Consider the following 57,671-nt stretch of genomic DNA (forward strand, 5'->3'; position numbering starts at 1 on the left):
TCCTTTTTCAACGCTGGCAGCCTGGTTGCACAGGTCTGGTAAGACAAGCCTCTGCCTGTTTCTTGGAAGGTGTCGTTCCACCTTGCAAGGAAGTGGTTAAAGACAAAGCGAGCGCATCCAAACATCTGATGGATCAGCGTCGTTTGCTCTTCCGTAGGATAGATGCGAAAGCGAAAAGCTTTATGATGCAACATCCGAGCATTTACCTTCCTTGGTGATTTTATGATAATTATAGCACATATGTTCGCATTTATATACAAGATATGCTGATTCATCTCCCCCTTATCGAAGAGGGAGTCTTCTCAGCCTTAACGATAAATTAGTTGTACAACGCCTGAGGAGAATGTTCTGGTATTAACCATTTTTAAATTCAACCTCTGTTTTATATCCACAAACAGCGGTTTCCCTTCCCCCAAAACAACAGGGTGAACAGATAATCTAAATTCATCAACAAGTCCTAAATTGATAAAAGTTGTAATCAGACTTGCTCCACCATATAGCCAGATGTCTTTACCAGGCTTATTCTTTATTTTATTTACTTCTTCGAGAATACGATCATTTATGAATACTGCTTTAGTATCAGTCCCCTTTTGCGTCCTGGAAAACACATATTTCTCTTTACTATGAATCAATTCCCAAAATTCTTTTTCAGAATCCGTAGGTTCGATTTCCGGAGTAAATTGTCCCCATAAATCATAGCTTTTCCTTCCATAGAAAATGGCATCAATTTGATTTAAAAAATTATTAAACCCCAGCTCAGAGTCCATAATGCACCAATCAACTTCACCATTTTTCCCTTCAATAAAACCATCTAAAGTAACCGCTAAATCTAAAATAATTCTTCGTTTCATGATTTATTACTCCTTTCGTTAATCTACTACCCATTATAGACCTCAAATACGTCACCTTATGTCATATTCATAAAAGAGAGGGTATCTTTTTAACTGCCGCCATGCATTGTGGCTTGCCTCAATTTGATCTTTCCTTATACAAAAATGAGAAGTATGTGCTCTATTCTTGTCAATTCCACCCTCCTGCTGCAACCGCTGGACACCGTAGCCCACACTCGGATACTTTGTCAATCAGATGCCGGTGGTGATCCTGCCGCCCGCGGCACGCGGCGGCGACTTCGCCTCGCTGGCCAAGCGCACGGGCGCGGCCATGACCGGCACGACCTACATACTGCGCCCCTTGAAAATGTAACGCAAAGGTTATATAATGAGTATCAAAGGTTACATCATTAAAGGAGGAGACACATTTGAAATCTGAAATAGCTCAATTGGAAATTAAAAGGAGAACAATTATTATTGGTAATCTGGCTGGTTTTGTCGTGTGGCAACTTCCCTATTTATTTCATTATTTCACTTCCGACCCCAGCTCGAATTTATCAGGTTGGAGCTCCGCTGTTTCTATCATTGGTTGTTTCATTTGGGGGTATTTCCTCATTCGAATTGTACAATTTTCACGACTCCTTCGAAAAAAACGCAAGTTGGCAAGTTCCTTAAACGATGAATATATTCAAGTGATTCGACTTAAGAGTTTTGCTATAGGATTTTGGGTGCTCTTAGGGGTGATCGTACTTTTGGTTACGCTAAGCTTAGTTGTTGATCTGAAAGTTCGGTTTGTTTTGTTTACATTAATTTTTGCCGGAGTCATTACTCCCCTTGTGTCTTACCTGATATTTGAAAATGACTAATATCGAAGGTGAATAAAATGAGTGAAGATATCCTAGAAAACACAATAAAAGTACAAAGGGCCAAATTAAATCTTACCCAGGAGCAGTTAGCAGATTTGGTTGGGGTAACCAGAAAAACCATAAACACCATCGAAAATGGTAAGTTTGTACCTAGCACACTGTTAGCGATTAAACTGGCAAGAGTTTTGGGGGTAAAGGTAGAGGAGTTGTTTATCCTCAAGTAACAATAAGTAATAGTAAACGGAGGATTTCCAAACGTAACCGATGTTTTCCTAGCAGGCATTATTGGATTTTCGACGGACATAGAAAAACAGAGCCACCGCTCGGTGGCTCTTCTACTTGGTTCTATAGCTCCGATTAAATAAAACAGATACTGCGAGCAACGATTACGATCAGAATGAAAAGTGCCAGGATTGTTAGATCCAAAGGCTGCGGCTAATAATGACCAACAAAATGAAAAGAACCAGAATAACACCTGTAGTAGTAAAGCCACCGAATCCTCCGATACAACTCATTAGTCAACACTCCTTAATGATAATATTGAGTATCGGCCTTCCCGAGTACCCACGATTTAGTGTATTCGGTAGTAGAAAGATTGTTTGGACAGGTGACAGGCCGCAAATGACACGCAATGATATAATCCCACATTCCCATCTGTACTTGCACGGTCAATTTGTTCTGGACTAGATCGAGCCACAGTTTTAAACTCTAGCGGGAAGTTTACAGTTTTAAGGGGACATATTTCCTAATCCTTATTCTAGGCATAACTTAAATTAGGCATCTGACCAGTGACCAGTACAAAATGTATAGAACGAGGGGGGTAATTATTTTGGAAAACGAAATAAGGAATGGATATATACCGCAACCGATAAGGAATGATGGTGCCGGTTGGTGGGATTTAGGACCACGAGACGTCTTGAGAGACCTTGAGAACCCCGACATGTTAGTTTCGCCCGCCACCGATGCCGGAACGATTCCCAACTTAAAGTTTTCTTTTTCTGACACATATATGCAATTAAATCATGGCGGTTGGTCACGGGAAGTGACAGTTAGACAACTACCGATCGCGACAACTCTTGCAGGGGTGAACATGGCTCTAACTCCGGGCGGTGTACGTGAGTTACATTGGCATCAGCAAGCGGAATGGTCAATCATGCTTGTGGGACGCGCTCGAATTACGGCAGTCGATCAGAACGGGAGAAACTTCATAGCCGATGTTGGCGTAGGCGATCTATGGTACTTCCCTCCCGGAATACCGCATTCTATTCAAGGGTTGGAAGAAGGATGTGAGTTCTTGCTTGTCTTCGACGACGGTAAGTTTTCTGACCTCAATACTTTATCGATCTCTGATTGGTTCGCCCATACGCCTAAAGACGTATTATCGGCGAATTTTGGTGTTCCAACAAGCGCTTTTACACATATCCCACAGCAACAGAGATACATTTTTCAAGGAAACGTCCCTGGTTCGCTTGAAAGTCAACAGGTAGCAGACCCATTCGGTACAGTACCAAAAACCTTTTCACATCGACTGCTCGCACAAGATCCGATTGTAACTCCGGGCGGGACGGTGCGTATCGTCGATTCTACCAACTTTCCTATTTCGACTGCAATTGCCGCAGCTTTGGTAGAAATTAAACCCGGTGCAATAAGAGAAATGCACTGGCATCCCAACAACGATGAATGGCAGTATTATCTCTCGGGCACGGGACGTATGACGGTTTTTGCGGGCAATGGTGCAGCTCGCACTTTCAATTATCGTGCCGGGGATGTAGGATATGTACCGTTTGCATTTGGGCACTATATTCAGAACACGGGTGATCAAAGTTTGTGGTTTTTGGAGATGTTTAAGAGTAATCGCTTTGAAGATGTTTCTCTGAACCAATGGATGGCGCTCACACCTCATCAATTAGTACAGGAGAACTTAAATGTAGGCCCCGAATTAATGAACGCATTGCGTAAGGAAAAGTGGCCAGTAGTCAAATATCCGGGGTTTTCTTACTTTCCAAAAGCGAGTAAATAAAATTGATTATGGAAGTAACGGAGAATCATGGCGATTAAAATGACCGGGATTCTTTTATAAGTAAAGATTACCGGTCGTTTATATTACTTTATTCTAATGACTACCTTTCCTTTGGCACTTCCGCCTTCTAGGTAATGAATCGCTTGCCCGGCATAATTGCACTCCGCTCGAGCAGCGAAAATAAAAAAAACGATGATCCTAAGTAACTAGGAACATCGGTTAACCCGGTTCATTGCCTGTCGCAATTATGATTCGGATCTTTTCGGTCCTTGTAAAAAGTGTTCAAACATATCAAGAATAACAAGAAAATGCTCGGCTTCTCTAAATACATGATCAGCTAACAGCGGATGAATAATACTTTTTATACGACAATCGTTTATTAAATCGCGAGCTGTTTTCTTAAAGTCACGCAAAGATTTGACGGACACTTTATTCTGATCGACAAATTGGCTTAGCAGAGGAACCGTTTGCGATTGGGGACGCATGGAGCTTAAATCTATGGCTTGAAAGACAAGCTGGTCAAAATCATGACTGAAGTTTCGCGCTTGATCCACCAGCTTTCGTTCTGACGGATCAAGTAAATGACCGATAAATTTGGCATGGTCGGCCATGATTTTTAAGAAAAATACGTTTTCGTCGATAATGGCATCGGGCAGCGGTTCCAGCCTGCCGGCATTCAGCTCAGCCAATCGATTTCTAAAATAGTTTGCTTCGCGGCTTACATGATCAACTAATAGCGGGAAGTTATTTGCCCCGGGTAATTGGCAGCTCAATATTAACCCCAATACTTTCCTTTTAAAAGCCCAAATATGGCTGGCCGCCGTGTACACTTCCACGTTAAATTGTTTAATCGTTTGCGGGTCTGCATTCGTTTGAAAAGCGTGCGATTTTCGTTCAATTTCTTCAAAAATAGCGTAAAAGTGATTCGCTTCATGAATCAACTGAGTATCTTCGCATCTAAAGCCTAGTCTGAGAAACAAGGAATGTTCTTTCATAATACGGGACCAAAACCTTATTTCTTCCAGCGAACGAGCAACGAACAGATCCGACATGGGCATTCCTCCCGGCATGTAATTGCTTATATTATGCCTATGCGATCCATTCGTTTTTAAGATCAATCATTTACCGGATTCCGTCTATCCGATCGTACACCTTCCGAATGCCCTGCCTGTTTAATTCCGACCTTCCGTGAAATAGCGTCAGCTCCGGGCGATGCTTGATCCGGCGCATATAATCGTCCGCCTCCTGCCCGCTTCCCTTCAAGCCTACCGTCAAGGAGACGCTATGGGCGGCATTGAAAACATAATAGTGGAGCAAATGAACTCCCGCTTCTCCTAATTGCTTCTTGAGAAGACCGGTGTAGTGCTTGTTGTATAAGGCGTCGACTCCCCCATAATAAGACTGATAGACGAATAATCCCCCCGGCTTTAAATTTCTTCCGGCTAAAGCGGTGACGAAATCAAGATAGGGCTTTTCGTTCGACGGCCATACCGAATGCTTGTCAAGAATGCTCCTTCTTCGGCACTCATCATTGGTTTCCGCTGATATAGAGAGCCTCGTACGTCCGCTCGGCCTTCACCGCAAATTGAGCGGCATCGCTAATGTAATAAGTCAATGTCCGTGACGAGGCGTCCGCCGTATATAGCTTCAGACCGGGTTCGATCGATCCGTATTGATCGATGTCCACAAACGTAAGCTCGCAGCCGTGCTGATGAAACCAGTATTCCTCAATCCCGTTCCCGGGCGCAATGCATAAAACGCTCTTATCGGCCAGTTCATACTTTTCAATCAACTGCTCCATCGCTTCTTGAACGATCCTGAATTCCGGTTCGGCATTCATACTTCTGAAATATTCCTCAGCTTGAATCTCGTATTTATTCAACACAAGGCCCCCTTCATTGCTTATGATTTGCTTTCCAACCATTCTATGAATCAATTTCCAACTCGTGCAAAAGATGAACACATGCCAAGTAGCACCGACTATCGCTTGGACATACATTATATTGTGCGGCCATGATAGAAATGAAAGGAAGGGAAGCTAACCATGTACAGCGAGATTCATATAAACGACCATATGCTGCTGCGGTACGGCTATACGGATGATTTGTTTACCGCCTTTCAATCGCTCGTCTACGAAGGAATCGAACTTCCTTTGCTCATCCTCGACGCTTATTACTACCATATAAGAGAAACGGTCGACGCCCAGCTGCAGCAGCCCGAGTTCTTAGCGCAGCAGCGGACGAACAGACAAGTGCAGTGGATGCATGAATATTACGGCCGGATGCAGCACGTTCCGGAGACGGTTAGCGACTATTCGCTGGATCCGAAGCGCGATGCCATTGCCTTCTGCGGCCAATTTCTGGATACGGCGCTCAAGGCGTTTCCCGATCGAAAAACGCTGATCCTTATCACCAACAGCCACGATCAGACTGCCGTTCAAGGCAAAACGCTTCCCCCCGGCTTTCAAACTTTTTATTTCCAGAAAGCTTATGTCGACGAGATTCTTCAATTTCAATTCTGCGAACCCGTATGGCGTCAGGTTCACGATCTGGTAGCGAAGCATAAGGACCATCCGGTATTCGGAAGGGAACCATTCGGAAACTGGCTTTATGCCCAGGCGAGAGATGCCATATGCTTGATCAACGTCGGCGAACGCATCATACGGGAGCATCCCGTCGGTCTCTTCCTCGATCATACGGAGCTGATTTACCCCGGAAACGTCCTTTCTCTGCTCGCCTTGAAATACAATCTTCCTTTTGTTCAGGTGCAAAACAGGCTCTTGAGCGATATCAATATTATTCCGTCCCGCGCCTCCCATTACGCCGTATACGGTCCCCACACCAGAAACTGGATGGTGGAAAATGGGATCCCCCCCGCTAAAATCACGCCGATCGGCAGCTTGCGGTTCGAAGATATTCAGAGGGGAGATCTGAAAACGAAACAAGACTTGCTGAACGATCTGGGCCTATCGGATGCTCGCTGGGTCGTGGCTTTTACAACCTCGCCTTATGCCGTGGAAATTAACGAGCAGATCATGCGATGGTTTTCTCAAGCCGGACAAGATTTGCCGGTGCTGGTCGTGATTAAGACGCATCCGGATGACCGTTATCCTTATCATGAACATCCGGACTCTCATATCCGGCTGATGCCGGACGGGTACTCGCTGCAGGATTTGCTGTATGCGAGCGATTGTGCGGCTACGATCGTATCGGAAACGGCCTTGGTGGCGGCGATGCTGGAGAAGCCTTTGCTTGTTCTTCAGCCTTCCATGAGCTACCACTATATTCTTAACAACAACAGCTACCCAAAGCATTTGGCCGAAGCCCATGCCGGAGCCGTCGTTCGTTCCGCAGACGATTTGCGGCAATGCTTGACCGGTCTGATGCACGATGACAAGACCCGAAAGCGACTTGCCGTCCAAGCAAAACGCTTCTTGCGGCAATCGTTAACGATCAAGCCGCCGGTCCCTTCGCAGCGCCTTTACCGCCTGGTGCGGAATTGGATGAGAGCGAAGTGGGCCGACGGCGAATAGTTCGCTCAGGCGAAATCTGTTTCCGTTAGAAGCTCATCGCAGCCGATCGTTCTGGATGTCTTTTTCCCTATAATTTGCTTTATTAACGAGGGAGACAGACCCGTCCCGGGCCGCTTCGCATCCAGATCGTCGGCTTCGATCACTTTCCCTGCGGGAATGTCCCTTGCCGCCACGATGCTTCTGCGAAAAATACGCCGGTTATCCTGCTCCTCCGCGCTGAGCTGCCGCTCGTAATTGCCCAATGCCGCTTTAATACGCCGGGCGCCGTCTACAATTTCCTTCATCTGCTCGGGCGTGGCGGACACTTTATGGTCCCAGCCGGGCAAGCTCTGATCCAGCGTAAAATGCTTCTCAATCACGCATGCGCCTTTGGCGACCGCAGCAAGCGGAATAGCGGTCCCCAGCGTATGGTCGGAAAACCCTGTCGGATAGCCGAACCGTTCGCGCAGCGAATCGATATTGTTTAAATTGACGTACTCGTCCTTCGGCGGGTAGACCGATACGCAATGCAGCAGCACAATCCTGGTGTTTCCGGTTTCTTCCACAGCCTGAACGGCTTCCCGAATTTCCTCCTCCGTTCCCATGCCGGTCGACATGATCAGAGGAAGACCTGTACTAGCGGCGTGCTGCAGCAGCGGAAGATTGGTCACTTCCGTGGAGGAAAGCTTGAGGAACGGCACGCCGATCCGCACCAGCAAGTCGATTTCGCTGCGGGAAAAGGGCGTGCAGGCAAAATCAATCCCGATGCGATCGCAAAGGCTCTTCATCGTTCGAAGTTTCTCTTCCGTCATGCTGTATTGATCCAGCGTGCGCTCCAGTTCCGGATCATAGTCCGACTTGACCATCAGGCTCGTTTTCGTCCAGGACTGGAACTTCACGCAATCGCAACCGGCTTCCTTCGCCTTCTCGACCATTCGTTCGGCGAGAGCCATGTCGCCGTTATGATTGGCGGCAATTTCCGCAATCGTATACGGCTGTTCCGCTTGTTGGGACAGACGATTCCATATGTTCATCCTACATAACTCCTGTCGCTTAATTTGATGACCGTTTAATCACCCGCGCGGGTACGCCAACCGCGACGCTATGGTCGGGAATATGGTCGATGACGACGGCGCCTGCGCCGATCACGCAGCGCTTCCCGATCGTCATGCCCGGAATGACAATGACTCCCGCCCCCAGCTCGCTTAACTCGCCGACCTTCACCCCGCCGGCCAATCGGCAGCCCGGGCCGATATTCACATATGGCCCGATCCTGCAATCATGATCCACGCTGGACGACGTATTCACAATGCAGCCTCTCCCGACCGCCGCATACGGGTTAATCACAGCGCCAGCCATGACGCCGGCGCCTTCCCCCAAGACCGACGACTCCGCGCGAACGCTTTGCTCGTGAACGGCCTGAATGACCGGAAACCCGCAGGCGAGCAGCCACTCGAGCTTGCGCTTCCGGACCACAGGATTCCCGATGGCCACATGCCAGCCCTTCACGGATGCCCGGAGGGCCAGCAGCTGCTCCTCGTTGTCGTGGTAATGAGCGGCACGGACCGCCCATGCAGGGGGAAGGCCCGCCGAGAAATAAGCAATCGGTTCTTCACGCTCTCCGCAGCTTACGATGTCCGCAATGACTTTGGCATGTCCCCCGGCGCCAACAATCCCAATCATCGCGTCCGCTCCTTTCCACTCGATTGAAGCAGCCGCCGGACAAGCTCGTAAACGGCCGCCCCGGGCGACATCCCCCCGCTGCTTAGCGTCTTCCGCAGAAACGACCGGCCTTTGTCCAGCAGCACGCTGCGAAACGATTCGTCTTCCAGCCATATCCGCAAGCAGGCGGTCAGCCCGCTTCCGGAATGTACGATTTCCCCCGCTTCCGCATTTGCCAAATGCCGCACATAGCCGTTATAGTTCAAATGATAATCGTACGCCATTTCCGGCTGCAGCACGATCACTCCTTTTGCCGCCATCGCCGCTTCGACCGCCGTCGTTGACGAGATGGTCAGCACTAGGTCGGCCGCATGCAGCATCTCATCCAAATGAAAAAAGGGCGGAGCGACCGCCAGACGCTCCGAAACAAACGCATCGTAGCTCAAGCGATCGTCGGGATGCGGCTTGATCATCGCGTAAACCGGCAGGCTCCGCACGGTCTCCTGCAGCCATGCAGCGACGCTATAGTTGACAGAGGCGTCATACTGCTCCGTCATCCAAACGAGGATCGGCGCGCCCGGTTCCCATCCGCAGTAAGCAAGCAGGTCGTCACGGGTATGGACGACCGGCCTGCGACTCAGCTCCAGTCGGACGCTGCCGGTTTCCGTGATGGCCGCAGGAGGAATCCCTCGGTGGATCAGCCATTCCCTCATATGCCGGCCCCACACGGCATAATGGCTCGCCCGGGTCGGCACCATGGAGGCGTCGCTGGATAAATGATGCTGTACATGAAGAAACGGCAAGCCGTGAATACGGGCAAGCAGCGAAAGAATGCTTTGCCGGGGCGGCAGCTCCGTATGCTCGACGATCAGCTTGATCGGCCGGGTACGAAGCAGCTCGTGCAGCGCATCGATCAATTCCGCGATAAATGGAATTTCCTCATGCATCCAACGGTGAAACGCCCCTCGGGCGAGCACCTCATGCTGCCCCGCGGTCCGGCGGAAGGCGGCGTGCAGCCGATCGAACGACCGCAGGAGCTCTTTGGTCTCTTTTCGCACCCGCTTGGAAGTGGTGCCGAACAACAGCTTATCTGCCAGCGGGTAGACCTCGAACGACTTGGGCATTTTTTTGTTTTTCAGATATCTGCGCTCGTACAAATAATGGGAAAACAAAATGACTTTGTGCGGGGTCAAATGCCGCAGCGCAAAATCGGCGTAATTGCCGCACAGCAATATCGTATCGCGGCCCGGCTCAGCCCCAAAGCTTCCCGCTGGCCCGGGGAGACGCCGCAACCGCGTCTGGACATCGGACATGGAGTGTATGTTCCACGAGCTGCCTCGTTCGCGCACGTAAGCGCCGTCCGTTCTTCGCCGGTCGACTGCGCTGCGGATGAAATGATGATACGGACGAATCAGCGCCAAGGGCAGCTCGATTCCACGCATCCGAAGCGGAGCGAAGGCTTCGAAGAAATCCAGCGTGTAGCCGTAACGCAGAAGCAAATGCGGGTTCCATTCCTCTCCGCCATACACCGGTTCCGCCTCCTGTCTTGATGAGTGCTTTCCTTCCAATTGGGAAAATTAGCAGCTTTCCCCATGCTCCAAATCGTGGATCAAACGAATCAACAGCCTTCTATTTTTTCGAATACTTCTTCTTAATAACTGAAGTTGGCGAAGCAGTCTGCGTTGTCTCCGTTTCATACCGGTCCCCCCCGTTTATTTTTGATTTTCAATCGTATTCGTGTACGAATCGACTAAGATCCGCAAATTTTTAACGAGCTTAATGTCCTGGTTGGTGATAATTTGATCTTCCCTCACCTTGGCGGCAAGCAGGTTGGTCACTTCCTCCGCGACATTCAAAGTGTGAAGCTCCATGATCAAAAAATCTTTTAAGCTAATGCGGATCGTATTCAAGTCAGCCATTCGTTTCCCCTCCACGCCCGGCAACAGGCTTTCATTCGTTGATGCATGATTCGGTTCTTCGGTTCGGATAGATGCCTGACGGCTTTCGTCATCCAAAAGACGCTTCACCAGCTCGCCCATCCTCTGGCTCGGCGTCCGGTCATCCGTGAACAACATCTGCCTCAAAAACTTCTGTCCGGCCTGCACCACCGCCTCCGGCTCCCCTTCCCGGGAAAGAAGAGCGGCGATGCAATCCACCAGCTCCCGGGCCGAATGCACCACAGGCCCCGCCTGCCCCCTGTCCAGAAAATATGGATAGCCATTGTAATTGATATGGTAATCGTACGGGAGCTCGGGCTGGAGCACGATGATGCCTTTCTTCAGCATGGCCCCTTCGATGGCCGTCGTCGAAGATATGGTCGCTACGCAATCCGACGCGTTCAGGATATCCTGCAGATCGTAGCCGGACGGCGCCAGATGAATGCGTTCGGACACGAACGATTCGTAAGACAGCTTGTCGCTCGGATGCGGCCTGACGATCACCTGAACGTCCGGAATCATCCGGACCAGCTTTTTCATCCATTTCATGACGGTAAAATTGATGCTTTCCGGATAGCTTTCCGTCGTGTAGACCAGAACAAAAGGAGCCTGCTTCAGCTTTTGCTTCTGCTTCGTGCAGCATTCGTGAAGCAGCTGCTCGCGCGTTTTTTGGATCCGCCTGTCGTTATGCTCCAGCCGCAGGCTGCCCACCTGCACGATGGAGCTTGCGTCGATTCCGCGCTCGACGAGCCATTGCGCCATGCTCGGCCCCCATACCGCATAATGCGTTGCTCTCGTCGGGATCATCGAGGCGTCGCTGGTCAAATGGTTCTGCACATTGATGAACGACAAGCCGTACGAACGCGCCAGAAGAGACAAAATGCTCCCGGGATAGATCAACTCCGAATGGTCCATGATCGCCCCAACCGGATACTGCTTCAGCACCCCTTCCAGCAAATCAACCAAAACGATGCCTTGCCCGATACAGCTGCGCATCCATTCGGGAAACCGCGGCATCGAGAAGATTTCATGCTCTGCGGCCCCCCCTGGAGCGGCCAGCGCTTCATCGATTAACGCAAACAGCTCGGCTCTAGCCTGCTGGGGCGCGCTGCTGCGCAGAAGCTGCTCGTGTAAGCTGTACACCTCGAACGTCGAAGGAAGCGATTTTCCCTGAAGCGCCCGAAGATCGTACGGATTCGAATGCAGCAGCAGCACTCGGCGGTCGCTTAGTTCGGATAGTGCAAAATCGACGTATTGGCCACACAGCAGGATCATGTCCCGGCTGGCGTCCTTGCCCCAGTCTTCCTGCTGCAGCGGCAACCGCCGCAATTGCCGCTGCACGTCTTTCATCGAACGGAAGCTCCATTGCTCGCGTTTCCGTTCGACGAACGATTCGTCTTCCCGTTTCCGGTCGATGAAATCGCGTATCAAGACATGGTACGGCCGCAATAGCGTTAGCGGGAGCTCGACTCCCTTATAGACAACCTTCGAGAACCGTTCGAACAAATCGTGAGTATAGCCGTATCGAAGCAGCAAATGTGCGTTAAATTCATCCCCACCGAACATGCTTTTCCCTCCCGTGACGATGTTGAGCCGTCCGCGATGCGGAGACCCGCATCACGGACGCCCGTTCTCGCCAAGATGACGCCAACAGAATGCGTCTCCTTTATGGACGGGCTGCTGCAGCGTCTTGCCCAGCAAGTGGACGATATCTCTTTGATCCATATCGCCCTGCGCTTCCGTCCGCTTGTATTTGACATGCTGCTCCGCGAGAAGGGTTCCTTGCGGAAGATCCTGGCCTGCGACGAGGCACTTGCGTACGGCGGAGAAATAAGCCCGCTCCTCCGTGCCGATATTCATGACCGCAGAGCCGGTCATGCGCGAGACGAGCTCCAACTGCCAGCGCAGCTCGGCAAACGCGTCCGGCTCCAAGGCCGCCTCGTCATCCTCCCGCTTGACGGACAGATCGAGCGTCACATGCTGCTCGAACAAGCGCGCGCCGAGACCGTAAGCCGTCGCGAAGGCCAAGTAGCGGCCGAGCTTTTCCCGGCTTGCCGTATGGTCCGCATAGCCGACCGGGCATTGAAACTTTGCTTCATATAAAGGAAGCTTCTGCAAATGCACATGCTCAAGAGGCGTCGGATATTCCTGGATGCCGTACATCATCATGAGATTCCGCTTCTCGCCAAGCAGCTTCAGCATGTACTCGATCTCCGTAAACGAGATGCCGCCGACCCCGACGAAAAGCGGCTGCTTCGCTTGCGCAAGCCCCTTGAGCATATACGTGTCATTGATGCTAGTTGCATGGATGGCGATGGCCTCCGCATTTTCTTCGATGAGAAATTCCAGCGAAGGCAGCTCGTCGGCCAGTCCCACGATTTCCATGCCATGCTTGCGGCAGCGCGCAAACAGCTCCCGCCACTGTTCGCGGGTGAACAGCCACTTCTGCAGTTCCTTATACAGCGGATGCTCCGGAACCATGTATTCGTCCGGGTTCAGCATAATATGGAACTTGACCGCGTCCGCTCCCTTGCCTGCCAGCGCATCGATCAAACGCAGCAAGTACTCGTATTCCCCTTGGTGAACGTAGGCGGGCTCTGCAATCCAATACATCGACGTCTTCGTTCCGTTCCGCAATTGCTCCAATAGATCAAGTAATCGCGCCATCAGCGATTCCTCCGTTGTTTGATATAATTGCCTTCCTTGATCGCGACGAACAGCTCCCTATTCTTCGCATAGTGCTCGTTGATATCCTCAATGACCGCATCGGGCGGCTTGAGCTGCTGCACATGGCGATTGACGAACAGCTCCGCAGGCATCCGGTCGGCCGCAGACAGCAGCGATCGGTAGCTCATCCCGCCATGCGGGCTCAAATGTTCCGCCAAGGACCGTAAAAAAGCGAGATCGTCCGCCGTATCCAAAGTAAGCCGGATGTCCCGGACTTCCCCCGCCTCCGCTTGAAACAAGTGAACGTCAAACAGATCCGGACGGTTCAACCAGTAGCCCCATATTTCGGTGTCGGTGCGATGCTTGAATCCGATCACCGTCTTCAGCGCCTCATAACGAATCCCGTATAAGCCTGCGCCGATCGGAAGCCCTTCGACCGCCATATAGTCGGGAGTCGTCAATTTAGCCTGATTCGCAAGACGGTTGGCGTATTCTACCGAGAAGAACGGATCGTCGGCCGTAATGGACAACACATAATCTAGACTAAAAAATGTCGCAGCATCGTACAGCCGCCGCAGCACGTCCTCCGGATCGCCTGTGAAGTAATAGATGCCATGCTTGAAAGCCGTCTCCGCAAGAAGCGCGTCCTGCGGATGCGGGGAGGTGCACAGGATAACCTGATCGACGAACGAAACGGCCTTGCACCGTTCGATCACCCGATCGATCACCCGCTTCCCCCCGATTTCGTACAAGAGCTTGAGCGGGAGCCGCGTCGATTTATTTCGGGCCGTGATCAGCATGCCGATTTTCATGATTCCACCGCCTTCAGCTTATCTTTCCACGCTCGAATTGCTCCATCATTTCCAGAAGTGCCAAATCTTGCTCATAATTATGAGGGAACGGCTTCCCGCCTTCGATCGCTTCCAAGAAAGCCCGCATTTCACTCACATACATATCCTCATATTGGAACGGCCTGTCGCCGCTCAGGACCGGAATCCGCCTGGTCGTTCGCCGTGTTCCGTCGTATACCTCTACTGCCGAATCAGAGAAATTCCACTGTATCGTCCCCTGCTCCCCCAGCAAGGAGAAGGCTCTCGTCGCTTTGCGCGATACGACATCGACCGTGACTTGCCCCGACGTGCCGTCTGCGAATTCCATGACCATCTGGTACACGTCGTCGATATCGGTCTCCAGCGTGGTCACTTTTCGTTTCAGGGAAAAGCCGCCCCGGATCGGCCCGAACAGCGAAGTGAGCCACACCCATTCGAAAGGCACGATTTCCCGGCAGCCCCCCGTCTCCTTGCGCGAAACATAGAACGTGCGGTAATCTTCGTGGGGATGCCAATCGGGCAAGTATTGCCCGGAATGGTACATAAAGAAGCAGCTCTCGCCTGCCGTCTTGTCGTTTACAAGCTTGGAGAGCACAGCCACAGCGGGATGAAACCGCATCGTGCAGGAGGGGGCGGCGACAAGGCCAGGCTTCTCCTGCAGTTTGGCGATCAGCTCCGGAACGCCGTCCTTCGTCACGCTCGCCTCCGTAAAGAACGGGAGTCCCAAATCCGCAGCCAAATGTGCGTAGGGCATGTGCTGATCGGGAGGTGTGGAAATGATGAGCGCACGCGGTCCAAGCTGCAGCGCCCGTTCGACCGAGTCGAACGTTTCAATGCCGAATTTCGCTTCCGCTTCCGAGCGTCTGTCGGGACGGGGATCGAAGCCAATGACACGTTGTCCTGAGAGAGCAGACAAATCCCGCACTCTTCGTTTCCCCATCGACCCAAGACCAATAACTAAGAACATGCGAATCGCTTCCTTTTAATTAAATTTACGAAAGACCGGTTTCACCGCCGGGCCGACCAATACGGATTGCGCTCCTTGCTCCAGCGCCTTCTTGTATGCCTTGCACGTTTGGTCCAACGCTCCGAGGGTTTTCGCCACTTCGCTTCCGCCATGCGAGTAACTGATCGAGACGTAAGGCATAAGCACGCTCTCCCGAATCATTTCCTGAAGAAAAATGGTGCGGAAAGCGAGAGACGGACTCTCCTGCTCATCCTTGCACACAATGACCGGACTGTTGGGGTAGCCCCCGATTTGCAAGTAACGCCCGATTCCGTGAAGGGCGGTCACTTGCCGCCAACCGTCCATCAGCTTCTTCCCGGTACGTTCGATATGACCGATGATGTCCTTCTCCCGGAATTCAAGCACCGTTTCTTGAACGGCAGCGAGGGAATGCGTCTCCGCCGCGTTGGTAGCCGACAACAGGAACGTGCGGGTGTGCGGATGATCGAGTCCGCCGAGTTCCATGATTTCCCGCTTCCCTGCCAGCACCGCGCAGGAAAATCCGTTGCCGATCGCTTTGCCGAACGTCGACAGGTCCGGTTCGACACCGAACGCCGTTTGCGCCCCGGGCAGTCCGAACCGGAAGCCCGTGATCATTTCGTCAAAGACAAGCACCGCACCGTGCTTTTGCGTAAGCTGGCGGACCCGCTGCAAGAAGTTGGCGGCGGGACGTTCGCCGGTCACAGGCTCCATAATGACGGCCGCGATATCGTCAGGGTACTGCTGGAAAATACGCTCCAAGCTTGCAATATCGTTGTAGTGAAAAGGAACCGACAGCTCCGAGAGTTGATCCGGTATGCCGTTATCGCATGGGGTCGTACCGATAAACCAATCGTCAAAGCTGAAGAAGGGGTGCTCCTTGCAATAAGCGATCCGCTTGCGTCCGGTGTAGGCCCGGCTGAGCCGGATCGCCGCCGTCGTCACGTCCGAGCCGTTTTTGGCAAACTTCACCATATCCGCAGACGGAATGATATCCGTCAGCAGCTCTGCCACCTCGACCTCGATCGGAGACGGTCTGGTGAAATTACTGCCGCGACACACGTGCTCCATCACCTTCCGGGTCACGCGGGAATAATCATAGCCCAGCGAAACGGAACGCAAGCCCATGCCCCAATCGAGAAACGTGTTATGATCGACGTCCTTCACCCAAGCGCCGCTGCCGGATTGAATAAAGCCGGGCGCGAGCTGCGGAAACTGATCCGCTCCTTTGCTGTACGTGTGGCATCCTGCCGGAATGAGGCGGGCGGCCTTCTTGGTCAGGTCTGCCGATCGCAGAAAACGTTCGTCCTTCATTCCGATCCACCGCCATGACGAACCCGATATTTTTGATGCACTTGCGCAACAATGCTTTTCAACTCGTCTTTCGTAACGTGAACGCCTTGATTCGAACGGTAGGTATGAATCGACACCGGTTTGAAATGCAGGTACGTACCGGTTGCATCGGCCTCCGTCGATAAGACGGCATACAATGCGTCATCCTCAAGAACCCGCTCGCGTTCGCAGTCAAAAATCAGCTCTTCGTGGAATTTCTCGCCGGGCCGCAATCCGATGGTCTGAATCCGCGGTCTGACGCCCGACTCGCCGAAATAGTCGCAGACGGCATCCGCCAATTCGCTGATTCGGAACGACTTCATTTTCAGTACGAACGTTTCCCCTCCTTGGCAGTAATAAGCCGCCTTCATCATACGGTCCACCGCTTCGGGAATCGTAATGAAAAAACGGGTCATTTTGCGATTGGTTACCGTGATCGGTTTCCCTCGGCTTACCTGATCGAGAAAAATGGGCAGAACCGAGCCCCGGCTTCCAATCACATTGCCGAACCGGATGGTGCACAGCCGGGTCTGCAGGTTTGTGGGATAGGCGTTCGCGCTGGCGAACAGCTTCTCGGCGATGAGCTTCGAGGCTCCGAGCGCGTTGTACGTGTTCACCACCTTATCCGTGCTGATATTGACTACCTTCTTCACTCCATTGCGGATGGCGGCGCGGATGACGTTTTCGCTTCCAATAATATTGGTCTTTACCGTCTCATACGGAAAGTTCTCGCATACGGAAACTTGCTTTAACGCCGCAGTGTGAAACACCATATCCATGCCCACAGTCGCGTTCTCGACACTCTCGTAGTCCCGGATATCACCCAAGCAAAACGAAACGATAGGATCATTTTCATAGCTGAGCTTCATCATATATTGCTTGCTGTCGTCTTTGCTGAATACGACAACACGCTTAGGCCGGTAAGGAAGAAGCGCTTCGACAATCCCCCGACCGATGGAGCCCGTACCGCCGGTTACCAATATCGATTGGTTGGAAAAAAAAGAGTAGAGCATCTCACTAGTAGCTATCATTGACTCCCCACCTTTCTACAACCATTCATATGTTCCTGACAACCAGAGGGTTATGGACAACGGTTGAACCTTTGAAAATTTGGTAAAAATGTGCATTTTCCAATAACCTTTTTGAGAGATAGACATACACTAACCATATCAATGCCAACTAGGAAGGATTGAAAAGACTATGTTTGTGCCGTTAGCCCGCCCGGATCTGACCGATCTGGAAAAACAATATGTTCTCGAAGTGCTAGACTCGGGCCAGCTTAGTTTCGGAGAAAAGCTTGGTAGATTTGAGGATGCCTTCCGGCAGCAATTGCAGATTCCGCACGCCGTCGCGATGAACAGCGGAACAAGCGCTTTACACGTAGCGGTGAAAGCGCTCGGCCTGAAATCCGGCGATGAGGTCATTACGACGCCTTACAGCTTTATCGCTTCTTCCAATTGTCTGTTGTTCGAGGGGGCCGTCCCCGTATTCGTCGATATTGACCCGCATACGTTAAATATGGATACAAGACAGATCGAAAGCGTCATTACCCCTCGCACGAAAGCCATTTTAGCCGTGCACGTCTTCGGCCAAACCTGCCAGATGGACGAACTGATGCGAATCGCCAGGAAGCACAACCTGCATGTGATCGAGGATGCCTGCGAAGCTTTGGGGGCCGAATGGAAAGGCAAACAGGCCGGAACGTTCGGGGATGCGGGGGTATTCGCCTTCTATGCCAACAAGCAGGTGACGACCGGCGAAGGGGGAATTCTGGTCACGCAGCGGAAGGATGTCGCAAACGCAGCCTACGGCCTGCGCAACCAAGGCAGAGCGCCGGAGGACGGCTGGCTGGAGCATACGCAGGTCGGCTACAATTACCGGATGTCCGATCTTCAAGCTGCCGTCGGCGTCGCCCAGATGGAGCGGCTATCCGAGCTATTGCGCAAGAGGGAGGAAAAGGCGGAGCGGTACAAGGAGCTGCTTCGGGAATACCAGGTTCCCGTTACTCTTCCGCAGGCTCTTGAGGAATGTAAAATCAGTTGGTTCGTCTTTGTCGTCATTTTGCCGGAAAACGCAGATCAGGCCGGGGTCATCCGCTTCCTGCATGACAAGGGCATCCAGTCGAAGCCTTATTTTCCGGCCATTCATTTGCAGCCGTGCTATCGAAAGCAATTTTTCTTTGAAGCCGGCGCGTTTCCCGTGACGGAACGGATGGCTAAGCGCACGATCGCCATTCCGTTCCATACGCAGTTGACCGAGGAAGAACAACGATACGTGATCGGCCAGCTCGCGGTAGCGCTGCAGAAAGGATAGGTGGAAGCTTGCATATTGTTTATGTGACCGGAACCCGCGCCGATTACGGAATTATTCGCCCTGCGCTGCTGGAGCTCCGAGGCGATCCGAGATTTCAATTGGAGCTGATCGCGACGGGGATGCACCTGCATCCCGAATACGGGGAGACGATTGCGGAAATTCATAAGGACGCCTTCCCCGTGATTGCCGCGCCGTCCATTCTGATGAAGGGCGATTCGCGCGAAGCGATGAGCAAATCGCTCGGGCTAGGCTTGCTGCACTTCTCCGACATTTTGCAGCGAAGCAAGCCCGATGCCGTGCTGCTGCTCGGCGACCGAGGCGAAATGCTGGCTGCCGCGATTGCCGCCCATTATCAAAATATCGGCATCGTCCATCTGCATGGCGGAGAGCAGAGCGGGTCCGCAGACGACGCGGTGCGGCACGCCATCAGCAAGCTGGCGCACCTACACTTCGTCGCCTCCCTGAGGGCCAAGCGTTTTTTGCTTCAGATGGGAGAAGCGGACTGGCGCATTATCCCGATCGGCTCGATGCGCAAACGGCAAATCGAGCAAGTCAAGCATTTAAATGAAGCAACGGCACGCCGCTGGACCGAAGCCTACGGGCTGGGCTCGCCGTCGCGCAAGCTGCTGCTGTGCATCCATCCGGATTCCAAGGAGCAGCTTTCCTACGGAGAGCAAATTTCCACCGTATTGAAGGGACTAGGCCCCCATGCCGGCCATGCGATCTATGTGATCGGTCCGAACAGCGACTCGGGCGGCGACTTGTTTCGCGAAAAGCTGCTGGCCTTTGCCGGGGAGCATCCGCATATCCGCTACTTCCCTTCGATTCCGGACGATCAGTTTTTATTTCTGCTGGGACACGTCGACCTGATGATCGGCAACAGCAGCAGCGCGATTATCGAAGCGCCCTTCTTCGGCCTCCCGGCCATCAACATCGGCAACCGCCAGCACGGGCGGGAAGGGGCAGATAACGTGGTCTCCGTCCCTTTCGACGCCGCCCGGATCGAGCAAGCCATCGCCACGCAGCTAAGCCGGGGACGCCTGCCGGGACTCCGCAACCCGTACGACCTTACGGCTCACCCGGAGAAGGAACTGGCCGAGCAGCTCGCCCGTCTCCACACGCTGCCCGGCGTTTGGAATAAGTTGAATTGAAAAAATCGCCCTCTCCTTGGCCAAGAATGGCAAGTTGAGGGCGATTTTTAGTTGGTATGCCTAAGAAGCTAAGAAGACATTTTTGAGATGTTCAAGGTAACATTAATTACCTACTCCGTTATGAGCATTAGTGGATAGGAGACTAGACACAGGCTGCTTCAGTACTGTACCGGACACACCGCTGAATAAAAGTAACCCCATAACTAAGGATAACCATACTTTTTTCATAGATCCGACACTCCCTCCAATAAATTTCGGTAATGACTTTTTTGTTGCTCCGTCGCGTAATCGGCATGCTTCGCAAATAAGGAAACACACCTCTCAAAGCCTGAGTAATGTTTCATCTTTTGAGAAAGGTATAATGCATACAATAATTCATTCAATCCAGTGATGATTTGTTGATTTCTAAAACTGTATACTGCTTTCTCATACCAGAAATGAAATAATTGCGTACCATTTATGTATGTAACGGAAGTGTTGATGGGGGGAAGCTTCACGCAGAATTTTGCTAATAATTCATCGATCTTAAAGTTGTATAGGTTTGCTGATTCAATAACCGTTAATAGACTTGGAAGTAATTCGATGGGATTTTCATCTAAAAATTCGGACAATTCAGCAAGGACTTTGTCATTCCCGCATTTTAATTCGAGATTGTACATATTCGCCTTGCCCCATACTCGAAATTTCTCGACCTCCTTGTGCCCGGTTTCGTCAAGGAATTCGAACCATCCAAGATCGGAATATTCCGAAACGTAGCGTTTCGCTTCTTCACACCGTTCTTGCATGGTTAGGGCGACTCCTTTTAGGAGGAACCCTTGTCCATAATACACTACTAAATGCCGCTCGGATTGTAGATTTTCGGGAAGTTTGTTGCTTTTTTTATTCTCAAGCTGTCTATCGTAGATGGTTCTAGCCAAGGTTCTTAATTCATCTGCATATCTTTCGACTTTTTTCCAGTCCCATAAGGTGTAATAAACGTTTGCCATTTGTAGCAAGGCATCCAGCTTCACATCGTCCGGCAAATATAAATAATGTGACTCAAATCTAGCCAATGCTTCTTTGTTTTCTTCCGATCCAATGCCAATGAGAGACTGAAATAACCGAAATTGGCTCATGATGTATTGCGGATGGTGGGTATCCTTCACGTTATCGATGACATGACGGAACAAGGGAACTGCCTCTTGCTTCCTTCCGGCCTTGTAAAGATGCTCCGCCATAGAAAAATAATGTGAAAGATCGACATCCGATCCTAAACAGCTAACATCAGGCTGTCGCTCCATTTCTTTTACCTCCCTTAATAGTTAAATTTTAACAGACAAGAATGCAAAAAACAATGTTTTTCATCAAGCTTTTGTTAAGAAATCCGTCGAGACGGAGAGCTTAAAAGCGCAAAAAATCGAACTAACGCCAGTTTATGCCGGGGAGGATAGTCAAAGGGGAGGTGTAAAATTCAAGCGAGTGATCAAATGAGTATTCATAATTTCCTCTCAAGCAGGAACAGAGTGAGAAAATGCCATCCACCTTAAAAAGATGACCTAGCGATTATTGGAATTTTGGTTTCAGCTTATTAAGAACTAAATTGAAAAAGGATCGCTCTCTAAATAGAGCGATCCAAGAAGACATCAACCTGAGATTATAGTATTTACCAATTGCAATACTTGACTGTTGCTAAGTTTCATGTATGATGCAATATTACTTACATCGATTTTCTTATCGCCAAGCTTTGATAGTTGATCTTCTGTAATCATTTTCGATTTTAAATGTATAATCGAGTCTTGCTCCTTTTGTTCCCGGGAAATTAACAAAGGATGATAAAGTGCACCCTCAACCTTTCCAAATGTTAAAGTAGCATATTTAAAATTAGTTGCATCGCCTTCTATTGTGTTTTCGTAAGTGGATATTCCTGTATCAAAGGTATGATTTATTGGTAATTGTCCAATAAGATTAGCTTTCTCATCAAATAGTCTTAAAGTGCCTCCAAGATCATTTTGAGGGATATCGTTCTTAATTTGGAAGGATCCTCTCGAATTGATTCCTTCCTTAGTAACTTTAATATTTCCATATGCCATATGGTTGTTTGTTATATACGGGAGTGCCGCTGAAGTTACATCATTAACGAGATATTCAGATGGAATGGGAGCGGGTTCTTGGCCATTCACTCCATAATTGATGATTACTCTTTTCTCTACAGAGTCGTATCCAATATTCATACTGCTATTCTCGGCAATGAACCTAATCGGAACGTAAGCATGGCCGTTATAGTTTAGACTTGTGTATTCTTCGGGAAGTTGCTTTTCTGCACTGTTAAAAATATATTTAACTGTAAAAAAGGACACCTCTAGAGAGTTGGATGCAAGTACTGAAGCCCCAAGGGATAAACTTGCGCCAACTATTGCACCCATAACAAATTTTTTCAAAAGAAATCACCCTTTCATCTGAACCTCAATGAATTAAACGAACTAAGTTAATCGAAAGTTGCGTGATTTTCCAAAAATATGCATCTCCCTCAATTCAAGGAAGATGCATATTTGATAATGAATGTTTAATTAAATCTTATGCTCACTTGGCTTTCGGTATAAGGAGTAATGAAATAAGGTAAAATCTTTGAGCCAGCAAGACTCCCATGTCCTAAACTTTGAACAGTGGGCACATTACTGTCCCAAACGCGATAGTAACCATTATTCCAATATACGGCTACTTTTGAAAAGTGAGCATAATTAAGTTGTGATCCGGAGCTTGTGTTTCCTTTATAATATTGTACAGATCTATCGCCTTCTTTTATAGGAGGACCATCCGGTTCATAAGCAATGGATGCTTGTTGATAGACTTTGACGTCAGAGCCAGCAGTGGAAAAGTTTCTATTAGGTGCCCACATACTAATATAAGATAAGATATACCAATTGCCATAAGAACCATTCCATACCTCTAACTCAACATTCTGTGCCTCCGTATATCTCCAAATTAGGTATAAACGTGGAGAAACGTTCTTATTTATTGCAACTGTGGGAGATTGATACCAACCATCAGCATCTTCGCCAGGCAATCTTCCGCCATCCCACCCAATTTCTCCAAGGTACATGCATGGATACCAGATAGTACCGCTCGGATCTTCGGTGACAAGACCAAGATCCGCACCCGATTGCGAGGTATATAAACCGCCGAAAACATATGCAGCTCTATCGTAAGTCTTATTTAGAGATACGGACGGAAGGTCAACAAAAGCCGTCCCCATTGAATAGCCTGCATTTGTTCGCAGTTCCCAGAGTGCGCCTGTATTAGTTCTATCATTTATTGCTGGATCTTGAGTTAAACTTTCTGGTTTGATCAATTCAGAAAGATTTTTAATGCCCCTTTCTTTTTGTAATCGTTCTAGTTGGATCTCATTGTTTGGTTTACCAAGTAATTCATTACGGGGCTTCAGAGTTTTGTATTCTGGATTTACGGCTATTTTATTTTGCTTCAGTTTCTCGGCATCGGTTTTTCTATCAAGAAATCCTGCAACAAGGCTTTTCACATCGCTGTCACTGACTTCCCCCGCATTGATGAGATTATGTATTATAGTTTTGTGAAAAGGCTCTAGTTTTTGGAGTTCTTCTTGCTTGACTCCTTTATCAGTAAGAAGCTTTTCCTGAGCCACTTGTTGAGTCTGGGACGGCAAAATGTCCTTGGAGTCACTAGCAAAACTTGATGGTGTCATTAGAGTAATTAACAGGAGAGCTGTCATAGGTGCTGCTATGACTTTTTTCTTCTTCATACAAAACCTCCTAAAATCTCTATAGAAATTCGAATTTTCATGAGGGCCTGTGTATGGGCGATATCCTAGTACTTCGAAATTTTCTTGCAAACTGATACCCTTGAGCGACAAAGATGTGCCGATCTAAACGTTGGCTTAAACAAATCACCTCCTCGTTTGAAAACGATCCTTTCTCCTCAACCAGCATTACGAGTTGCCGTCGCAACCTCTCGATCTTTCTTTTTAGTCTATTTTTCATTGTTTCAAATGGCTCACCTCCTTGTTCGGTTGTAGTATAAGACCACTTCACCGGAAATAAGGAAAAGAGATTTTTGGAGAATTTTAGGAAGATACCAAATTTGCATTTTATTCAATAATATGTAATATTTTTGGTAGCCTATATTTTCAATAAGGGTGGTTCTGATGGAACAATCTGCTGCCATTCGTTGTTTGCGTTCCGAAATCGATAAACAAATGAAAAAATGCGGCTTTTCCCTTACTAAATTGAGCAAGCTGACAGGGGGGCATCTCGGATATCTGAGCGAGACTTTAAACCGCAGACCTCCACGCCCCATGACGATAAACCTACTTGATAACCTTGCAAAAGCTTTTCATCAGCCCCCCGGATGGCTCTATGAATTATATCCTGGAGAATGCTTTTCGGATAAGAAGGTATCTCGTCCGCGAATAATTCCCTTCCTTATGCGCTGCGCGGAACTGGGGCGGTTTGATCTCATAGCTTCGACTGCTTCGAAATTACTTGAAAACCTCAAAAATATAGAAATACTCTTTTACGTAGCGGAACGCCTTTTTGAAAAAGGACAACAAAGCGAGTCCGCTCACTTCTACCGCCTTGTAGTCGAGAATGAAAGAGATAGCTTTCATGACCGATTCACTATAAGCCAATATCGTTTGTTCCGCGCTTCACTCGGGACGAATGCAGAGGAAAATAAAGAAGCGGTCGTTCGATTCGAGCTATATTACAATCGCTTAGCTGAAGATTTTCAATTGGATGCTTTGCTGCAGATAACCAATGTTTATTACACGTTGGAAAACTGGAAAAAAGTCGAAAGATATACCGATGAATTAAGAGAATTGGCAGGCAAAGTATATGAGGATCAGCTAAGAAAGCGTGATAATACAAAACCTATCGAGCCTTTAAAATCGGAGCGGCATTTAGTGGTACACTACGGGCAAGGATTTCTTTTAAAGGGGATTGCCCTAACCATGCAAGAGCAGTATGAAGAAGCAAAAAAATATGTTTCGGTATATACCGACCTTGGATGGTTTGAGCTTCTTGATGAGATCGGAAAAAAAGAGGTTGAGAGGTTTCGCGTTTGGGGAAAAGGAAATATGCTGATGTTAAATTTAATGACTGGAAATCAAAACATCCTCCCTGATTTCTCAGATTTTTTGGAAGAGAACCCTACTGATACCCTCCCGTACATGTTGGGCATGATGGAAGCAGCAAATAGAAATAATTTTTCAGTAGACGATGTAGTAAATCGCTTCTGTGAAAGAATCCCCCATCCGGATATCGTGACAACTCATATTAAAAGAAAACAATTATTCCGCTTTTGGTACGAGAAAGCCATTTACAATTTTAAAAATGGAAGAAGAAGTTGCGGCATCAAAGATCTCCTTTCCGCTTTACACTTAGCTGAAAAACTGCAATATTCTTCAGGACTAAGAAAAATGATTCTACTTATGTTGTATGAAGTCGACGGCACGAACGAACAACAAGGAATTCAAAAAATGCTGGAAGAAGTGCGGTGTGAAAATAAATACGGCTTCCCAAATGCACCATCGTGAACTTTCAAGAAATCGATGCAACTTGCTGGAAAGAAACATCCTGTTTCTTTTACGAAACTATAGATTTGATCTGGAAGCTCCTCCTCCCAGTTAAACGCTCTCCGGATCTAAACAACCACAACTATCACCTACCCCAGTACTTGCCTGTAGGGATATTAACTGTTGTAGGATACGTTTCACTTACTCGACCATTTACCGAAGCGTTTAGTGTGGCCCCCCATCCCTGTACAATAGCGCTCTAAATTCATGCAATCAGGATTATTTTCAAGTTATTTACCGACAAGAGGCTCGGTTTATTGAAAGTAAACCATGGGATAAAGTACACTGTAATCATCTACAGGTCAAGGAGGTGATGGGTGCAGTGGCTTTAAACGTTACAAAGATTCATGATTTATTTGATCAATTTACGAGAATGGTAGAGGGACAAGTTCAGCAAAAAGATCGTGAACAACGGCTTGCCATTCCATCGCATATAGGCAAGGGAAGCGTGACAAGAATACAGATTCGTCCGGGTATGGAGATCATGACGACGGATGTTACCTTCGAGCAAGATATGAAACTCCAGATCCAGGAATCCTGCCAGCTATTCGAATTGAGCTATTGCGTAAGCGGCGAAATCCATTGCGAGTGGAACGGTAAAAAAAGCCATACGATTGCGCAAACAGGCAATGTTCTCTTTCTTGAGGATGTTCGAGTCTGTGAAGAAAAAAAGGCGGGCATCCGAAATCAGCTTCTTGAAATAAGGTTTGCACCTGACGAGTTGCTGCGTTACGCCGAGGATTTAACGGAGAAGCGAAAAATGGAAACCTGGCTTAAGCATCACCGTGGAAATATCGATCAATACCCGATCACGCCGGCCATCCAAAGATGCGTCTCCGACATGATCCATTGCACGCATCTCGGAACAATGAAGAGGCTATATATGGAAAGCAAGGCGCTTGAATTTATAGCGCTTTTTGGTGAATCGGACGGATACGGCGCCGTTGGCGGAAGCATGATGCTTCGCCGTGATGATATTTCCAAGCTGCGGCATGCCCATGAGCTAGTGCAACAGTATTTCGAACAACCGTTGTCTATTCGTGAATTGTCCAAACGGGTGGGAATGAATGAATTCAAGCTGAAAAAAGGATTCCGCGAATTGTTTGGCATGACGATCTTCGAACTCGTGCGTCAACAAAGAATGGAAAAAGCTCTTTGGTATATGGAGGTAGCGCGTTTGAACGTTGGGGAAACCGCTGTTTCGGTCGGCTATAGTAACGTCAGCAATTTCACGACGAATTTTCGCAAGCATTACGGCTGCAACCCAAGCGATTATGTAAAACGTATCAGCCAACTGGATTTGGAGCAAAACCGGCACGGCTTGCTCTAGCAAGAAGCTCAAGTGGGAAAGACATATCATTGGGAACGAGCGTTAGAGCTGCATAGCGATAATACAAAATTGGCTTGACATGGAGCCTCTATGGGATATTGTCCTCCTCCATGTCAAGCCGCGACCAAGCATAACGCTGATAGATGTGCCTATTCCATTTACGTCAGATATGCGATTGCCAGATCCCCGTTAATCGGATTGGGGTAGACCTCGCAATCGATTTCGTAAACCTGCCGTATCAGCTCTCGGGTTAGAATCTCCTTTGGATTACCTGAGGCAATCATTTGTCCATGCTTGACCACGTAGAGAATATCGCAATACGCCAAAGCCATGGAAAGATCATGCAGAGCCGCAAGAACGCCGATATTTAACGATTTGACGACAGATAACATTTGCAGTTGGTATTTGATATCCAAATGGTTTGTCGGCTCGTCGAGAATTAAAAATTGGGGCTGCTGCGCTATCGCTCTAGCCAGAATCACGCGTTGCTTTTCACCGCCGGATAGCGTCAAATAACTTCTGTCCGCATACTCAGCCAAGCCAACCTTTTCCAACGCATCGGCTACAATTTGATAATCCCACTGATTATCCGATTCCATCAGATGCTTATGCGGCGTCCTCCCCATCATCACCATCTCGTGAACCGTAAAATCAAAGCTCATTTCATTGAATTGACCGACAACGCCCATATCCTTCGAGATCGCGCGCGCCGGCGATTTCAAAACATCCTTCTCCCCTAAAAAGACAAGGCCCTTTTGCGGTTTAATGACTTTATAAATACTTTTCAATAAAGTAGACTTTCCGCACCCGTTGGGTCCGATAATTCCGACAAACTGTTTACTCTCCACTTTAATGCTGATGTCTTTTACAATATCCGCTCCCGATAGGGTGACGGATATGTGATCGGCTGTCAGATTCAAATTACTTTCCCCCAAATCCGTAGCTTTTTTTGACTAACATATACATAAATACCGGCGCGCCCAGAAGGGACGTGACGATTCCAATCGGCAATTCTCCATTCGGAATGATGGTTCGGGCAAACACATCCGTCCATATCATGAATAGGGAGCCGAAAAGAATAGCGACAGGAACAAGCCGCTTATGGTTGGAGCCAACAACACTTCGCACCATATGAGGAACAATGAGTCCCACAAACCCGATAATTCCGCAAGTGGAGACAAGAACGCCGGTGACGACCGATGAGATCACCATATACACCCGTCTGTATCCATTTAGATGAATCCCCAAGGTGACCGCTGCCTCCTCTCCCATCAGCATGGTATTCATCACTCTGAATTGAAGCAGGAAAAATAGCGCCGCTGTCAGGACCACTGCCGAAATGAGGGGAAGCGTGTCCCATCCGGCAGAGGCCAAGCTCCCCATAGTCCAAAAAGATACCGAACGAATGCCGTCCGAGTTTTTCGCAAAGTAAATAATAAAGTTGGAAAAAGCGCCGCAAAGCGCGTTAATGACCGTTCCGGCTAAAATCAGCTTCACAGAGGATGTTTTCCCCCCGATACTGGCAAGGCCCAAAACAAGCGCCGCTGCGGCCAACGCGCCGAGAAAAGCCCATGAGGCAACTCCCAACTCCCCGAAAATGCCTCCTATGCCAAAGCCGAGCATAATCGAAAACGTTGCGCCTAACGAAGCGCCGGAAGAAATCCCGAGGATAAAAGGATCAGCCAAAGGATTTTGTACGGATGCCTGCATGACGGTTCCGCAAAGCGCCAATCCCGCGCCTGCTACCATCGCCAGCAGTACTCTCGGGAAGCGGATTTGCCAGATCACATCCATAAACATTCCGCTTGCGTCCCCCGTGATGCGGTCGGTTTGTATCCCGGTGATTTGATGCACCAAAATCCAAAATGATTGTCCAAATGGAATGGATACTTGTCCGATGGATACCGAAACGACAACGGATAAACCAACAGCAACAAGCAGCGTGAATACAATTGCCGGGAATATGGAGCGCTTTTTTATTCTGCTTTCCATATCGGGCGAATCGTTTTTGAGCTCTCTCCTTTGTGCTGTTGTCATGTCTGTTCTCCTTTAAATAACTCGGGATGAATAAACCTGGCAACATCCTCGTACAAATCGGCAAGGCCAAGACTGCCGCGAATGGCATTCGTATAGTCCGCGACCATGACTTGTTTATTTTTGACGGCCGTAACATTCCGCAAGACCGGGTTGAGAAGCAATTTATTTTTTGCCGCTTCGCTGTCGGATTTTTGAAATTCGGTGATCACGAGCTTATCGGGATTTACAGAAAGAATGGACTCCGCAGACATCTCTACATAAGTATCCTTGGATACTTTTATATACTCGCCGCCTGCGCCTTCGATCATTTCATCAATCACGCAAAGCGTAGGACCATAGTAATAATAGGTATCGTTTTGACCGCCGGCAAACAACAGAACTCTAGGTTTATCTGTGGCCTGTGTAGCTTTTTTCCGGATGGATTCGATTCGCGATTTCTGGTCTTTAACGAAGATATTCGTTTTTTCTTCGATATTCAACGCTGTCCCTAACTTCTCGATATCTTCGAAGAAGCTGTCGATGGTGCGGCCCACGGTATAATTGATCCCTGTAACGACGGCGATTCCTCTCTTATTCCAAAACGAAATATCGCCCAATCGTTCGTTCGTAAATGCGGAAGACATGGAGACGATCAAATCCGGCTGCAACGCCAAAATCGACTCCTTCGAAGGCCACATATCGGTAAGCAGCGGAAGTTGTTTGATTTGTTTTTCATAGCTCGAGTATGACTTGTCCAGGTAAGCCAGCCCGGCAATCCGTTTCTCTTCTCCGAAGTGAATCATCAGCTCCGCCAGCCCTTGTCCGATAACAACAACCCGCTGCGGCTCTTTTTCAATCGTTTGCTGTATTTTCTTCCCTTCATTGTTATAAATATACAGCGTTAAAGGATAATGACTTTTCTCAATTGAATTGCTCTGAACCGCTTCGGAACGATTCCGATTCGAAGCGGCAGGCTCCGCTGTTTTTTGAGAGCAGGCAGCCAGTACGGTCAAGCAAAAAACGATTGTCAAGATAACAGACACTTGCTTCTTCATAAACATCTATTCTTCCTCCTGGTATATATAACAACTTGGCGCTTCTAAGCATGTTCTTGTCGAGCACGCAAGAAACAAAGGCAAACAAATGCAGCCAAAGCAAATCCTGCGCATGCGGCCAGAGAGGCGGAAAACGCCCTGACATAATCCGACAGGACCGCATCGTTCAATGGCTGCCGTAGCTCGGCAGAAAACAAAATACTGATCAATGCTACTCCTAACGAATTAGCCAAATACATCACCGTATTAAATAAGCCTGAACCTGTCCCCGCATCCTTCGCCGGGATGGTCCCCAGGACGACGTGCGTGAGAGGCGTTGTGACCAATCCGAGTCCCAACCCATAGACAAGCAAAAGCGCAATGTATTGCATATGCAGCAGATGTATCGCATCCCTATGCAGCAACATGATGAATACAATGCAGCAGCTCCCCGTAACCAACGCGCCTATTTTCAGCACAATCGTCCCCCATCTGCTGACAATTCGGGAGGATAGGAGAGAAGTCAGGAAAAAACCGCCGCCCAGAGGCAGAAAAGCGAGGCTCGTCGCTTGCGCATCGAAATGCAGGCCGAGCTGCAAATAATAAGTTAAGAGGAAAAAGAACGAGAACATGCTGAGATAGATCAAAATAACGGAAGCCATCCCCACTGCGAATACCGGTTGTTTGAAAATGGTCAAATCGATCAGCGGGGCACCGTTCCGCTTTTGCTTTCGAATTTCGACTGCAATAAAAGCAAGCAGCAGCAGCAGCGACAGGATCAGACAGCCCCATATCCAATGCGGCCATCCCTGTTTTTGCCCCTCGGACAATGGATAAACAAGCAAAAACAGCCCGCTCATGATGAAGAAGGTACCTATCCAATCGATACTCTGCGTCCGATTGCCGCGCGATTCCGGCAAAATCGGCAAACACAGAAGCACAAGAATACCGAAGGGAACATTGAAAAAAAATACGGTTCGCCACCCCAGCTCAAACACGTTCCAATTGACAAGAATGCCTCCCAGAATGAGACCGAAGGCGAATCCGAACCCGAGCAATGCGCCGTAAATACTGAAAACAAGCCCTTTTTCCCGCGGCATAAAATTAACCTGCATCATGGATAGCACCTGGGGTTGAATGAGCGCCGCAGCAAGCCCTTGTACAATCCGAATGACAATGAGCAGAGTTGGATTCGAAGTCAAGCCTCCTAGCAAGGCCATGAGCGTGAATCCGCTCACCCCGATGAGCAGCAGCCGTTTTCTGCCGTAGATATCGCCAAGCTTCCCGCTGACAATGAGCGCTACAGCCAAACTGAGAGAAAAGCAGGTGACAATAAGCTGGGCATCGGAAAAACCGGCGTTCAAACTGCTCTGGATTAATGGAAGCGCGACCTGGATCATATAGGTATTTAATGAATTAAGCAATATTGGGAGAAGAATGACTCCCAGCGCATACCAGCGGCGCGGATCGGCCTGCTGCTCCGGTTTTTCCGTTAATGATGAAGCTAGTGGATGATTGGCCATTCACATCTCCTCCTCGAACTCTACGTTTACCCCTATCCGTTTCATAAGCTTCCAAAATGAATGGAATCTAATTGCAGATATAGGCGATTCAACATCCCGTGTTCTTTCAAAAAATCACTCCCCTATCCATAGGTCTCCCCCGGTTGTCGGATATGCATTAACCGGAATTTCATTGATAACTATTATCAATGAAAATAATTATCAATGAATTTAGTGTTTTTCTCTACCTGCTGCGGGAGCTTCTCTCCTTATTGAGGGAGCAAAAAAACTTCAAGCATACATTCCAATCTTTCGTTTCCAAAAGTAACTATTTTAGAATCTGTGGACAGTCTCAGAAGTGAATCGTTGATTTTACCAAGGAACGGTTTTTTGTTCTCTTCGATATAAAAAAAGGGTGTCCCTTAGCCATTTTTATGGCTTTTGGGACACCCTCTGTTTGCTCTGTTACGAGAATGGTTTATTTCCAAAACTTTTTCATGTCCAAGCGGCCCTACCCTGCCCTACAAATAAGATGCCCTCCTGTTATTCCGACATGCGCTGACTTGTAATATAATTCTTTAAAGTAATTTTTAATTTTCCAATCAAGGTTGTTTCGTCATTCAGTTTGTGAAGAAGCTTCTCTGGCGTTACGTCTGCAGATCCTGCATTGATCCGTTTCACAAGCTTGGTTCCGGGAGCGTTTAAACCGTCCATCCCCGTAAAGAAATATTGAATCCCCACCGTATTTCCGAGCTCAAGAAGCTTCTCGTTGTACCTTCCATGCGGCAAGCAAAACAACTTGTCATGCGCTCCCAACCTGCTCTGTATGATCTGATCCGCCTGCACAAGATCGGCTTTGACTCGCTGCTCGTATTCCTCTTCGGTTTCCATTCGGTTCATATTTTTCAAATAAATCGGATTGGTCAGCGGATCAACGGGCTTGCCGGTAAGATCTGCTGCAAAATCATGCGCATTATAGGTATGGGAATAAAAGCTAAACCCATCGTTCTTCATTTCCTGAATTTCGTTCCAATTCAAAAAAGGGGTGCCCGGATTTGTACCCAAATAATTTACAATAATGAAATTAGTCGCTACCATGTTCTGCTCTTTCAATATCGGATAAGCATACCGGTAAAATGATTCGTAACCGTCATCGAAGGTGATCACTACCGCATTCGAAGGCAGCGCACGCCGACCATCCATAAATTCGATAAAATCCTCCATCGAAATAACGTTATAATGGTTTGCTTTTAATGCTTGCAGATGCTGTTTGAAAGCTTCAGGAGTAATCGTATAGGCCGAAGCTTCGGGATCGATGTGATGATACGTAAGCACAGCTACCTGATTGCTGAAGTGGGTTCCCTTACTGCTTTTTAACCCGTCATTAATAAAAGCACAAGTGAACATGATAACTAAAAAGATCATTCCAATCCATTTAAAAGACAGCCGCATCGTTGTTATTTCTCCGTTCCTGGTTGATCATTCAAATTCAAGCAGTGACTTGACACGTTGTTCATTATTCTTGCTTCAAATACTCCTCCAACGTCAGTCCTTTCGACGCGATCTCTTTGGACACCTTCGTTCCAACATAACGGATATGCCATGGTTCATACTGATACCCGGTGATCGATTCCTTTCCTTTCGGATAACGGATGATGTATCCGTAGGCTGGCGCATTCGCTGCGAGCCAAGCCGCTTCTTTGGTATCGGCGAAGCAATCTTGCGCGGCACATTTGCCGTCGCTGCCGGAAAGGTCAATGGCCAGCCCCGTTTCATGTTCGCTGGTTCCGGGCGCGGCACTGTAGGTTATGGCATTGGCTTTACCGCTTTGTTCCGCGTAATGAGCAAACAGCACTTTCTGCGTCGTGAATGACCGGTAAGCAGAAACGCCTGCCAGCCTTATGCCGTCCTGTTTTGCTGCGGCGAACAACGCTTCCAGCGCGTGCGCGGCCTCTTGCCGCATTTCGCGTTTTTCTATTTTTTCTTTGAACAGAAAAGGAACATCGGGAAAAACCATATCTTTCGGCTTGTAATCTGCCGGGAGTGCAAAGTGTTTATTAACAAGCACGGTTGTGCTATCGGGGTCCTTGACCGTTTGAACTCCTGCGGCATCGGATTTCATCTGTGTCGCTGTTCCGGGAACCGGACTGTCGATGGACGCGTCCGTGTCCGGAGAGGAGGCTGATGGTGTCAGGATGGGTTCGGCTGTGTTTTTTGTGCATCCTCCTAAAAGAACCGTGACCGCCATAAAAAGGGAAACTATTGTTTTGTTCATCGTACCCCCTGCTTTACTGAAAATGATCAACGAAGCGTAGCCCGGATACACATAAGGCGATTTCGGTGCCTTGATTTTCCCTATGGGTTGGGCATCGATCTTCACACCTTTGGCCTCCTATCGAAATAGGTACACTCATTTCAACATAATAACGAACAAAGCTTAATTTCGTATTAAAATACGATGATCCAGATCATGCCACTCGATTATATGCCCCGCATCCAGCACGGTTGCCACCCATTTGAGATGCACACGGCCGATCAATTGCGGTTCTATCAGGCTGTCCTGCCTAGTTCGTTCATCAGTACTGCCGGACGAAGAATACATCGTAATTATTACTATATACCTCATGGCAGCTAAAAGCAAAAATAAGATGTCATCTTGTCGCAGCCTCGGTCATGCTTTCGTGTTAATCAGATTAGCTTCAGCTAAAATGTCATTTAGAATTTTCATTTGAAAGCTTACCCGGGTGGACATAGGCAGGCTCCAGCATGTCTCTACGGTAACTGCATTTGCTTTCAATAAGTGATATGCGGCGTGGCGTCCCGAGCCCAGTAAATTCTGCAAGCGCACCGTAAACCGTCTTGATTTTTGAACAATAGGGCGGTTCAAATGTGCAACAATTCGTTTTATTGCAGGTATTGCCGCACTTTTGGGATCAGCTATCAAGGTCTGCCCCAGCCTTTGCGGGTTTATATTAGATAAGCCGTTGGCTTCATGCAGATCGACATACCACGATGGTCGGTACTGCTTCGCTAATTGAAATAACTCCACTGACAGACGGTGGCTCGCCTTATCTTTATCGCTTCGTGGAAACGTCCGGTTCAAATCGGGATTCCCCCTGATGCGCAGCTTATAAGCCTGTCGATTGACAAGCGGCACAACGATCAATGTCCCTTTTTCGATCCGGAGCCTGTTTTTCTCCAGCAAGCCTACAAGTCTTTCGGCCGCGAGAATGCTTGCAATTTCATTCCCGTGCACTCCAGCAGTTATCATCATTGTCTTTCCTTTTGATTTTCCATGAATGACGAAATAAGAGGTTTCAAACCTAGTGCCCTTCGCCAACAGGTGCTTTTTCATCTCCATGCCGCTACCACCTCCCGGATATTTTAAAATACGATTCAACTTACATTTTGGGAATAGACATTCATCCAATCCACAGCGATCCGAGCGTGTCTAAATTTTATTCATTTGGAAAGGAAATCGGGTCTCACGTTTCTGGTGCTCGGTTATATCTGCTTCAATATAGGTGCAGCCCCGCTCCCAAGCCTGTCCAGCGACCTTGTCATCGGCTCAGCCCCGCCGGAAAAGGCGGGATCGGCGGCAGCCATGCTGCAAACCAGCGGTGAATTCGCCTTTGCGCTGGGCATCGCAGTATTGGGTAGCATCGGCACAGTCGTTTACCGCAACCAGGTGGCGAACTCTATTCCCGCCGACTTGCCGGCGTCTGCGGTACAAGCTTCCCAAGACAGCTTGGCCGGTGCAACGGCTATTGCGGAAGGACTCACCCAACAAGTCGGCAAGGCACTGCTCACTGGCGCACGCGAAGCCTTTACCGTCGGGCTGCACGCTGTTGCGGCCGCCAGTGGCGCTATCATGCTCGCTATCATCGTCCTTGTTGTTACGCAGCTTCGGCACGTACGACCAATCGGAAAGGCCCAGTCTAACCAAGCCGACAGTATTCCGGAAGTTGTACCCGGCGTGCCAAAGAATCAAAAACAAACCTCTTGAAAAATAAAGGTCTACATAATCTTGGCAGAATCATCAACAAAGCCGACCAGAACTGGAACAATACAGTATTGGTCGGCTTTTTTCTGTATATCAACTATCGTTCCTCATCCTCATTCGATCGTATAAGGCGTCTAATCGCCTGATCTACTTTCTCCGCATGACTGCCTTTTTGGTTTACCTCGTTTGTTCTTCCCAAATAATATTAATGGCTGCCGTACCGCCGGACTGAAAATTAAACTTGACTCCATAACTGTCACCCGGTTTAATAATAATCGCTGAAGAGAAGTCAAAGACACTTGTCGTATTCGCCGGAAATGCTCTTGTGGCCAAAAGGGTCCCGCCTGTTAAATCGATGCCTGTTCCTCCGGCGGATTGAAAGGTGGCGACGGAGGTATTGCCAAAATTGTTATTCAAATTATAGATCGTGTTGGCCGTCAACGTGCCCGCTATGGTGCCATTTCGAATATCCCGCTGATTGGTTACATCTTTTAAAGTGGCCAACGTGACTAAGGATATGGCTAAATTAAAGGTTGATCCCGCAGGATTAGACAGGACGGCAACAATGTTTTGATTGTTACCCGCAGTTAAAAAGTCGGTCGTAGAACCGAATACTTTTCCAGTGACGGTTGTCACCGAACGCAAGTCATTCATATTGGATACGCTAACCGGTTGACTAGGGGGATTCGTGATCGTGGAAGGAAGCGGTTGCCTCGGGCCGGCAATGATATTGTAGTTTAAATATGATCTCATAAGTTCTTCATCGCCGGTTCCGGCAATATCTCGCAGAAGATTCAGTTCTTGTTGTTGGGATTCAATATTATTCCGTCTTGCGGCAAGTAATTGCTCAAAAAATTCCCTCATGAATTAATCCCTCTTTTTTGATTAAGTTTAAATTGCTTATGTAAAAATGTATTCACTGCATTTCTATTTATTTCACCTCTAAAGTTGTTCCGGCTGGAAAAGCGAGTCGAATGGAGAAAATGAAGAGAGTCCCCGCCAGTCGTGGTGAACGGGTCAGGGACTCTTTTGCCGCAACGGCTCGCCGAATCAAAGACTTGAAACGATATTTACCAGCGTAGAACTAATATATCTCACATCGGCTTCGGTTAATGTGCCGTAGCTCGGGAGATTGATGCCTTGAGCGCCAATCCGGCCCGCCACCGGAAACTCCGACGCGGCTTGGAGCTTCTCATAGGGGGGCAGCACGTGCATCGGATAAAAGAACGGACGGCTCTCAATCCCGCAGAGCTGCAGCCGACGGATGACTTCGTCACGCTGGGCTTCCGAGCCTTCGCGCAGCACGACGCTGAACAGCCAATAGACGTTCTTCGCCCCATCCTGCTGGACAGGCAGTGCAAGAGCACTGCAATCCCGCAAATACTTGGTATAGTGGCTTGCGATCCGCAGTCTCTGCGCGATATGCCACTCCGCGTTCTGCAATTGAGCACAGCCGATGGCCGCTTGAATGTTGGTCATCCGGTAATTGTAACCGACGACGGTGTGGAAATAACGGCGTTCCGGGTCCATCCCCTGTCCCCGAAGCAGCCGGGCCCGGTCTGCAAGCGCATCGTCGTTCGTTGTCAATACCCCGCCTTCGCCCGTCGTAATGATCTTATTGCCGAACAAGCTGAAGATCGCACTGTCTCCCAGTCCCCCGGTGCGCTGTCCCTTATACTCGGCCCCCAACGCTTCTGCCGCATCTTCTATGACGAATAAGCCGTACTGCTGTGCAAGCTGCCGAATCGGGTCCATGTCAGCAGGATGCCCGTAGAGGTGGACCGCGACGATGCCTTTCGTTCTCGGCGTAATCCGCTCTTCGATCCGCTTCGGATCGATGTTCCAGGTCTCCGGCTCCGAATCGACGAACACCGGCTTCGCTCCGCAATAAGTGACGGCATTGGCCGTGGCAACGAACGTTAACGTAGGGACGATTATCTCGTCTCCCGGCCCCGCGCCGTGCGCGAGCAAAGCCAGATGCAGCGCCGTCGTTCCGTTGCTGCAGGCGATGGCGTGCTTCACCTGACAGAAGGCGGCGAATTCTTCTTCGAAACGTTTGATATATGATCCGTTAGAGGAGATCCACGTCGAATCCAGACAATCCATCACGTATTTCTTCTCATTGCCGTTCAAGACAGGCAGCGCAACAGGATAAAATTTATCCACATTGATTTCCTCCTTCAATGACGGTATCGTGCTCAACCACGGCATATCCATTTGTTCATCATATGGCATTCTTCTTCGGAACGCCTGTACGGAAACCTATGGGAAGCGGCAGGAAGAAACGGTTTTCGTAGAGGAGGGCAAGAGTTGAGATCCATAAATCCGCAGTTATCTTTAAGGCATGTAGCATGGCGGTTTCTATCGTCAACTCCTATGACTTAGTATGTTAGAAGAAAAGGAGTGATTTTCCATAGGCGTCCGCTCTGCCAGAAACCCGCACTTATACGGACGTCGAGCAAAATAAAACAGCCTTGGCCGATAACAATCGACCAAGGCTGTCAGGCATTCTTATTTAATTGTTCGGTCTTATTTATAGTAAGAATCGATGAGAGGCACGAATAAGCCGCCGCCTTCTTTCACCTGTACCTCAATGGTTACGGTTTTCACGTTGCCGATATCGACGACGATTTCTTTTAATCCGTCTTTCGTTGCAATGGTGCCTACATCTTTCAAGAGCACATTATTATCCAGATCGTGAATTTTAATGCCCGTCAATTCTTTATCAATCGCCGCCATCTTCAGGTGCAGCTTTTGGTATTTCTTGTTCGGCGTAATAATGATCGTTGGTCCGCCGGATTCTCCATGATAATAAAAAGCTTCCTTGTAGTTTTTATTGTTATAGGTGGTTTGCGCAGGATCTTTCGTATACATGTAGTTATTGAACTTTTCCGCATTCAAAGGAGTCCCGTCTACTTTTTCCCCAAGAATGACCTCTTGGTTGACCTCATTGTAATCGACAGCTACTGACAAAGCGTTGGCTACGCCACGGACCGGCAAATAAGTGCTGCCGTTATACGTGATCGGCAAAATGGCCGAGCCCTGCTCGTCGTTTAATTGCGCCACGGCGCCGTTGACGCGTACTTTGAGATCGCCGTTTAAATAGGCTTTGATTTCTTGCAAGTTACTGCCGGCATAAACACCGGTCCCTACTCCAACAAGCAGAGACAATCCCGCCACCGAGGCGATTAGCTTCTTGTTTACCATTGTGTTGTTCTCCTTTGTATTAAAACTAAAATAAGACAAAATAATCCATATCTTTTCTTATATATTATAAATTGATGCGGAGCAGGAAGCAATATGCCTATATGGCTATTTTAGGCTTATTAGGAAGGATAGAAAGACAGTTACCGGATACATAGAGCGCTGGGCAATTGACAAAAGCTAGAAATCGAAGTATTATTTTTAATACCAGGTACTAATACTAACTCATGATATCAGGCAATTGATTTTACATTTTAAATTTTATGAGGTGAACCCGTATGGAATCATCAGTTCAACCTGCTTCCCCTTCGACACTTTACCGCTCCCGTATTACCGCCGTCGGCAGCTACGTTCCTGAACGCCGTCTGACGAACGCCGATCTGGAGCGCATGGTGGAGACCAACGACGAATGGATCGTGCAGCGCACCGGCATCCGCGAGCGGCGCATCAGCGCGCCGGAGGAGTATACGAGCCACTTGTGCATCCGGGCGGTGCAGCAGCTCGTTGACCGCTACGGCGCCGTGCTGGACGATGTCGATCTGGTCATTGTCGGCACCAGCACCCCGGATTTCGCTTTCCCCGCCACTGCCTGCAAGGTTCAGGCACATTTCGGCATGAAGCAGACGACCTCCTTCGATTTGAGCGCCGCCTGCGCCGGATTCGTCTACGGCCTGCATATGGCTAACGGGATGATCGCTTCCGGCCTGCACCGCAAAGCGCTCGTCATCGGCGCCGATGCCCTGTCCAAGATCGTCGACTATACGGACCGAACGACGTGCGTGCTGTTCGGCGATGGCGCCGGAGCGGTTCTGCTCGAACGGGACGATTCGGACACCGCCCCTCAGTTTATTGCCTATACGGGTGGTACCGACGGCACCGGCGGAGCACACATTTATCGCTCCCTGCTTGCCGATCATATAGACGGCAACCCGGTGAACGCGAACGGCAAGCTTGTGCAGAACGGCCGTGAAGTATACAAATTCGCCGTCCAAACGATTCCGAAAGGCGTTAACGAACTGCTGAGTCAAACCGGCTTGTCCACAGATCAGATCGATTGGTTCGTCCCGCATAGCGCCAACCTCCGCATCATCGATTCCGTATGCGAGAAGATGGGGATTCCTATGGAGCGGACGCTGCATACGATTGAGAAGTACGGCAATACGTCTGCGGCGACGATTCCGCTTGCGCTTGAAGAAGCTACCCGGGAACAGAAGCTGAAGGACGGCGATACCGTTCTGTTGTTCGGCTTCGGCGGAGGGCTCGTTTACGGCGGGCTGCTGCTCCGCTGGAAGGCGCTATCTCCGAAAGTCTAGACACATGAAAAAGAGTCCGTCCTTCCTCCTTGAGGTTAAGTACGGACTCTCTCTCTTATTACGGTCTTTCTCACCTTTTCGCCAAGCCACGGCTTGCCCGGAATTCCGCGCCGCAAGCGGCGGCGTATGCGGACCCCGGCCATTTTCATGGCAAGCTGGCGCTGATACCGGCTGATCGTCTCCACGTGCACCGAAAGCCTGCGGGCCGCTTCCTCCGAGCCCTCCACGACATCGGCCATGCTTTCGATCATGCGGGCCAGCGCACGCTGGCTGCGGGCGAGTGAATGAAGAATATGGAGCTTGACTTTATTTTCCTCTTCATGCCAATTCATTGGGAGTCGCCGCTTCCTTACGAATAATAATTTCCTCCGTCCCCATCCCCCGGGGCCGTTCCACCCGCCTCGCCGCCTCCGAGCAGGATGTGCAAATGCTTGGCAAGCGCTATCTCCATCTTCGTCATGCCTTCGATCACTTCGATCATCTGATCGTGCACTTCCAGCGATTTCTTCACTTGGTCGCCATGGTCCGCGAAGTGGGCGCCGGACAAATGCCCGCAGATCCATTGGCACGAGCGCGCAGCCTCCAGCGCTTTGGCTTCCAGAATCAGTGCGATGTTATATTGGAAGCGGGAAGCGGCCTGCATCATTTTATAGTAGCTTTCGATTCTGCTCACGTATAACCCCCTCTTCCTTCTTGCAAAGGGATGCCGGATTCATTCCCCGTCGTCCGGGATTTCAACGATTTTGACCATGAGCGCCATATGCTCCGCCAGCGCCTCCTCCAGATCGGCGAGCCCGCTTAAATAAATTGCGATGCTTTTCGAGACGTTCATGGAATGCTCCGTCAGCGACTCGATATCTTGAAAGGAAGGGTTGTCGGGCGGAATTTCGTGCACCAATTGGGCCATGCGCACGGCCACATGCCGGTTCGCTTCGAGAATGTTGGCCATTTCCTGCTGGGACGCCGCCATATGCCGGATCATACGGGTCACTTGCCGATTCATCGTTCCCTCCACCCCCTCGCCGGCCGCATGCGTTCCGCTTTTTAGTATCCTATGCGCCTGCAGCACCCTGGTTCACGGTAAACGCCCAGACGGCTCATATAAAAGAATGCGGATCGACGCCCCATTTGTCGATGAACTTCTGGCGGTTCGCTGCCAGCAGAGCTTTGATTTTTTGTTCATTTTCCCGCCGGAAGCTTGCGCTGCCTTTGTGGTAGATAAAGGCGTCCCCCGCGATCAGCAGCCGGTACCCCGCTTGCCGGGCGCGGTAGCAATAGTCGTCGTCTTCAAAATGTCCCGGCGAAAAGCGCTCGTCAAGCTCTCCTATACGCTCCATCAGCTCCCGCTTGAACAGGAAGCACAATCCGACGATCCGCTCCGTCTGCCGCCATTTTCCACTGTCCGGCCGGTTCATGCGCGACGCCATTTCGGCGATCGAGGTGAAAGGCTCCTCGATCTGCTGCTTGCCGCTGGCATAGTTCGTCATGGGGCCGACGATGCCGACATCGCCGCTGCTGTACAGGCAGCGCATCATATTGTCCAGCGCGCCGGCCGTCAGCCGCGTGTCATTGTTAAGCAGCATCAGCGCATCGCCTGAAGAGAGCCGCAGCCCGAAGTTGCACGCAGCGGGAAAACCGCGGTTCTCGCGCAGCGAGACGAGCTTGACCTCATGCTTCAGGCACAGCCGCAGCGACGAATCGGCGGAACCGTTATCGACCACAATCACTTCGTGAGGCACGGTGACGTGCTGGCGGATCGATTCCAGACACAAAGCCAGCCACTCGACTCCGTTATAATTCGGAATAATGATACTGACGGTCTGCATCAGGCATCGCCTCCGATATAGCGTCGATTGCGCAGCACGTCCGGATACACGAGCCGCTCGCCCAACTGGTCACCGGCCAGCTTCAGCGCTTCCAGATGGTCTCCCACGATCATGGAAGCCACCGGATTGCGGCGGCCGCTGTTCAGCTTGCGCCGCTTGTTGCCCCGGATGACGTTCACCCGGCCCGCATTGCCGACCCGGAGCTTTAGGAGCAGGGCAAGCGCCTGCGCTTTGGGCGGGACCGACAGCAGCTCAAGGCCCAGCGTCTCTACCGCGCGCCGCGACAAAGCGTGCGGCACGGCCGTGAGCGAGCTCGTCTTCAGATCCTGCCGGCCCAGCGCCATGTTTAAAAATTGCTTCATGATCGTGACGGTATCCTGCCGGCCGAACGACCCCAGATACGGATAAATGTTGTTGAGCGCCACGTCGAGTCCTTGTTCGATGCCGTGAACGAAGGGCACGAGCTGCTCCGCCGGAATCGGTATATCCCCGTCCGTGAAAAGCAGGATGTCCGCCCGGGCCAGCTTGGCGCCGACCGATCTTCCTACGTCGTGACCGAGCGCCTGCGGGTAAGACAGCACGATAGCCCGTGAAGCCGCTCTGGCTTGCCGGAACGTATCGTCGTTCGAGCCGTTGACGATGACATACGTCTCGTCCGTCAGCCGGTCCGCCTCCTTCAACACGGCGGCGATCGTGCGCTCCTCGTTCTTCGCCGTCACGATAACGGCCACCGAACGCTCCGTCGGAAGCGGCACCCAGTCCGGCGCCCTCCGGCCCATGCCTGCGAAGAAGCCGCGAACATACCCGGCTGCCGCTGCATGATAGCGGGCCCACGGATGACCGGCCAAGCCCCGTTCCTTCACCCGCGCCATCCAGCGGCGGTTCAGCAGCCGGCGCAACTCGCTCTCGCCCTTCGGCGGCTGAGACGGAGCGTCCGCGCGGCCAAGCTGCAAGCCGAGCCGATAGGCGGCCCCGCCGTAAGCCTTGGGCGCGGCCCGCTTCCGGGGCAGAAACAGCCGAGGGCCGGAGGCGGGACGCTTTCGGCCGCGCTTGACCGCCGCTATCGGCTTCTTCCGCGCAGGCACAGCCGATACGATCGCCTTGCCATCCTCTTCCGGCAGCGGCTTGCGGACCAGGCGGCCCCGAACCGCCGGTTTCTCAAACAACATCGCCTGTTGCTGCCTCATCGATCCATTCACCTCGCCATGTTGCGGTTTCGCATCAAATCGGTATGGTTCCCTCGCTCGCCCGCTGTCGCGGTCAGCCAACGAATCGCCTCCAAATGGTCTCCTATGATCAATTGACCGACCGTATCGGTGCCATGCGTCGTCCAGCGCCGTTTGCGCCGTGGATTCAAGCGTCCGACCGACACGAAATGGACCGGCCGCACGACAAGCCCCTTCTGCACGGCCATCGCGTGCGCCTTGGGGGGAACCGCAAGCGCCCCCGCTCCGATCGCTGCGAGCGCCCTGCGGCTGAGCGCATGGGGAATGGTCGTCATCGAGGTCCCCCGTAGATCGGTCCGGCCGAGCGCCGCGTTCAGCGCGTGCTTCGCCAGCACGACCGGATGGACGCTTCGTGTCCGGATCGGTCCCAGATAGCGGTTCAAAGCCACATCCACCCCGCTGTGCACCGCATGAACGAACCGCCTCAGATCGCGCGCGGGAATCACTATATCGCCGTCGAGGAACAGCAGGATTTTCCCGTTTGCGAGACCGGCTCCGATGCTGCGTCCGACGTCGTGGCCAAGCGGCTCCTCGAAGCTGAAGACCCTCGCCCCCATCGATTCGGCGATTTGCTTCGAGCCGTCCGTCGAGCCGTTGGCCACCACGATGATTTCCAGCTTCCCCGCACCGATCTTCATCACTTCCCGGAGTACGGAAGGCAGCTTTTTCCGCTCGTTGAGGACCGGAATAATGACCGAGACGTTCGCCGTCCGCACCGCAGCCACCCCCAAGGCGCTGCCTCTCCGATTACGAGACTTGCGAATATGCCGCATAGGTTCCCTCCTCTCCATGAAACGATTCCGCCATGCTCCTGCCAAAGAAAACCGCCGTCTCTCCGCTACGGGGCCGCTTCCATCCATTCGCGCAGTTCTTCAAGCATGCGGTCGTAGCCGGGAACGGCAAAATCAAGCTCGGGGCGGGTCGAGCGCAGCGTACGGTCCAGCGCGACGGTATCGTCGGGCCGGATGCGGACATCGCGCTTATCGAAGATCCGTCTCATTCGCTCCAGCAGCTCGTATTTGCTGACGCTCTCCGCCGCGGTCAAATGAACGATGCCGCTTAACCGCTCTCCCCGCTCCGCTGCATAATGGATAAACCTCGCCAGCTCCAGCGTCGTCACTCCGTTCCACGGCACGCGGACGAATCCCCGGATCTCCCCCTGCTGCCTCAGGAACCAAGGAAGCAGCCCGCCGCCTTCCTCCTGCAGCTCCGGTCCGATCATCGACGTGCGGATCGTCAGATGGGGGGCGTGCACCACTTCGCCAAGCGCTTTCGTTCTGGCATACGCCGTCGTCCCGTCGGGCACGTGGCGTTCTTCGTAGCGGCCGCGATCTCCCAGAAACACGCTGTCCGTGCTGATCTGGATGAGCCGGGCGCACAGCCGGTCGGCCAGCTTCGCCAACTGGTGCGGCAGCAGGCCGTTGATCCGGACGGCCTCAAGCTCCCTTTGCCGGGCCGCATCGTACATGATCCCGAGGGCGTTGACAATCAGATCGGGACGCACGGCCTCCATCAGCTTATCGACCATCACGCTATCCGATGCGTCCAGACAAAGCCCCGCCCCCGGGAGCGGCCAAGGCCGCCCGCAGTCTGTTTTTCCGTGCTGCGTCGTATAGAACACTTCATACGAAGTGTACACCGCCAAATACCGCAGCAGCATATATCCCGCCATCCCATCGCCGCCGATCACGAGCACCTTCATCGGCTCGCGATCTCCGTACGGCCGCCTTTCCTCATCGCGGTACCTCACCACCTTTTGCCGCCTCCCCGATTGCAATCCCCGCTTCGCCAAGCTTCCGCCAACCGCAGCCAGCCGTCATGGGCGGGCCCGTGAGTGCTTTCGGCTTTTAAGCCTCCTGCCGCGAGCCGGGTTATGGCGCATGGCCCGGCCCGCTTGCTTCGTTCCCGGATACCGACGGCGCTTGGGGCTCCGTCTGCGGTCTGCGCCGAGCGGCAGGGCGCGCAGTTCGTCGCTCGGCAGCGGCACGACACGAGTCGGATCGAGGCCCCGCTGCCGCAGCGCCGCTTGCGATACGACGGGCAGCCTCCGGCCGCCGGTCAACAGATACACGAGCCGGTCCCTGCCCTTAGCCAGCATAACGGAAGGGCGATTCGGAGGCGACGGGGGATCGTGCCGCAGGACGCGCCCCGTCGGGAAACGGTTCAGCACCGCATCCGGCACCACACGGATATCCTCCCCCCGATAGCGGTAAAAACGGAACGCCTCTGCGGAAGCAAACGGCCGCTTCATGCCTCGCTCCAGCAAAAACAAGGCCGGGCTCCACTTTCCTTTGTAGACGGCGTTGGACCGGAGCACAGGCAGCGATCTCGGCTTCCGCCTGCGCCGCAGCACCAGGACACGATTGCAGACATTTGCCATCAGTTTCGCGAGCCGCTTCCGGTACGCCGCCTCCCCGTACACCGCTTCGGTGGAACGCCGGCTGGCTTCCGCCCTAGAACCGGGTTGCTCCCCGGTCTCCAGACACTTCAGCACGCAATCCGTCAAAGCCTCAACGTCCCCTTGCGGCGCCAGCAGCCCGGAGCTGCCGGTCGCCGTCATCATCTCTTCCAAGCCGCCGCTCCGGTAAGCGATGACGTTTTTGCCGAGCAGCCATCCGTCGAGTGCCGTCATGCTGAAGCTTTCCGCAAACAAGCTTGGCACGACGATCAGATCCATCGCGACCAGCACTTGCTCGCGGTGCGGTTCAAGTTCCACGTAGTGAAACCGACTCCCGTACCCCGATTCGTCGATCAGGCGGCGGCAATTGCGGTAGTGTGCTTCGTCGCAGACACTCCCGGCCACCAGGAAGCGAACGTCTGGATGCACGGCCGCCACCTGCACAGCCATAGCGGCGAACCACGAGAGTCCCATTTCAGACTTCAATCGGGGGGCGGCAAAGCCGACGATCCGGTGCTTCTCCTCGACGGGCAGCGCCGATCGGAGCTTGTCGCGATAGACGCGGTGAAAATCCGGGTTTAGTTCCTCGCACCTTCGGGTGGGAGGGAGAAGGAAAATTTTGCTCTCGGACGCTCTTGTGCGCAGCGGCTCAAGCGAAACGTCCGACACGCCGACAATCCAGTCGGCGTAACGCTCGATCCACTGCCCGGTCTGCGACGTCCAATCCGGGTCGGTCACCGTTTCTGTTAGCAGCCAGAGCACCGGAATGCCGAGCATCTTGGCCGCTGACGCAGGAAGCACGGGATGGGGACCGCCGACAAGCACGATATCCGGCTGCCGCATATGCAGCAGATTGACAAGGGACCCGCAAGCCGGATGCCGCTGCATAACGGTATCCGGCGATTCTCCATGTTCTGTAGGCAGATGATAAGGCGGCACCGGGTGTGCGATGACCGGCAAGCCGGCTTCGGCCGCCAGGACGCCGGGTTCGCCAGCCACCAACAGGCACTCGGCCTGCTCTTTCAGCACCCGGATCAGCGTCAGCATATATTTTTCCATGCCCGTCAACGCCCGCCGGCCCCCGCTCGGAGCGAAAAGCATGATCCGTAGCGGAGCCGGAGAACGTTCCGCCCGCAGTCCGCCGCTGTCATGTTCCACCTGCATCCCCTCCGCCTCGGTTTGTTCTCAAGTCTTTATAATATATTAGGGAAATAACCAGTCCGGCACGACATTTACCTATTCTGTCGCCTAAAGAAGCGGCTCCGTACCCGGAGGGCTTGTCCGGTTTCGCGGGAGCGGAACGCCGGGACATTCCTCCTTGAGGAGTCCCCGGCATGTCGGCCTGCGGTTTTACGCTCAGCCTTACGGCACCCCACCGTCCTGAAGCCCTCTGGCGAGGCCCAACGCAAAGCCTTCGCTGTACGCTTTGTCGAATGCGTCATCATAAATCTGCCGGTAGCTGCGCCGTCTCCGCCTTACGACCCGCCTCCGCCGTCTGGTCTTCAGCGTGCGGCGTCTGGCTCGCCGTCGGTTGCGGAGCGGCCGAAGGCTGCGTTTCCTCTTCCGGACCCGGCGCAGCCTGGTTCTGCCCGCCCGCTTGCGCGCAGTGCGTTTGGCCATCCTCCGTCCCTCCTTCCATCCGCATACGTCCCTATACCATATGCGGATGGCGGCAGAAACGGACGAAGCGAAGACGCCTATTTCGCGGAAGACGGAACGTTACCGCGTCAGCCGGTGGCGCCTTCGAACAGAATGCGCATCATCTGCGCCATCCGGCGGGGATACGTGTGCTCCAGCATCGTGCGTCGCAGCGCATTAAGTGCAATAAACCGCCGTTCTTCTTCATGGTGCAGGTAATGGTCGATTTTATGCATCAGTTCGCTTGGCGAATCATAGGTGACGATCTCTTGTCCCGGCGTATAGAAACGGGTAATATCGCTGCGGACATCGGTGAGCAGCAGCGTCCCGCAGCCCGCAATTTCGAACGTGCGCGGATTCGGCGATACGGCTCCGATGCGTTGGCTGTTGAAGTTATAGCTCGGATCGTCCGTCGCCCGATGCAGATTGATCACGATTTTTGCCCCGTTGTAATGCGCGGCCGTTTCCTCCGCCCCCATCCAATTGTTCAGGGCGATCTTCGGGCTGAGCTTCTTATACTGGCGGAGCCGCTCCCACCAGATGCCCGCGATGTACGTGTTCCTCGCTGCCAAGAATGGCGTGATTTGATCGAAAAAAGCAACCCGGTTCCAATAAGCGGAGCCGATAAAGCTGATATCGTGCCGGAATTGGGCCGATACCCGCTTCGGTCGAAAGATCGCCGGGTTCGAACAAAAAGGCAGGTAGTGAACCTGCCCGCAGCCGAGTCGGCGGTAAAACTCCACACAGGCAAGCTCCAGCGTAAATACGACGTCGTAATGCTTAACGAGAGGCGCCGTCAGATCGGTATAATACGGATCGTCCGTAAGCCAGATCGCCGTGCGGATTCCTTCGGCACGCAGCTCGTCAATCCGTTCGCCGGAAATAATCAACCCTTCCAGCACGAGCACGATGTCGGGCCGCATCTTTACGGCTGCAGACTTCAAATCCTGGGTCGGCTTCAGGACAATCAGCTCGCGCACCAGCCCCTGCAGCGCCCCGATCACCGCTTCGTCAAGCGGGGAATACGGGACGCCTTTGCCCGAGGTCACATACATAACACGGACGTCCCACCGGCCGACCGAATCGTTCGGCAGCGACCGCATGACGGCATCGCACCGGCCGTAATGATAGCCGCCGCTCATGCCGGCCCGAAACCCATTTTCCCAGCCGCTGCACCAAGCCGTGCGGCGGCGGGCCCGCGGCACTCGCTTTACCACACGCTTTATCGCTCGCTTTACGGTGAAACGCACTGTTTTTCTGGACATGCTCCTGCCCCTCCTTTCTTGCGCATGGCCGCTTGATGCTTGCCGCCTTCAGTAGCCGAGCAAGCCTAGCAGTTGGCTGACCCGCGTAACGAACGAATGCTCCTGCATCGTCCGCCGCAAGCCGTTCAATGCGATCGTCTGCCGCTCGGCATCATGCTTCAAATAATGATCCAGCTTATCGATCAACTCTGCTGCCGACCGGTAGACGTCAAGCTCCACGCCGGGCGTATAATAACGGGTCAGATCGTCGCGAATATCAGTAAGCTGCAGCGTTCCGCATGCGGAGATTTCATAGGAGCGCGGGTTGATCGATTGGCCGGGGAGGCCCCGGAGGTTGCGGTTATCGCTTCCGTAATCACGGCAGCCGCGGTGCAGATTGATGACGATCTTCGCTCCATTGTAATAGCGGACCGTCTCCTCGATCGGAATCCATCCGGCGCGGATACTCGGCTTGAGCAGCCGGTAAAGCCGCATCCTTTCCCACAGTCCTCCGCCGACAATCACCTTTTTGCCAGACAAGTACCTGGCAATTTGATCGAACAGCTCGACGCGGTTCCAGAACGCCATGCCGATAAAACAAATGTCGGCATGATAACCGGAACCGACGGGAACGGGCCGGAACGTGTCGGTATCTACGGCCAGCGGCACATACAGCACCTGAGAGCAGCCCAGCGACAAATAGAACGGCACGCAGCTCTGCTCGTGCGTCGCCACGGCATCGTAATGCGGGGCAATCGCTGCGGTATCGTCCGTAAAATACGGATCGTCGGCGAACCAGATCACCGTCCGAATGCCGAGCTCGCGAATCCGGTCCACCTGCTGCAGATGATCGGCGGGAAACACATGAAGCCCGTTCAGCACCAGCAGCAGATCGGGCCGGTGCTGCTCCGCCAGCGCGAACATGGCTTCCGGCGCCCCGATGACGGCTTCCCGAGCCAACCGCTGCAAGGCGGTGGCAACGCCGTTATCGATGGCCGGAAAGCCTTGCGGGATAAAGAGCACTTTCAGGTCATGCCGGATCGGCGCGACCGGCGGGGCTAACGTCCGGACAGCCTCGCACCGTCCGTACCGATACCCTTGTTCGTAGCCGAGAAGCCCTCCCGCGTGGCTCCCCTGCTGCCGCACGGCCTCTTTCCGGCGTGCGGGTTGTTGAGTCCGGCTCATAGCGGTCACCTCCCTATCGATTACCGGAACCGGGTCACCCAGTCGAAACCGATCGCAGGATCGTTGTAGGCGATGCGGTATTCGTCAGGCTGCCCCAGATCATAAGCGAGATTGGTAAAATAAACGATCGTCGCCGGCTTGACGCCGAGCACCCGGTATCCGTGAGCAACGCCCCGCGGAATGAACAGCAGATACGGATGATCTTCGCCCATATAATGCACGGACGTTTGCCCATAGGTCGGGGAGTCTGCCCTCATATCATGGAGCACGACCTGCGCGTGCCCGCTTGGAAAGAACCAAATGTCGTCCTGCCGTTTATGATAATGAAACGCCTTGATAACGCCCGGAAACGACATGGACAGCGACGCTTGACCGAACCGGCCGAACAAAGCGTCGTCCTCCCGCAAAATTTCCATAAAAAAGCCGCGGTCGTCGCTGTGCCTAACCAGCGGCTTCGTTTGAACTCCTTCGATCGTCGATGTCATCGGTCTTCCCCCAATCGCTGCGCAAAAATGCCTCCAGCGCCGTTTTCCAATCTCTCATTCTCGGCAATCCGGCGAGACGCAACCCCCGGTCCGAGAAAGCCGAATGCGCCGGCCGGGGTGCAGGCAGCACATAATCGTCCGAACGGGCGGGCCGAACCGCAATTCCAGTATGCCCGGCCAGCTCCAAGATCGTCTTGGCCAGCGTCCATCGGGAGCAATACCCCCGGTTCGCCACATGATAGATGCCGTAACGGTCCGTTTCCAGCAGCCGGCCGATGCATTCGGCCAAATCGTATGTGTAGGTCGGCGAACCGAACTGATCGTCGACGACGGTCAGCTCCTGCTGCCGTTCCGCAAGCGCCAGAACCTTCGTGACAAAGTTGTTTCCATCCTTACCGTACAGCCACGACGTCCGGACGATAAAATGGTGCGGACATACGGCCTGCACGAACTGCTCGCCGAGCAGCTTCGATTTGCCGTAGACGCTGAGCGGATTCGTACGGTCCTGTTCTTCGTACGGCTCTCCCTTGGTACCGTCGAACACGTAATCGGTGCTGACATACACCATCTTGGCGCCAACCGTTTCTGCGGAGATGGCGACGTGGCCGGTACCGATCGTATTAATCCGGTACGTCTCTTCCAGCTCCACCTCGGCTTGATCCACCTTCGTATAGGCCGCCGCATGCACAATGACCTCGGGTTTCGCCTCCGCAATGAGCCGGCGTACCGCCTTTTCGTCGGCGATGTCCAGCTGCTGCCGGGTGAACGCCGCGCAGTCGTACCGTCGCCCGAGCACCCGGACGAGATCCCGGCCCAGCTGCCCTCCGGCACCGGTAATGAGCACCCTCATACGCCACCGCCTCTCTTGGACGCTTCGCGCCACCAAGCTTCATTGGCGGCGTACCAAGCGACCGTGCGCTTCAATCCTTCCTCAAGGGGAACTTGAGGCTGCCAGCCAAGCCGGCTTGCAATCTTGGCCGGATCGATCGCATAGCGCCGGTCATGACCAAGACGGTCCGGCACGAACCGGATCAGCGATTCCGGCTTCCCGAGCTCGGCAAGAATCGTCCTGACGATGTCGAGATTCGTCCGTTCGTTGTGGCCTCCGATGTTGTACACTTCCCCGGGAATGCCCAGATGCACGACCCGGTCGATGGCCGCGCAGTGGTCCTCGACATACAGCCAGTCGCGAACGTGAAGGCCGTCGCCGTACACCGGCACAGGTTCGTCGCGCATCGCCCGCGTAATAATCGTCGGAATGAGCTTCTCCGGGTATTGGTATGGCCCGTAATTGTTGGAGCAGCGGGTGATGACGACGGGAGACCCGTACGTCTCGAAATAAGCGCGGGCCAGCAGATCGGAACCCGCTTTGCTCGCGGCATAGGGACTATTCGGCGCAAGCGGCGTCGTTTCGGTGAAAACCCCCTCTTCGCCGAGCGCTCCGTATACCTCGTCGGTGGAAATATGAACGAACCGCGACACCCCTGCTTGCCGTGCTTCTTCCAGCAAACAACCTGTTCCCAGCACATTCGTGCACACAAATGCCTGCGGATCGGCAATGCTGCGGTCGACGTGCGATTCCGCCGCAAAATGGACGATCGTATCGACGCCCTCACCGTCCAGCACGCGTCTCACGGCGTCCGCGTCCGCAACGTCCCCCTGCACAAACCGGTAATTGGGCAAACCGGCGGCATCAGCCATATTGGCCGGTTGGCCCGCATAGGTCAGCAAGTCGTAATTGACGATGCGGTCCTCCGGGTAGCGCTGCAGCCAGTAGCGGACAAAGTTGCTGCCGATGAAGCCCATCCCGCCTGTAACGAACAGCGTCCTCATGGCTGCTCACGTCCCATTAGGCGGACGCCAGCTTCCATCAGGGAGAGGTGCGTCCCCGCATCGGTCCACCAGCCGCTTAGCATGCTGTAGCCGAGCTCTCCGACCGCAGCGTAAGCGTTATTGACATCCGTGATTTCCAGCTCGCCGCGCGTCGAAGGCTTCAGCGAACGAATAATGTCGAAGACGTTCGAATCGTATAAATAAATCCCGGTAACGGCGTAATGGGAAGACGAGTTCTTCGGCTTTTCCACGATCCGGACAATGCACCCGTCCACCAGCTCCGCCACTCCGTAACGCTCCGGGTCCGGCACTTTTTTCAAAAACACGTGGGCTCCTCCCTTCTGCCGCTGAAACTCGTCCGCCGCCTGCTTTAACGAATCCTCGAACAGGTTGTCGCCAAGCAGCACCATCAGCTTCTCTCCGGAGCGGACGAACGATTCGGCGATACCGAGTGCATGCGCAATGCCGCCCGCCTCGTCTTGAATTCCGTAGCTCACCTGTACCCCCCAAGGTTTTCCGCTGCCGATATACTCGGTATATAATCCGGCGGATTGTTTGCCGGTCACCAGCATCAATTGCGTGATACCCGCTTCCGCCATTTTGCGGATGGCGTAGTGGATCATTGGGTACTTGCCCACCGGGAGCAAATGTTTGTTAATAATATTCGTCATCGGACGCAGCCGGGTACCGGTGCCGCCTGCGAGTATTATGCCTTTCATCGCGCTTCTCCTTTCCTTCGTATAATGAGTGCGCACGGTTTGTACGGATGAATGCCATGTTCATATGATATGCATCCCTAAGGATGGTCTGGTGGACGAATACCATGCGGGGCGAAAAATTGGCTCTTGTACCGAAAAATAGGCAAACGGCTAAGGCCTGCCTCCGTTAATAGAGACAGGCCTCCTGTATAGCCCGGTTTATTCGTTATACTCATCCTTGGGGTACCCGTTCTTGAACTCGCCCTCATACTCCGGCTTACCGTCCGTGTCGAACAGCTTACCCCGTCCGTGCGCCTTCCCTTCCGCCAGCTCGCCTTCGTACGTCGTGCCGTCGGCGTAGTACAGCTTACCGGTACCGCTGTGCGCCGTGTTGATGCCGGACAAAAGCTGCCCTTTAGCGTCCGTGAAGGTGCCGCCCTCGCCGAATTCGGCGTATTCGAAGGCCCCCGTGTAAACGGTGCCGTCGACATAGTACAGCTTGCCTTGGCCTTGGAATTCGCTATCCTCGAATTCCCCTTCGTAGAGCAAGCGGCCTTCTTTCGTATAGACCTTCCCGCGGCCCGACCACATGCCGTAATCGAATTCTCCTTCGTACTGCAGCTTGCCGTTGTCGAAGAACGATTTGCCCTGCCCTTTGGCGTAGTCGTCCGCGTACGCACCTTCGTGCCATACATGCCCGTCCAGATCGAAGCTTTGACCGAAGCCGTTTCGTTTACCGGTCCGGTACTCGCCCCGGTGATTCAGCGTGCCGTCCTCGTTGTACGTTTCGCCCTTGCCCTGAGGGACGCCGCCTTGAAATTCGCCTTTATAGATCGTGCCGTTGGCGAAGCGGTATACGCCCGTGCCCTGATCCGCTCCATTCGTGACCGGTTTCCCGAACGAATCGGCGAAGGTGCCGCGCTCTCCGTATTTTCCTTGATTGAATTCTCCGGTGTACGTATCTCCATTAAAGAACGTCAGCTTGCCTTGGCCGTGATAGAGCCGGCCGCGAAACCCGCCTTCATAGACCGCTTTGTCCTTCCGGTACTCCGTGCCTTGACCGTTTCTCGTTCCGTCCTTGAATTCACCGGAGTAGAGAAGGTGGCCCTGCCAATCGTACACGTTGCCCTGGCCGCTGTATTCTCCGGTCTTGTAGCCGCCCTCGTAGCGCAGCTTGCCTTCCGCGTTGTATTCCTTGCCGCTGCCGCTGCGCTCCCCGTCCGCATAGCGTCCTTCGAACTCCAGCTTGCCTTCCTCGCTGTATTCTTTGATCTCGCCGTTCATCACGCCGCCAAGGAACGATCCTTCGACTCGTCCGCCTACCAGAATATGGTATACCCCTTGTCCGTTCGGCTCTCCGGCAGCCGTCTCCCCCTCGTACCAATCGCCGTTGGCGTAGAACCGAAACCCCTTGCCATCCTTCGCCGGGTCAATCGTTCTTCCCTGTGCATCGAGGAACGTCCCCTTGCCGAACTCTTGGTCCACAAACGTCCCCTTGTACACCGCTCCGTTTGAAAAATACATCGTCCCTTCATGAATACGATTGTCCTTAAACGTTCCTTCGAACAGCAGCTTGTCGGAGACAAAGTATTTACCTTCGACCAATGTCTGATTGTCGACTTTGCCCTCGAACCGTTCGCCGTTTCGATAATAGACGATACCGTGGCCTTTTGTGACATTGTGCTCTATTTCGCCGACATACTTTTCCCCCGTCGCAAAATAGACGGTTCCTTTGCCGTGCAGGTCATTGTCCTTGAAGTCGCCTTCATAGAACAACCGGCCCTCCATGAACAGCTTGCCGTGGCCGTTCAGCTTGCCTTGAACAAACTCGCCTTCCAGCCGGCTTCCGTCCGAATCGTACTTCTTGCCCTGACCGTTCGGCAGATCGTCCCGGAACTCCCCTTCCTGCATTAAGCGGCCGACCGGATCATATTGCTTGCCCTTGCCGTGCTTGCGGCCATCCTTCCATTCGCCTTCATAGTCGATTTCTCCGCTGACTGCGTATTGGGTTCCTTGTCCGTTATACTTGCCGTCCTTCAGTTCGCCGCTGTAGATCAGCCGCCCCTTCTCATCGTATCGCTTGCCGGTACCGTTCGTGACGTTGTCGACAATATAAACGGCTTGCCTGTCCTGATTCCAGACGACAAGCTTGTCCGCGGCTTCCCCTACCAAACGCAGCGGCACCAGCGTCGTCCCGTTGCGAAGCTCCGGCGCGGCCGGCAGCTTGACGGGCTTCCCGTTCACGCGGGCTTCATCCTGCCCGATCGTCAGCACAAGCTCCAGCCCCGGCTTCGTCCCGGTCACCTGACGCTGCTCTTCGTTCCACGCCACCTGCAACCCGAGCTTTCCGAACACGCCGCGAAACGGCACAAGTACGGAGCCGTTCCGGTTAAGAGGCGGCTCTTCGAAGGTGATCCGCTCGTCGTCCACAAACACGTTGATGCTGCGCTCATAGCTTGGGAATAGTGTCGGGTCAAACTCGACATGAACTCCGCGGTCCTGGAGCGCCCGCACCGTGTCCGCAGCGCTCGCCTCCAGCGGGTTGCCGCTGAGCCGCACCTCGCTCAGCTTGCTCAAGTCCGCCAGCGCACGGATGTCCGTGATCTTGTTGTCCCGCAGGTCGAGCGACCTCAGCTCCTTCAGGGCGGCAATCCCCGAGAGATCGGCAAGCTGCGTATTCCGAAGCTTCAATTGCTGTACTCCCGCAAGCTTCGCAATCTCTCCCAGCTTGCCGAGCGGATTGCCGGACAAATCCAAGTAAAGCAGTCCCGCCAGCGAGCTGATGCCGTCCACGGCTTGGATACCCGCGCCGCTTGCCGCCAGGCTTTCCAGCCGCGTCAGCTTCCAAAGCGGGGTCGGGTCCTGCAGCGGATTGCCGCTCAGGAACAAGTGCTTCAGCTTCGGCAAATCAAGCGGACGCACGTCGGCGATCCGGTTATCCGACAAGTCCAAATAAGTAAGCTGCTTGAGCCCGCTGATCGGGTAGACGTCGCTGATTTGGTTGCCGCTCACGTCGAGCCGCGTCATCCGGGCAGCGTACTGCAGCCCGACCAGTTGTTCGATCGGCCGCATTTTCTTGCCGTCCGAGGCCATAAGGCGGGAGAGGCTTTGCAGGTCCTCCGGCGTCAGGTCGCCGTCCGGTTTCTTCAACTGGCCGCGGATCACATTTTCCAGATTGGCGTCGGGCACCAAGGCGGCCGCCGCGCTCCATACGCGCTCCGTCGGAAGCGGCATGACGAGCGGCGCCGCCATGACCCATGTTGATAGAAGCGTGATGGCATACATACGATTTTTACGGAACATGCGAGCGAATTCCCCTATTCGTTAAAATATGTACAAATGGTTGATCGATTGGTACTTTCGACATAATTCTACAGGATCAAGGAAATTCCTGCCTGTCCAAAACGTGATATAATTTCAACGAGTTCATACCGCTTGCGAAAGAAAGGATATCGAGATGAAAATTTTATATATTGAAGACGACGCGGAAATCGGACAATGGGTCAGCGGCGATCTGACCGAAAGGGGGTACGAGGTTCTGTGGCTGACGTCCGGCGACCGGGCGGGCGAGCAGATGAAGGAAGCCGATCTTGTGCTGCTGGACGTTATGCTTCCGGGACTCGACGGCTTTACGGTCGGACAGCGGCTGAAGAAGGAGTACCCGGCTACGCCTATTCTGATGATATCGGCGCGGTCGTCGATTGAGGACAAGCTTCACGGGCTTCAATTTGCCGATGACTATGTGACGAAGCCCTTTCATCCCGACGAGCTGGCGGCGCGAATCGAAGTGCTGCTGCGTCGCTTCGACAAGCAGGTTTCCCCGCAGCTCCAGCTCGGCCATCTGCGCGTCCATCCAGATGAGAATCGTCTGATCGACAGCGAGACCGGCGAAGAAATTATTTTGACGGGCAAGCAGTTCCAAATCTTCATGTATTTTTTGCGGCATGCGAACCAAATTTTGACGAAGGATCAAATCTACGAAGCGGTATGGGGAGAGCCCTACCTGGAGGGCGACAAGACATTAATGGTGCATATCCGTTACCTTCGCGAGAAAATCGAGCGCGATCCCGGAAACCCGCAAATTATCGAAACGATTCGCGGCATCGGCTATAGGGTGAGATCATGAAGCTCGCAGCCAAAACAAAGTTCCGGAATTCGCTGCTGGCCCGGTACGTGTTTATTATTTTAATCGCGCTGTGCATATGGCCGCTCGTCTTTCCGGTCGGCAGCCTGATTTATTACATGCAGAGCCAGCTGTTTTACCCCGAGGAGTTCAACATCTATGACAGCCGCAATCTGGAAAAAGCATGGCATCAAGAAGCGAAAACGCTGGACAACGCGGCGGAAGATGCGGTGGACGCCAAGCTTCGGGCATTAAAGGAGCAGTACCCTCGCGCATCAATGTTCTGGGTGGACACCTCCGGCCGGCTGCGGCTTAAACTCGGGGTAACCGTTGAGATTCCTCAGCAATGGACGATGGCGAATAGCATGCAATTTATGAAAAGCAGCTATGGCGGGGACCCGTTCACCGTCGTCGCTTTTATCGGCGAAGATCCGAAGCAGGGCTTCATGGTCGTGCAAATTCCGCGGCATATGATGAAAAGCGATGCGATCTATCCGTCCAACGAGCGGTTTCTTACCGTGTTTATGCTTTCGGTATTTTCGTTCTTTCTGTTCACTTCCTGGCTGTTCTTCGCCCGCATCCGCAAACGGCTTCTCCGCTTCCAAATCGCGATGACGGAGACCGACGAATCCGGCATTCCGCAGCCGATTGCCGTGAAGAGGGTCGACGAAATCGGGCAGCTTGGGTTGGCGTTCAACCATATGATCGACCAATTGAACAGCGCGCGGCGGCGGGAGCAAGAGGAGGAAGCGCTGCGCAAGCAGCTGATCGCCAACCTGTCGCACGACCTGCGCACGCCGCTTACGACGATCCGGGGCCACGCCTATTCCCTGCGCAAGGAAGCGTTAACGCCCAAGGGAAAGCAATCGCTCGAGCTGATCGAATCGAAGGTAGACAATGTGGCGCAGCTGATCGAGAATCTGAT

General features: G+C 52.1%; 57 protein-coding genes (1 of these 57 running past the window's edge). 12 read left to right on the top strand and 45 right to left on the bottom strand.

Going from position 1 to position 57,671, the window contains the following annotated elements; all coding sequences use genetic code 11:
• Both ET33_RS07005 and ET33_RS07010 read right to left on the bottom strand, forming a co-directional pair.
• A partial coding sequence (locus tag ET33_RS07005) for a helix-turn-helix domain-containing protein (RefSeq protein WP_036679787.1) occupies nt 1–194 on the bottom strand: 194 nt, incomplete at its 3' end.
• A 114-nt stretch (nt 195–308) separates the two neighbouring features.
• Nucleotides 309–851, bottom strand: a complete 543-nt coding sequence (locus ET33_RS07010; protein ID WP_036678576.1) for a dihydrofolate reductase family protein — start codon at nt 849–851, stop codon at nt 309–311.
• Between the two features lie 407 nt (nt 852–1,258).
• Between ET33_RS07010 and ET33_RS07015 the strand changes: the two genes are divergently transcribed.
• Both ET33_RS07015 and ET33_RS07020 read left to right on the top strand, forming a co-directional pair.
• Nucleotides 1,259–1,696, top strand: coding sequence for a hypothetical protein (locus ET33_RS07015; protein WP_036678578.1), 438 nt, complete (start codon nt 1,259–1,261; stop codon nt 1,694–1,696).
• Nucleotides 1,697–1,713: 17 nt separating this feature from the next.
• Nucleotides 1,714–1,920, top strand: coding sequence for a helix-turn-helix transcriptional regulator (locus tag ET33_RS07020; protein ID WP_036678581.1), 207 nt, complete (start codon nt 1,714–1,716; stop codon nt 1,918–1,920).
• Between the two features lie 192 nt (nt 1,921–2,112).
• On the opposite strand, the gene ET33_RS39650 is transcribed toward ET33_RS07020, so the two are convergent.
• Nucleotides 2,113–2,211 carry a dihydroorotate dehydrogenase gene (locus ET33_RS39650; RefSeq protein ID WP_081890231.1) on the bottom strand — a complete coding sequence of 33 codons (99 nt, stop codon included), beginning with the start codon at nt 2,209–2,211 and terminating at the stop codon, nt 2,113–2,115.
• Nucleotides 2,212–2,525: 314 nt separating this feature from the next.
• Between ET33_RS39650 and ET33_RS07025 the strand changes: the two genes are divergently transcribed.
• A complete protein-coding gene (locus tag ET33_RS07025) occupies nt 2,526–3,716 on the top strand; it encodes an oxalate decarboxylase family bicupin (RefSeq protein WP_036678584.1) in 1,191 nt (396 codons plus the stop codon).
• 245 nt (nt 3,717–3,961) lie between these two features.
• Here the strand turns inward: ET33_RS07025 and ET33_RS07030 are convergent, their stop codons facing one another.
• The 3 genes from ET33_RS07030 to ET33_RS07040 all read right to left on the bottom strand — a co-directional run bounded on the left by ET33_RS07030 (nt 3,962) and on the right by ET33_RS07040 (nt 5,598).
• On the bottom strand, nt 3,962–4,768 hold the full coding sequence (locus tag ET33_RS07030; protein WP_036678588.1) for a DUF2935 domain-containing protein: 807 nt from the start codon (nt 4,766–4,768) through the stop codon (nt 3,962–3,964).
• A 70-nt stretch (nt 4,769–4,838) separates the two neighbouring features.
• Complete coding sequence (locus ET33_RS07035) at nt 4,839–5,033, bottom strand: hypothetical protein (RefSeq protein WP_036678592.1); 195 nt, start codon at nt 5,031–5,033, stop codon at nt 4,839–4,841.
• Between the two features lie 211 nt (nt 5,034–5,244).
• Nucleotides 5,245–5,598, bottom strand: a complete 354-nt coding sequence (locus tag ET33_RS07040) for a methyltransferase domain-containing protein (RefSeq protein ID WP_036678595.1) — start codon at nt 5,596–5,598, stop codon at nt 5,245–5,247.
• A gap of 162 nt (nt 5,599–5,760) precedes the next feature.
• On the opposite strand from ET33_RS07040, the gene ET33_RS07045 reads away from it, so the two are divergent.
• Complete coding sequence (locus tag ET33_RS07045; protein ID WP_036678598.1) at nt 5,761–7,248, top strand: hypothetical protein; 1,488 nt, start codon at nt 5,761–5,763, stop codon at nt 7,246–7,248.
• Between the two features lie 5 nt (nt 7,249–7,253).
• Here ET33_RS07045 and ET33_RS07050 read toward each other — a convergent pair whose 3' ends face one another.
• From ET33_RS07050 to ET33_RS07090, 9 genes are all read right to left on the bottom strand, one after another.
• Nucleotides 7,254–8,261 (bottom strand): N-acetylneuraminate synthase family protein, encoded by a 1,008-nt coding sequence (locus tag ET33_RS07050; RefSeq protein ID WP_051775158.1) that lies wholly within the window; start codon nt 8,259–8,261, stop codon nt 7,254–7,256.
• A 19-nt stretch (nt 8,262–8,280) separates the two neighbouring features.
• On the bottom strand, nt 8,281–8,910 hold the full coding sequence (locus ET33_RS07055) for an acetyltransferase (RefSeq protein ID WP_036678601.1): 630 nt from the start codon (nt 8,908–8,910) through the stop codon (nt 8,281–8,283).
• Nucleotides 8,907–10,418 (bottom strand): glycosyltransferase family 28 protein, encoded by a 1,512-nt coding sequence (locus tag ET33_RS07060; protein ID WP_036678604.1) that lies wholly within the window; start codon nt 10,416–10,418, stop codon nt 8,907–8,909. The genes ET33_RS07055 and ET33_RS07060 overlap by 4 nt, the downstream gene beginning before the upstream one ends.
• A gap of 183 nt (nt 10,419–10,601) precedes the next feature.
• Nucleotides 10,602–12,392: a CDP-glycerol glycerophosphotransferase family protein gene (locus tag ET33_RS07065; protein WP_036678607.1), complete on the bottom strand. Its 1,791-nt coding sequence runs from the start codon at nt 12,390–12,392 to the stop codon at nt 10,602–10,604.
• A 51-nt stretch (nt 12,393–12,443) separates the two neighbouring features.
• Nucleotides 12,444–13,493 carry an N-acetylneuraminate synthase family protein gene (locus tag ET33_RS07070; RefSeq protein WP_036678610.1) on the bottom strand — a complete coding sequence of 350 codons (1,050 nt, stop codon included), beginning with the start codon at nt 13,491–13,493 and terminating at the stop codon, nt 12,444–12,446.
• Entirely contained in the window at nt 13,493–14,305 is an 813-nt protein-coding gene (locus ET33_RS07075; RefSeq protein WP_036678613.1) for a cytidylyltransferase domain-containing protein, read from the bottom strand. The genes ET33_RS07070 and ET33_RS07075 overlap by 1 nt, the downstream gene beginning before the upstream one ends.
• A 13-nt stretch (nt 14,306–14,318) precedes the next feature.
• A complete protein-coding gene (locus ET33_RS07080) occupies nt 14,319–15,290 on the bottom strand; it encodes a Gfo/Idh/MocA family protein (protein WP_036678616.1) in 972 nt (323 codons plus the stop codon).
• A gap of 15 nt (nt 15,291–15,305) precedes the next feature.
• The gene (locus tag ET33_RS07085) at nt 15,306–16,622 is read right to left on the bottom strand and encodes a glutamate-1-semialdehyde 2,1-aminomutase (protein ID WP_036678619.1); all 1,317 of its coding nucleotides are present in this window, start codon (nt 16,620–16,622) and stop codon (nt 15,306–15,308) included.
• Nucleotides 16,619–17,671 (bottom strand): polysaccharide biosynthesis protein, encoded by a 1,053-nt coding sequence (locus ET33_RS07090; protein WP_036678621.1) that lies wholly within the window; start codon nt 17,669–17,671, stop codon nt 16,619–16,621. The genes ET33_RS07085 and ET33_RS07090 overlap by 4 nt, the downstream gene beginning before the upstream one ends.
• 169 nt (nt 17,672–17,840) lie before the next feature.
• Here ET33_RS07090 and ET33_RS07095 point away from each other — a divergent pair, with 169 nt between their 5' ends.
• A complete protein-coding gene (locus tag ET33_RS07095; RefSeq protein WP_036678624.1) occupies nt 17,841–18,953 on the top strand; it encodes a DegT/DnrJ/EryC1/StrS family aminotransferase in 1,113 nt (370 codons plus the stop codon).
• An 8-nt stretch (nt 18,954–18,961) separates the two neighbouring features.
• A complete protein-coding gene (neuC, locus tag ET33_RS07100; RefSeq protein WP_036678626.1) occupies nt 18,962–20,104 on the top strand; it encodes a UDP-N-acetylglucosamine 2-epimerase in 1,143 nt (380 codons plus the stop codon).
• A 224-nt stretch (nt 20,105–20,328) separates the two neighbouring features.
• Here neuC and ET33_RS07105 read toward each other — a convergent pair whose 3' ends face one another.
• The 4 genes from ET33_RS07105 to ET33_RS37280 form a co-directional block, all read right to left on the bottom strand.
• Nucleotides 20,329–21,384, bottom strand: coding sequence for a hypothetical protein (locus ET33_RS07105; protein ID WP_051775160.1), 1,056 nt, complete (start codon nt 21,382–21,384; stop codon nt 20,329–20,331).
• Nucleotides 21,385–21,726: 342 nt separating this feature from the next.
• A complete protein-coding gene (locus tag ET33_RS07110; protein ID WP_036678628.1) occupies nt 21,727–22,521 on the bottom strand; it encodes a stalk domain-containing protein in 795 nt (264 codons plus the stop codon).
• 125 nt (nt 22,522–22,646) lie between these two features.
• On the bottom strand, nt 22,647–23,858 hold the full coding sequence (locus tag ET33_RS07115; RefSeq protein WP_036678630.1) for a hypothetical protein: 1,212 nt from the start codon (nt 23,856–23,858) through the stop codon (nt 22,647–22,649).
• A 37-nt stretch (nt 23,859–23,895) separates the two neighbouring features.
• Nucleotides 23,896–24,096, bottom strand: a complete 201-nt coding sequence (locus tag ET33_RS37280; protein ID WP_081890232.1) for an aspartyl-phosphate phosphatase Spo0E family protein — start codon at nt 24,094–24,096, stop codon at nt 23,896–23,898.
• A 164-nt stretch (nt 24,097–24,260) separates the two neighbouring features.
• Here ET33_RS37280 and ET33_RS07120 point away from each other — a divergent pair, with 164 nt between their 5' ends.
• Together ET33_RS07120 and ET33_RS07125 are read left to right on the top strand one after the other, a co-directional pair.
• The gene (locus tag ET33_RS07120) at nt 24,261–25,649 is read left to right on the top strand and encodes a hypothetical protein (protein WP_036678632.1); all 1,389 of its coding nucleotides are present in this window, start codon (nt 24,261–24,263) and stop codon (nt 25,647–25,649) included.
• Between the two features lie 361 nt (nt 25,650–26,010).
• Nucleotides 26,011–27,018: a helix-turn-helix transcriptional regulator gene (locus ET33_RS07125; protein ID WP_235206656.1), complete on the top strand. Its 1,008-nt coding sequence runs from the start codon at nt 26,011–26,013 to the stop codon at nt 27,016–27,018.
• 158 nt (nt 27,019–27,176) lie between these two features.
• Here the strand turns inward: ET33_RS07125 and ET33_RS07130 are convergent, their stop codons facing one another.
• From ET33_RS07130 to ET33_RS07160, 7 genes are all read right to left on the bottom strand, one after another.
• Nucleotides 27,177–27,938 (bottom strand): ABC transporter ATP-binding protein, encoded by a 762-nt coding sequence (locus ET33_RS07130; protein ID WP_036678638.1) that lies wholly within the window; start codon nt 27,936–27,938, stop codon nt 27,177–27,179.
• 1 nt (nt 27,939) lies between these two features.
• Complete coding sequence (locus tag ET33_RS07135; protein ID WP_036678640.1) at nt 27,940–29,055, bottom strand: FecCD family ABC transporter permease; 1,116 nt, start codon at nt 29,053–29,055, stop codon at nt 27,940–27,942.
• On the bottom strand, nt 29,052–30,095 hold the full coding sequence (locus ET33_RS07140; RefSeq protein WP_235206657.1) for an ABC transporter substrate-binding protein: 1,044 nt from the start codon (nt 30,093–30,095) through the stop codon (nt 29,052–29,054). The genes ET33_RS07135 and ET33_RS07140 overlap by 4 nt, the downstream gene beginning before the upstream one ends.
• Nucleotides 30,096–30,133: 38 nt before the next feature.
• Nucleotides 30,134–31,591 carry an MFS transporter gene (locus tag ET33_RS07145; RefSeq protein WP_036678643.1) on the bottom strand — a complete coding sequence of 486 codons (1,458 nt, stop codon included), beginning with the start codon at nt 31,589–31,591 and terminating at the stop codon, nt 30,134–30,136.
• A 522-nt stretch (nt 31,592–32,113) separates the two neighbouring features.
• Nucleotides 32,114–33,022: a polysaccharide deacetylase family protein gene (locus tag ET33_RS07150; protein ID WP_051775161.1), complete on the bottom strand. Its 909-nt coding sequence runs from the start codon at nt 33,020–33,022 to the stop codon at nt 32,114–32,116.
• A 64-nt stretch (nt 33,023–33,086) separates the two neighbouring features.
• Nucleotides 33,087–33,845 (bottom strand): M15 family metallopeptidase, encoded by a 759-nt coding sequence (locus tag ET33_RS07155; protein WP_081890266.1) that lies wholly within the window; start codon nt 33,843–33,845, stop codon nt 33,087–33,089.
• Nucleotides 33,846–34,241: 396 nt separating this feature from the next.
• Nucleotides 34,242–34,931, bottom strand: coding sequence for a M14 family metallopeptidase (locus ET33_RS07160; protein WP_036678646.1), 690 nt, complete (start codon nt 34,929–34,931; stop codon nt 34,242–34,244).
• Nucleotides 34,932–35,174: 243 nt separating this feature from the next.
• Here ET33_RS07160 and ET33_RS07165 point away from each other — a divergent pair, with 243 nt between their 5' ends.
• Nucleotides 35,175–35,576 carry a hypothetical protein gene (locus ET33_RS07165; protein WP_051775162.1) on the top strand — a complete coding sequence of 134 codons (402 nt, stop codon included), beginning with the start codon at nt 35,175–35,177 and terminating at the stop codon, nt 35,574–35,576.
• A 174-nt stretch (nt 35,577–35,750) separates the two neighbouring features.
• Here the strand turns inward: ET33_RS07165 and ET33_RS07170 are convergent, their stop codons facing one another.
• The 3 genes from ET33_RS07170 to ET33_RS07180 form a co-directional block, all read right to left on the bottom strand.
• On the bottom strand, nt 35,751–36,437 hold the full coding sequence (locus ET33_RS07170) for a hypothetical protein (RefSeq protein WP_036678649.1): 687 nt from the start codon (nt 36,435–36,437) through the stop codon (nt 35,751–35,753).
• A gap of 186 nt (nt 36,438–36,623) precedes the next feature.
• Nucleotides 36,624–37,739, bottom strand: coding sequence for a DegT/DnrJ/EryC1/StrS family aminotransferase (locus tag ET33_RS07175; RefSeq protein WP_036678650.1), 1,116 nt, complete (start codon nt 37,737–37,739; stop codon nt 36,624–36,626).
• Between the two features lie 363 nt (nt 37,740–38,102).
• A complete protein-coding gene (locus ET33_RS07180; RefSeq protein ID WP_036678652.1) occupies nt 38,103–38,780 on the bottom strand; it encodes a stalk domain-containing protein in 678 nt (225 codons plus the stop codon).
• 275 nt (nt 38,781–39,055) lie between these two features.
• On the opposite strand from ET33_RS07180, the gene ET33_RS07185 reads away from it, so the two are divergent.
• Nucleotides 39,056–40,090, top strand: coding sequence for a ketoacyl-ACP synthase III (locus ET33_RS07185; RefSeq protein WP_036678653.1), 1,035 nt, complete (start codon nt 39,056–39,058; stop codon nt 40,088–40,090).
• A 35-nt stretch (nt 40,091–40,125) separates the two neighbouring features.
• Here the strand turns inward: ET33_RS07185 and ET33_RS07190 are convergent, their stop codons facing one another.
• The 16 genes from ET33_RS07190 to ET33_RS07265 form a co-directional block, all read right to left on the bottom strand.
• Nucleotides 40,126–40,422 carry a hypothetical protein gene (locus tag ET33_RS07190; RefSeq protein ID WP_036678656.1) on the bottom strand — a complete coding sequence of 99 codons (297 nt, stop codon included), beginning with the start codon at nt 40,420–40,422 and terminating at the stop codon, nt 40,126–40,128.
• A 17-nt stretch (nt 40,423–40,439) separates the two neighbouring features.
• A complete protein-coding gene (locus ET33_RS07195) occupies nt 40,440–40,763 on the bottom strand; it encodes a hypothetical protein (RefSeq protein WP_036678657.1) in 324 nt (107 codons plus the stop codon).
• Nucleotides 40,764–40,802: 39 nt separating this feature from the next.
• Nucleotides 40,803–41,093: a hypothetical protein gene (locus ET33_RS07200; RefSeq protein ID WP_036678659.1), complete on the bottom strand. Its 291-nt coding sequence runs from the start codon at nt 41,091–41,093 to the stop codon at nt 40,803–40,805.
• Nucleotides 41,094–41,187: 94 nt separating this feature from the next.
• Nucleotides 41,188–41,916 (bottom strand): glycosyltransferase family 2 protein, encoded by a 729-nt coding sequence (locus ET33_RS07205; protein ID WP_036678661.1) that lies wholly within the window; start codon nt 41,914–41,916, stop codon nt 41,188–41,190.
• Nucleotides 41,916–43,103 carry a glycosyltransferase family 2 protein gene (locus ET33_RS39655; RefSeq protein WP_235206659.1) on the bottom strand — a complete coding sequence of 396 codons (1,188 nt, stop codon included), beginning with the start codon at nt 43,101–43,103 and terminating at the stop codon, nt 41,916–41,918. Before ET33_RS39655 ends, ET33_RS07205 begins: the two co-directional genes overlap by 1 nt.
• Before the next feature lie 8 nt (nt 43,104–43,111).
• Nucleotides 43,112–43,915 carry a glycosyltransferase family 2 protein gene (locus ET33_RS07215; protein WP_051775163.1) on the bottom strand — a complete coding sequence of 268 codons (804 nt, stop codon included), beginning with the start codon at nt 43,913–43,915 and terminating at the stop codon, nt 43,112–43,114.
• 65 nt (nt 43,916–43,980) lie between these two features.
• Nucleotides 43,981–44,895 carry a dTDP-4-dehydrorhamnose reductase family protein gene (locus tag ET33_RS07220; RefSeq protein ID WP_235206660.1) on the bottom strand — a complete coding sequence of 305 codons (915 nt, stop codon included), beginning with the start codon at nt 44,893–44,895 and terminating at the stop codon, nt 43,981–43,983.
• 63 nt (nt 44,896–44,958) lie between these two features.
• A complete protein-coding gene (locus tag ET33_RS07225) occupies nt 44,959–46,698 on the bottom strand; it encodes a glycosyltransferase (RefSeq protein WP_161783528.1) in 1,740 nt (579 codons plus the stop codon).
• Nucleotides 46,699–46,902: 204 nt separating this feature from the next.
• The gene (locus ET33_RS07230) at nt 46,903–47,160 is read right to left on the bottom strand and encodes a hypothetical protein (protein WP_152570601.1); all 258 of its coding nucleotides are present in this window, start codon (nt 47,158–47,160) and stop codon (nt 46,903–46,905) included.
• A gap of 107 nt (nt 47,161–47,267) precedes the next feature.
• Nucleotides 47,268–48,443 (bottom strand): CgeB family protein, encoded by a 1,176-nt coding sequence (locus ET33_RS07235; protein ID WP_081890233.1) that lies wholly within the window; start codon nt 48,441–48,443, stop codon nt 47,268–47,270.
• A gap of 48 nt (nt 48,444–48,491) precedes the next feature.
• Nucleotides 48,492–49,607 (bottom strand): CgeB family protein, encoded by a 1,116-nt coding sequence (locus ET33_RS07240; protein ID WP_036678668.1) that lies wholly within the window; start codon nt 49,605–49,607, stop codon nt 48,492–48,494.
• A gap of 20 nt (nt 49,608–49,627) precedes the next feature.
• Nucleotides 49,628–50,092 (bottom strand): dTDP-4-dehydrorhamnose 3,5-epimerase family protein, encoded by a 465-nt coding sequence (locus ET33_RS07245; protein ID WP_036678669.1) that lies wholly within the window; start codon nt 50,090–50,092, stop codon nt 49,628–49,630.
• Nucleotides 50,049–50,942, bottom strand: a complete 894-nt coding sequence (gene rfbD / locus ET33_RS07250) for a dTDP-4-dehydrorhamnose reductase (RefSeq protein WP_036678671.1) — start codon at nt 50,940–50,942, stop codon at nt 50,049–50,051. The genes ET33_RS07245 and rfbD overlap by 44 nt, the downstream gene beginning before the upstream one ends.
• Nucleotides 50,939–51,925, bottom strand: a complete 987-nt coding sequence (rfbB, locus tag ET33_RS07255; protein ID WP_036678673.1) for a dTDP-glucose 4,6-dehydratase — start codon at nt 51,923–51,925, stop codon at nt 50,939–50,941. Before rfbB ends, rfbD begins: the two co-directional genes overlap by 4 nt.
• The gene (locus tag ET33_RS07260) at nt 51,922–52,644 is read right to left on the bottom strand and encodes a sugar phosphate nucleotidyltransferase (RefSeq protein ID WP_036678675.1); all 723 of its coding nucleotides are present in this window, start codon (nt 52,642–52,644) and stop codon (nt 51,922–51,924) included. Before ET33_RS07260 ends, rfbB begins: the two co-directional genes overlap by 4 nt.
• A gap of 198 nt (nt 52,645–52,842) precedes the next feature.
• The gene (locus tag ET33_RS07265) at nt 52,843–55,926 is read right to left on the bottom strand and encodes a leucine-rich repeat domain-containing protein (RefSeq protein ID WP_036678679.1); all 3,084 of its coding nucleotides are present in this window, start codon (nt 55,924–55,926) and stop codon (nt 52,843–52,845) included.
• Nucleotides 55,927–56,080: 154 nt separating this feature from the next.
• Between ET33_RS07265 and ET33_RS07270 the strand changes: the two genes are divergently transcribed.
• Both ET33_RS07270 and ET33_RS07275 read left to right on the top strand, forming a co-directional pair.
• Nucleotides 56,081–56,749, top strand: a complete 669-nt coding sequence (locus ET33_RS07270) for a response regulator transcription factor (protein WP_036678682.1) — start codon at nt 56,081–56,083, stop codon at nt 56,747–56,749.
• Nucleotides 56,746–57,671, top strand: partial view of a sensor histidine kinase gene (locus ET33_RS07275; protein ID WP_036678684.1) — the 5' portion only. 442 nt of this gene lie beyond the right edge of the window; the window shows 926 of its 1,368 coding nt (coding positions 1–926); its start codon is at nt 56,746–56,748; the stop codon falls past the right edge of the window. Before ET33_RS07270 ends, ET33_RS07275 begins: the two co-directional genes overlap by 4 nt.

Source organism: Paenibacillus tyrphae, from assembly GCF_000722545.1.
In the GTDB taxonomy this organism is placed as follows: domain Bacteria; phylum Bacillota; class Bacilli; order Paenibacillales; family NBRC-103111; genus Paenibacillus_G; species Paenibacillus_G tyrfis.

Coding starts and splice junctions, on each gene's coding strand:
- ET33_RS07010 (WP_036678576.1), bottom strand. CDS start 851: ATGAAACGAAGAATTATTTTAGATTTAGCGGTTACTTTAGATGGTTTT.
- ET33_RS07020 (WP_036678581.1), top strand. CDS start 1,714: ATGAGTGAAGATATCCTAGAAAACACAATAAAAGTACAAAGGGCCAAA.
- ET33_RS39650 (WP_081890231.1), bottom strand. CDS start 2,211: ATGAGTTGTATCGGAGGATTCGGTGGCTTTACTACTACAGGTGTTATT.
- ET33_RS07030 (WP_036678588.1), bottom strand. CDS start 4,768: ATGTCGGATCTGTTCGTTGCTCGTTCGCTGGAAGAAATAAGGTTTTGG.
- ET33_RS07045 (WP_036678598.1), top strand. CDS start 5,761: ATGTACAGCGAGATTCATATAAACGACCATATGCTGCTGCGGTACGGC.
- ET33_RS07050 (WP_051775158.1), bottom strand. CDS start 8,261: ATGAACATATGGAATCGTCTGTCCCAACAAGCGGAACAGCCGTATACG.
- ET33_RS07055 (WP_036678601.1), bottom strand. CDS start 8,910: ATGATTGGGATTGTTGGCGCCGGGGGACATGCCAAAGTCATTGCGGAC.
- ET33_RS07065 (WP_036678607.1), bottom strand. CDS start 12,392: ATGTTCGGTGGGGATGAATTTAACGCACATTTGCTGCTTCGATACGGC.
- ET33_RS07070 (WP_036678610.1), bottom strand. CDS start 13,493: ATGGCGCGATTACTTGATCTATTGGAGCAATTGCGGAACGGAACGAAG.
- ET33_RS07075 (WP_036678613.1), bottom strand. CDS start 14,305: ATGAAAATCGGCATGCTGATCACGGCCCGAAATAAATCGACGCGGCTC.
- ET33_RS07080 (WP_036678616.1), bottom strand. CDS start 15,290: ATGTTCTTAGTTATTGGTCTTGGGTCGATGGGGAAACGAAGAGTGCGG.
- ET33_RS07085 (WP_036678619.1), bottom strand. CDS start 16,622: ATGAAGGACGAACGTTTTCTGCGATCGGCAGACCTGACCAAGAAGGCC.
- ET33_RS07090 (WP_036678621.1), bottom strand. CDS start 17,671: ATGATAGCTACTAGTGAGATGCTCTACTCTTTTTTTTCCAACCAATCG.
- ET33_RS07095 (WP_036678624.1), top strand. CDS start 17,841: ATGTTTGTGCCGTTAGCCCGCCCGGATCTGACCGATCTGGAAAAACAA.
- ET33_RS07105 (WP_051775160.1), bottom strand. CDS start 21,384: ATGGAGCGACAGCCTGATGTTAGCTGTTTAGGATCGGATGTCGATCTT.
- ET33_RS07115 (WP_036678630.1), bottom strand. CDS start 23,858: ATGAAGAAGAAAAAAGTCATAGCAGCACCTATGACAGCTCTCCTGTTA.
- ET33_RS37280 (WP_081890232.1), bottom strand. CDS start 24,096: ATGAAAAATAGACTAAAAAGAAAGATCGAGAGGTTGCGACGGCAACTC.
- ET33_RS07120 (WP_036678632.1), top strand. CDS start 24,261: ATGGAACAATCTGCTGCCATTCGTTGTTTGCGTTCCGAAATCGATAAA.
- ET33_RS07135 (WP_036678640.1), bottom strand. CDS start 29,055: ATGACAACAGCACAAAGGAGAGAGCTCAAAAACGATTCGCCCGATATG.
- ET33_RS07140 (WP_235206657.1), bottom strand. CDS start 30,095: ATGTTTATGAAGAAGCAAGTGTCTGTTATCTTGACAATCGTTTTTTGC.
- ET33_RS07145 (WP_036678643.1), bottom strand. CDS start 31,591: ATGGCCAATCATCCACTAGCTTCATCATTAACGGAAAAACCGGAGCAG.
- ET33_RS07150 (WP_051775161.1), bottom strand. CDS start 33,022: ATGCGGCTGTCTTTTAAATGGATTGGAATGATCTTTTTAGTTATCATG.
- ET33_RS07155 (WP_081890266.1), bottom strand. CDS start 33,845: ATGAACAAAACAATAGTTTCCCTTTTTATGGCGGTCACGGTTCTTTTA.
- ET33_RS07160 (WP_036678646.1), bottom strand. CDS start 34,931: ATGGAGATGAAAAAGCACCTGTTGGCGAAGGGCACTAGGTTTGAAACC.
- ET33_RS07165 (WP_051775162.1), top strand. CDS start 35,175: ATGCTGCAAACCAGCGGTGAATTCGCCTTTGCGCTGGGCATCGCAGTA.
- ET33_RS07170 (WP_036678649.1), bottom strand. CDS start 36,437: ATGAGGGAATTTTTTGAGCAATTACTTGCCGCAAGACGGAATAATATT.
- ET33_RS07180 (WP_036678652.1), bottom strand. CDS start 38,780: ATGGTAAACAAGAAGCTAATCGCCTCGGTGGCGGGATTGTCTCTGCTT.
- ET33_RS07185 (WP_036678653.1), top strand. CDS start 39,056: ATGGAATCATCAGTTCAACCTGCTTCCCCTTCGACACTTTACCGCTCC.
- ET33_RS07190 (WP_036678656.1), bottom strand. CDS start 40,422: ATGAATTGGCATGAAGAGGAAAATAAAGTCAAGCTCCATATTCTTCAT.
- ET33_RS07200 (WP_036678659.1), bottom strand. CDS start 41,093: ATGAATCGGCAAGTGACCCGTATGATCCGGCATATGGCGGCGTCCCAG.
- ET33_RS07205 (WP_036678661.1), bottom strand. CDS start 41,916: ATGCAGACCGTCAGTATCATTATTCCGAATTATAACGGAGTCGAGTGG.
- ET33_RS39655 (WP_235206659.1), bottom strand. CDS start 43,103: ATGAGGCAGCAACAGGCGATGTTGTTTGAGAAACCGGCGGTTCGGGGC.
- ET33_RS07215 (WP_051775163.1), bottom strand. CDS start 43,915: ATGCGGCATATTCGCAAGTCTCGTAATCGGAGAGGCAGCGCCTTGGGG.
- ET33_RS07230 (WP_152570601.1), bottom strand. CDS start 47,160: ATGGCCAAACGCACTGCGCGCAAGCGGGCGGGCAGAACCAGGCTGCGC.
- ET33_RS07235 (WP_081890233.1), bottom strand. CDS start 48,443: ATGTCCAGAAAAACAGTGCGTTTCACCGTAAAGCGAGCGATAAAGCGT.
- ET33_RS07240 (WP_036678668.1), bottom strand. CDS start 49,607: ATGAGCCGGACTCAACAACCCGCACGCCGGAAAGAGGCCGTGCGGCAG.
- ET33_RS07245 (WP_036678669.1), bottom strand. CDS start 50,092: ATGACATCGACGATCGAAGGAGTTCAAACGAAGCCGCTGGTTAGGCAC.
- rfbD (WP_036678671.1), bottom strand. CDS start 50,942: ATGAGGGTGCTCATTACCGGTGCCGGAGGGCAGCTGGGCCGGGATCTC.
- rfbB (WP_036678673.1), bottom strand. CDS start 51,925: ATGAGGACGCTGTTCGTTACAGGCGGGATGGGCTTCATCGGCAGCAAC.
- ET33_RS07260 (WP_036678675.1), bottom strand. CDS start 52,644: ATGAAAGGCATAATACTCGCAGGCGGCACCGGTACCCGGCTGCGTCCG.
- ET33_RS07265 (WP_036678679.1), bottom strand. CDS start 55,926: ATGTTCCGTAAAAATCGTATGTATGCCATCACGCTTCTATCAACATGG.
- ET33_RS07270 (WP_036678682.1), top strand. CDS start 56,081: ATGAAAATTTTATATATTGAAGACGACGCGGAAATCGGACAATGGGTC.